The organism is Caballeronia telluris, assembly GCF_001544495.1.
Classification (GTDB): domain Bacteria; phylum Pseudomonadota; class Gammaproteobacteria; order Burkholderiales; family Burkholderiaceae; genus Caballeronia; species Caballeronia telluris.
The window spans coordinates 1-55,156 of record NZ_FCNZ02000029.1; the positions used below are offsets into that span (position 1 = coordinate 1).

Below are 55,156 nucleotides of genomic sequence, written 5' to 3' on the forward strand. Positions count from 1 at the left end.
GAACAGGACCGTGAAACGACTCCACGCCGATGATAGTGCGGATCTCCCGTGTGAAAGTAGGTAATCGTCAGGCTCCTCATGCGACAAGCAAATACCCCACCCCGCAAAGGTGGGGTTTTTTGCTTTGTGGATCGGTATTTCGGCGCACATACCGATCTGCCTTGGGCTAACGTGCTCGCCGAACGTGACCATGCTCGGGTCGTGCCTAAGGGCTCTCACCGAGATAACGTCCGGCCGAGACCTCGATGCCGAACGAATCCACAATCGAGCGCTCTCCCGCCTGCCTTCCGCTGCTCAAACGCCAAACGCATTAAAATCGGGCGCAGGTCGATTCTCCGCAGCCGCCGAATACAGGTTCTCATGCTACGTTTAAGCGAAGTCAAACTCCCGCTCGATCACGCCGAAGCTGATCTTGAAGCCGCGATTCGCTCGCGCCTGCAAGCGATCGGTGTTTCGGCCGGCGATCTCGTCCGCTACACCGTGTTTCGCCGCGCGCATGACGCGCGCAAGCGCTCGGACATCAAGCTCACCTATATCGTCGACGTCGAAGTGAAGGACGAAGCGGCCGCGATAAGACGGCTCGACGCGCATCCGCATTGCAGCGTGACGCCCGACATGGCGTACCACTTCGTCGCGAAGGCGCCGGAGAAGTCGGATTTGCCGCGGCCTGTCGTGATCGGCATGGGGCCGTGCGGGCTGTTCGCCGGCCTGATTCTCGCTCAGATGGGCTTTCGGCCGATCATCCTCGAGCGCGGAAAAGCCGTGCGCGAACGCACCAAGGACACTTGGGGCCTCTGGCGCAAGAACGTGCTGAATCCGGAATCGAATGTGCAGTTCGGCGAAGGCGGCGCCGGCACCTTCTCCGACGGCAAGCTCTACAGCCAGATCAAGGATCCGAAGCACTACGGCCGCAAGGTACTCGACGAATTCGTCAAGGCCGGCGCGCCCGAGGACATCCTGTATCTCAGCCGTCCGCACATTGGCACTTTCAGGCTCGTGAGCATGGTCGAGAAGATGCGCGCGACCATCCATCAACTCGGCGGCGAAGTGCGCTTCGAAAGTCGTGTCGAGGATATCGAGATCGGGCAGGGCAAAGTGCGCGGGCTCCGCCTTGCAAACGGCGAAACGCTGCGCTGCGACCATGTGGTGCTCGCGGTCGGCCATAGCGCGCGCGATACGTTTCAGATGCTGCACGATCGCGGCGTCTATATGGAAGCCAAGCCGTTTTCGCTCGGGTTTCGGATCGAGCACCCGCAGGGCATCATTGATCGCGCCCGTTTCGGCAAGTTCGCCGGACACGAACTGCTAGGCGCCGCCGACTACAAGGTCGTGCATCACTGCAGCAACGGCCGCGCGGTCTACAGCTTCTGCATGTGCCCCGGCGGCACCGTCGTCGCGGCGACCTCGGAGCCGGGCCGCGTCGTGACCAATGGTATGAGCCAATACTCGCGTAACGAACGCAATGCGAACGCGGGCATCGTCGTCGGCATCACGCCGGACGATTTTCCCGGCGGCCCGTTGGCGGGCATCGCGTTTCAGCGCAAGTGGGAAGAGCGCGCGTTCGAACTGGGCGGCGGCGATTACTGCGCGCCCGGGCAACTGGTCGGTGACTTTATCGCGGGAAGGCCGTCGACGTCGCTCGGTTCGGTCGAGCCATCCTATAAGCCCGGCGTGCGTCCGACCGATCTAAGCACCGCGCTGCCGGACTACGTGATCGAAGCGATTCGCGAAGCGCTGCCGCAGCTCGACCGCAAAATTCCGGGTTTCGCGATGCACGACGCGGTGCTCACGGGCGTCGAAACGCGCACGTCGTCGCCGATCCGGGTGCGTCGCAAGGACGATTATCAGAGCGTCAACGTGGATGGGCTGTATCCGGCGGGCGAGGGCGCGGGCTATGCCGGCGGGATCTACTCGGCGGCGATCGATGGCATCGAGGTGGCCGAAGCGCTCGCGCTGAACATGGTCGCGCAGCAGACGGCCGTTTGAAAAGCCCACGAGAAGCGCAGCCCCGGCCTCATTCAACAATAAAAAAACGCGCGGACCCAAACCTGTCCGCGCGTTCTCACGATCGACATCACGTCGATCAGGTCACCACGCCCACCTGCCAGGGCACGAACTCGTTCTGTCCATATCCATGCACCTCGCTCTTGGAAGGCACGCCTGAAGCGCAATCCAGGATCATCCGGAAAATCGCTTCGCCGAGTTCATCGATGGAAGCCGTCCCGTCGATCACGCCGCCGCAGTTGATGTCGATGTCGTCTTCCTGACGATCCCAGAGCGCCGTGTTTGTCGCGAGTTTCAACGACGGCGACGGCGCGCAGCCGTAAGCCGATCCGCGCCCCGTCGTGAAGCAGATCACATTCGCACCGGACGCCACCTGCCCGGTCGCGGACATCGGATCGTAGCCGGGCGAATCCATGAAGACGAAGCCCTTCGCGTCAATGCGCTGCGCGTACTCGTACACCTCGACGAGATTCGTCGTGCCGCCTTTCGCCACCGCGCCGAGCGATTTTTCGAGGATCGTCGTGAGCCCGCCGACCTTGTTCCCTGCCGACGGATTGTTGTCCATCGCCGCGCCGTTGCGCGCGCAATAGTCTTCCCACCACGCGATGCGCGCGAGCAGTTTCTCGCCGACTTCGCGGCTCACCGCGCGACGCGTCAGCAGATGCTCGGCGCCGTAGACTTCCGGCGTCTCGGAGAGAATCGCCGTGCCGCCATGCCGCACGAGCCGGTCGACCGCCGCGCCCAGCGCCGGATTCGCCGAAATGCCGGAATACCCATCGGACCCGCCGCACTGCAACCCGACGACGATATGCGACGCCGGCAACGGCTCACGCGCGACGCGATTCGCATCGGCGAGCATCTCCTTGACCATCGCGATGCCGCGCTCGACCGTCTTCTTCGACCCGCCGCTGTCCTGGATCGTGAAGCTCTTCAGGCGCTCGCCCTCCTTGAGCCCGCTCGATTCGAGCACGCCGGCAATCTGGTTCGTCTCGCAGCCGAGCCCGACGAACAGCACCGAATGGAAGTTCGGATGCACTGCGTAGCCGGCGAGCGTGCGCCGCAGGATCGCGAGGCCTTCGCCCAGCGTGTCGATGCCGCAGCCGAGTCCGTGCGTCAGCGCGATCACGCCGTCGACGTTCGGATAATCGGCGAGCACTTCCGGGTGCACGTCGCGCCGGAAATGATCGGCGATGGCACGTGCGACGGTCGCCGAGCAATTCACGCTCGTCAGCACGCCGATGAAGTTGCGCGTCGCGACGCGCCCATCGTCGCGCCGGATGCCCATGAACGTCGCGGGCGTTTCGACGAAGTCCGTCGGATGACGGTCCACGCCGAACTCGTGCTCGCGCGCAAAGTCGGCCATGCCGAGGTTCTGCACGTGCACATGCTGGCCGCGCGCAATCGCCTCGCGCGCCACGCCGATGATCTGGTTGTAGCGCTTGACCGGCTCGCCCTTCGCGATGTCGCGCGTCGCGATCTTGTGGCCCGGCGGAATCAGCCCGGTCACGACGAGGTCTTCGGACGCAATGCGCGCGCCGGATATCAACTGGCGCGTCGCGATCACGACGTCGTCGTTGGGATGAAGCCGAATGACGGCATGATCGGTGGCAGTGGTGGACATGGTGTTTAGACGGTGGAGGGCGTGCGGCGCCCGGTGACGGACGTCGAATCGTCGTCGTCCTTGATGAGCGGTTCGATCTTGCCGACGATCACGAGGTAGCTGAACGCGCCGAGGAAGCAGAAGCCGCCCGCGACACACAGCGGAATCGTGAACGAGCCTTTCGTCATCTCGACCATGAAGCCGGTGAACGTCGTGATGACGATGCCCGCGAGGTTCGACGCGAAGTTCTGGATGCCGCCGATCGATGCGACGTGATCGGGCGTCGGCGCGACGTCGCCGGGCAGCGACCAGATGCTGGCGGCCGCGAATGCGAGGCTGCCGTACGCGATGCCGAAGAACGCGAGCATCAGATAGATGTTGGTCGTGAACGCGGAGAGCGTGATGATCGACGAAAGCAGCATGCCGCCGACCATGCAGGTCTTGCGCGCAGCGGTGAGGCTCCAGCCGCGGCGATACAGCGAGTCGGACACTAAGCCGCCGAGCCAGCCGCCGGGAATCGAGATGAGCGCCGGAATCATGCCGAGCGTGCCGAGCGATTTCAGCGAGAAACCGTGCGTCTGCACGAGATAGCTCGGGAACCAGGTGATGAAGAAGTAGATCACGAAGTTCAGGCAGAAGAAGCCGAGCATCATGCCCCACAGCGTGCGGTACTTGAAGAGCGAGCCCCACGTGACCTTGGTCTTCGGCGCGGCCTTGACTTGCGGCACGGCGTCGGCGTCGCCTGTGAGGTCGCCGCGCGACGGATTCCGGTAGATCAGGAACCAGCCGAGAATCCACACGGCGCCGAGGGCGCCCGTGATGATGAACGACGCTTCCCAGCCGAACGAGCTGATGATGAGCGCGACGACCGGAATCGAGAGCGCCGAGCCGACGCGCGAGCCGCTATCGAAGATGCTGGTCGCGAGCGCGCGCTGCTGCGGCTTGAACCATTGGGAGACGAGCTTCGCGCACGACGGATACGCGCCCGCTTCGCCGACGCCGAGCATCAGCCGGCAGCCGAACATGCCGGCGACGCTCGTCGCGGAGGCGGTGAGCGCGGTGAAGAGCGACCACCAGCCGACCGCGAGCGGCAGCGCGATACGCGCGCCGACGCGATCCACGAACCAGCCGAAGGGCATTTGCATGAGCGCATAGGTCCAGAAGAAACCGCTCATCACGAGGCCCATTTCAGCCGGGCCGATGCCGAGCGCCTTTTCGATCTGCGGCGCCGCGACCGCGAGATTCGCGCGGTCGATGTAATTCACGGCAATCGCCAGAAAACATAGAAATATCACTACCCAACGCATCTTGCGCATCGTCAGTCTCCTCCAAGGGGCTCAATGCCATGTAGTCGGACCTGCACCGCGATGACGATGTCGCGGGCCGGATCGTTTGCAGCGTGCGCGGCCCGCTTCTCGCGGCGAGCCTTCGCACTGTCACGCGAGCGCTGCTCGCAGCCTCGGCTGCTCGAGCGCCAGGTTTAGTTCACGCGCGAGTTCGATGACCGGACGCAGGCGCCGTTCCTTCTTCTCGTCGTGATTGCGGGCGATGTCCGCGAGACGGTGCACGAGGAACGGATTCTCGAAGCGGTCGCGCACATCGGCGAGATAGGCGCGCGCGGTATCGTGCTGACCGAGCGCGTCGAAGACGGGCAGCACCTCGTGCTCCCACACGGTTTCGAGCGCGTCGCGATACGCCGCGTCGCGCATGGCGTCGAGCACGATCATGTCGGGCGCGCCGCCTTGTTTCTTCCACATCTCGACGAGCATCGTGTGGCCGAGGTTCAGCAGCAGCAGCTTGAGGCGCTCGAAATGCGCGAGATCGTCGGTGACGACGATGTCGTCGTGCTCGCACGGCAGCGTCATGCCCGGCTTGCGCTCGATGGCCCAAAGCGCATACGGCTCCGCGATTGCGCCAACGGGATGGATCGCCTCCGACACGATGCGGTCCACCAGCGAATTCACCCAGACACAGCGCTCAGTGAGGTAATCGATGAACGCGTCGTCGGCGTGCCAGCCGCGCGCGACGCCCGCGACCAGGTCGCGCAAGGTGTCGCCGTTATGCGAAATCAGTTCGCACGGCAGCAGCGTGATCGGCTCGCCGCCCGCGCGATAGCGCTCGTGCAGCAGCACCGCGAGCTTCGCCGCGAAGCCGCGCGGCGTGCGCTGACCGTCGAGCAGGTCGGCGGTGTCGTCGTCGAAAAGGGCGTAGCCGGTGTCGGCGGTATTGGAGACGATCGTCTGCACGTCGCGCGCGACGCGCTCGCGCAGGATCTGCCAGTCGTCGTTTGCGTGCAGCGCCTCGCTGATCGCGTCGCACTGGACCGTCATGTCGACCGTTTCGCCGCGACGCCGGCCGCGAATGCGCACTGGATAGCGACCGTTGGCGCGCAACGCGTCGATGCGTGCGCGGCTTTCGGCGCTCGCCGTCGTCTGCACGACGGTGATCTTGCCGAGCGCGCGTGACGGCTCGCGCCGCGCGGCCTGCGCGACGAAGAAATCGACGTGTGCCTGCAGAAACCGGCTCGTGCCGAATTGGAGAATGGGATTGCTCATCGCTGATCCGATGGTTCGTATCGTGGGGCTAGAATGAAGCTGTGTTTTGGCCTTACCGGAACGCATGTTAGTGTCTGCAAAACGAACTGGTCAAGCCACTTGTAAGCGGTCAGCGAGGGCCGATTGCGGCCCGTACCGCCCGTCAACGCTTCCGCTGATTACAATCCACGTTTTCCCGAGCCTTCCGAGGAGCCGCCACGTGAGCGTGAAACCCGTCGAGACGCGCCGTCTCTATCTGCAGATCGCGGACAAGTTGCGCGACCTGATCGAGCAGCAGGGATTTGCGCCGAACGGCCGGCTGCCGTCCGAGCGCGAGCTTGCGCAGACGCTCGGCGTGTCGCGGCCGTCGGTGCGGGAAGCGCTGGTTGCGCTGGAACTGGAAGGGCGCGTCGAGATCCGCATGGGATCGGGCGTGTACATTTGCGCGACGCCGGGCGCGGCCGCCGCGCCGAAGGCCGACGCCGAACTCGGGGAAAGTCCGCAGGAGATCATGACGGCGCGCCTCGTCATCGAGGGTGCGATTGCCGCGAGCGTGGCGCCGTTCGCGAAGCCCAAGGCGCTCAAGATGCTGCGAGCGCTTTACGAAACCATGGCGCGGGAAGTGGCGAACGGCCAGGTGCCGATGACCGCCGACCGCGCGTTTCATCTGGCGATCGCGCACCTTTCCGGCAACGACGTGCTGGTGAGAACGGTCGCGAGTCTGTTCGACGAGCGGCACAGTCCGCTGTCATCGAAGCTAAGAGGGCATTTCGAGGGAGAAGATACGTGGGCCGCGGCACTCGCGGAGCATCGGGAGATTCTGGAAGCGCTGGAAGAACATGACGCCGTTCAGGCCCAGGCGGCAATGCAACGGCATATGAAAGCCTCGTGCGCGCGCTTGATGACGCGCCGCAAGGGGTAAGCGGCCCGCTCGGAAACGGGCCGCCAGATCGAGCCGGTTCGGTTCGATTTTGTCTTGGTCAGCCGGGATAGGCTTCGTCGACCTTCAGGCCCGCGAGCTTGAAGATCACGCGCAGGGTCTGCGGCGCAATCTCGCGCCGCGAGGCAAGCGTGGTCAAAACAAAGTCCATCACCTTGGCGTACTTGAGCATCGTGAGGCACGATTCGATGTCGGTGCTGCCGTCGCGCATCGATTCCGCGAGACGCAACATCTCCACCGATATCTCTCGGGCCATCTCGAGTTCTAGTTGCTGCTTTTCTGTCCAAGCAGGCATCGCGGTCAGTGCCGCGAGCATTTCCTGAAACTGCTTTTCGGCTTTCTTGTCCGGGATCGCGTCCATCGCCGTCCTCTCATGTTCATGGCGCCGCACGAGTCGCATCGTCGCGCTATGCGTTAGGTATTACGTAACAAACCTCCCGCGGATGACGACGTCGATATCGTCGAGCAGCGCGGTTTGCCACCAGCTTGTGGGTCTTTCATACTCAGGGCGCCTTGCCGCACGCCACGCCCCTTATCGTCGTTCCAACTGGCCTCAATTGTCCGACGATGCACAAAGTGTTCCATCCCACAGTCCGGATCGGCACCGGCGGACGAAACAAGAGCGTCTGCGCGCTTTTAGGTAAACTTCCTCTTTTGCAGCCACCGAACGAGCGGTTAGCGCACATAGCCGCCAACTTGTTCCGCTTTATCCAGCGTTGCGTGCTGCACATTGCGGCTCGCTGCGGGTTATCCCGCCCACTCACCTTCCGAGTTCACATCGGCGTTCATACGTAAGGCAACATCACGATGGTCAAGAAGTCCTCCGCGTCCGCAACCGGTTCAGCCGACGCATCCACCAAACACGACATCCGTCCCGGCCAGTCGATCGAACTGCTGAAGGAACTGCACATCCTCACGCGCGACGGCAAGATGAATCAGGACAGCCGACGCAAACTGAAGCAGGTCTACCACCTGTTCCAGTTCATCGAACCGCTGCTCGCCGATGTGCACGCCCGCGAGGGCGCGGTCACTCTTGCCGACCACGGCGCCGGCAAGTCTTATCTGGGCTTCATTCTCTACGATCTGTTCTTCAAGACTCTGCGGGATCGGTCACATATCTACGGCATTGAGACGCGTGAAGATCTTGTGACAAAATCGCAGGAATTGGCTAAAACACTGGCTTTTGAGGGAATGTCTTTCCTGAATCTGTCGGTGGCCGAATCGATTACGTCTGACCAGTTGCCTGAATCGATCGATATCGTCACGGCGCTCCACGCCTGCAACACGGCCACCGACGACGCAATCCATTTCGCGCTACAGAAGAAAGCGAAGTACATCGTGGTCGTGCCGTGCTGCCAGGCGGAGGTGGCGACGGTGCTTCGCAAGCACAAGGGACACGCGTTGTCGAAAAATGTGCTCACCGAAATGTGGCGTCATCCGCTGCACACGCGCGAGTTCGGCAGCCAGATCACGAACGTGCTGCGCTGCCTGCAACTCGAATCGCATGGCTATCAGGTGAGCGTGACGGAGCTCGTCGGCTGGGAGCATTCGATGAAGAACGAGTTGATCATCGCCCAGTTCAAGGACCTGCCGCGCGGCAGGCCCGCGGAGCGGCTGTCGGATGTGCTCGAAATGCTCGGTCTCGAAGAATTGCGCGAGCGTTTCTTCACGCACTGAAGTCCTCAGGACTGCTGGTTCATCCAGTTTTTCCAGCCTTCGTGGCCGAGCCGGCGGAGGGTTTCCATGTTGCGTTCGTAGATGTCCGCGGCGTCGGGGAAGGCGTCGGCGGCGCGCTCGATGCTCGCTTCGCGCAGTAAATGGAAGATCGGATAGGGTGCGCGGTTTGTATAGTTTTCAATGTCGTCGGCACTGCTACCTTCGAACCGATAATCCGGATGAAAGCTTGCGATCTGCAGGACGCCTGCCAATCCCATTTGCTTCAGCAAGCGGTCGGCGAAGAAAAGTGCATCGTTGTACTCGATGAAATCGGCCAGCGCGTGGGGCACGATCAGGAGCGTCGTGTCGATGCGTTGCGGGTCGCTTTCTTCGAGCATGCGCAGTTCGTTCGACACGTCGACGATCGCGTCCTCCAGCGTGCGCGCTTCGCTCACGACATAGCGGATCTGGTCCTTCACATGCACGCTCTTTGCGAACGGACAGAGGTTCAGGCCGATCACGGCGCGTGTCAGCCAGTGCTGCGTGGCCGCGACGACGTCGTCGCGGGTACTGCGTTCAATCATGGCGATTCCTTGCGATAGGTCGGGCATGCGGCCTCGACGATAAGGGCCGCAACACGCGGCGCCGCGAGCATCGGCCCGCTGCCGGGGCCATAAGTCTGGCTCGTCGCGTAGACGCCGTCCACTACGAGCGCGAGCGAATCGGCGAGTTCGACGGCATTCGACGCCCCCGCGGCCGTCGCGATTTCGACGAGGCGCTGCATCAGATACTGCTTGTTGCGCGTGACGGCCTGTCGCGCCGGATGCGCCGGATCGGAAAATTCGCACGCCACGTTCACGAACGGACAGCCGCGATAAGCCGGCGCCGAGGCGCGTCTGACGAGATCTTCGACCGCCTGCACGAGTTGCTTCGCCGGTTCGTCCGGATGTTCCGCGAAGCTCGCCTCGATGCGCCGCCGGAATCCCTCGTCCATCCGGTTCAGATACGCGACGACCAGTTCTTCTTTCGACGAGAATTGCCGGTACAGGCTCATCTTGTTGACGCCCGCGCGCTCGACCACCGCGTCCACGCCGATTGCGCGGACGCCCTCGCGGTAGAAAAGGTCCTGCGCGGCGTCGAGCAATTGTTCCTGCGCGGTCGCGCCGTCCGTGCGGGCGGTCTTTCCGGCGGCCCGCTTGCCCGCTTCAACCGATGCGCGTGTCAAAGTCATCTCCTCGAATGGCAACAGCGTGCTTGACATGTTACCGATCGGTAACTAAGCTCGCAACACTATTGTGACCGGTTGGTAACGACAAATTGCCGCACGGTACGATATCGATCAGAAAACGGGAGCAGCGATGAATTGGGTAGCGAGACGGTTCGAGGGCCGGATGCATTACGGCTGGGTGGTGGTCGGCGTGGTGTTTTTCGTGCTGCTCGCCGCGGCGGGCACGCGCGCGACGCCGAGTGTGATGATGCTGCCGCTCGAACACCAGTTCGGCTGGAGCCGGGGCACGATCTCGCTCGCCATCTCGATCAATCTCGCGCTGTACGGCCTGGCCGGGCCGTTCGCGGCGGCAGCCATGCAGCGCTTCGGCGTGCGTCCGACGCTGCTCGCCGCGCTCGCCACGCTGGCGGCGGGCGTCGGATTGTCGTCGATGATGACGTCGCCCTGGCAGATGGTCGCGATCTGGGGCGTGCTAGTCGGCGGGGCGACAGGCGTCGCGGCGCTGACGCTCTCGGCGACCGTGGTCAACCGCTGGTTCACGACGCATCGCGGCCTCGCGATGGGCATTCTCACCGCGAGTTCGGCCACCGGCCAGCTTGTATTCCTGCCGGTGCTGGCCGCGATTTCCGAGCGCTTCGGCTGGCAGCCGGTCGTGCTGATCGTGGCCGGCGCGGCGGTGCTCGTCATTCCGCTCGTGGCGTGGTTGCTGCCCGAACGGCCCGCGAGTCTCGCGCTGCGTCCGATCGGCGAAACGGCGGAGCAGCCGCCGGCCTCGACCACGCCGCCTAAAAATCCGATCAAGGTCGCGTTCAGCACGCTCGGCTCGGCCAGCAAGACGCGGGATTTCTGGCTGCTGTTCTTCAGCTTCTTCATCTGCGGCGCGAGCACCAACGGTTATGTCGGCACGCACCTGATCGCGATGTGCGCCGACTACGGCATGACGCAGGTGCAGGGCGCGTCGCTGCTCGCGGCGATGGGCATCTTCGACCTGTTCGGCACGACGCTCTCCGGCTGGCTTTCCGACCGCTTCAACGCGCGCTATCTGCTCTTCTGGTACTACGGCCTGCGCGGACTGTCGCTGATTTACCTGCCGTATGCGTTCGGGATCGACTTCTTCGGCCTGCCGATCTTTGCGGTGTTCTACGGACTCGACTGGATCGCGACCGTGCCGCCGACCGTGCGTCTCGCCACGGACGTGTACGGCAAGGAATCGGCGCCGATCGTGTTCGGCTGGGTCGTCGCGGGCCATCAGCTGGGCGCGGCATTCGCGGCGCTCGGCGGCGGCATGCTGCGTTCGAGCCTCGGCACCTACACCGTCGCGACGATGATCTCCGGCGGACTCTGCCTGATCGCGTCGATTCTCGTGCTGCGCATCAACCGGCCGGCGCAGCGCGTGGGCGTCGCGGCGACCTGAACGCCGTTGCCACGCCGCCGCGCGGGAGCGTCCGGCGCGCGGCGCGATCCTTGGTTATCCTTGGTCTTCGTCAAACGAACAGGGATTCATCCATGACCGCAAAGAAAGCTCCGACCGAAGTCGACATCCACGAATTGATCGCCGGCCGCTGGAGCCCACGCGCGTACTCGGACCAGCCGGTGACGCGCGAACAGTTGCATCAGGTGCTGGAGGCCGCGCGGTGGGCGCCGTCGTCGAGCAATCTGCAGCCGTGGCGCTTCGTCACGTTCGACCGCAACCGCGACGAAGCCGCGTTCAAGCAGGCATTCGACACCCTCGTGCCGTTCAACCAGGGCTGGAACGCGAACGTGCCGGTGCTGATCTGCGTCGCGGCGCAGACGGTCACGGCGAAGGGCGACGTGAACCGCAGTGCGCTCTACGACGCGGGCGCGGCCGCGATGGCGCTCGTCCTGCAGGCGCACGCGCTCGGGCTCGCGGCGCACCAGATGGGCGGCTTCGACGGCGCCGCGTTTCGCGAGAAGTTCGCGGTTCCGGAGGACGTTCAGGTGATCGCGATGATTTCGATCGGCCACTATGGCGATGCCAGCACGCTCGACGACAAGCTGCGCGAACGCGAAGCGGCCCCGCGCTCGCGCGTGCCGCTTGGCGAGATCGCGTTCGACGGCGCGTGGGGCCGAGCGTTCTCTTGATATGGCGCCGGGCGGACGCAGCGCCGGGGTGTCGGCGTTGCGTCCGCCCGCGCGCTCAGTCCTCGTTGAATACGGCGGGCCGCTTGTCGAGAAACGCCTGCATGCCCCGTTTCTGGTCGGCGGTCCCGAAGAGCGCCTGAAACGCGCGTCGTTCGAACAGGATGCCTTCGCGCAGCCCGAGTTCCAGCGAGCGATCGACGGCTTCGCGCGCAGCCAACGCCGCAGTCTTGCCGAACGACGCCACGCGATGCGCGGCGTCCAGCGTCTCGCGCATCAGCCGGTCGTCGGCAATGACGCGCGCGACGAGCCCCGCGTGAAGCGCCTCCGTGGCATCGATCGCGCGTCCGGTCAGGATCATGTCCATCGCGAGGCTCTTGCCGACAAGCTTCGTCAGCCGCTGTGTCCCGCCCATGCCAGGCATCACACCGAGCTCGATCTCCGGCTGGCCGAACCGGGCGCTCTGCGCGCAATAGACGATATCGCACATCATCGCCAGTTCGCAGCCGCCGCCGTATGCGTAGCCTGACACAGCCGCGATTTTCGGCGTGCGCAGCGCCGCGAACTCGTCCCAGCCGGCGAAAAAATCGTCGTGGTACATCTGCAAAGCAGTCTTCGCGTGCATCTCCGCGATGTCGGCGCCCGCCGAGAAATAACGCTCTGCGCCGGCAATCACGAAACATCCGATGGCGGGATCGCAGTCGAGCGGCCGCATTGCGGCCAGCATCTCCTGCCTCAGTTTCGAACTGAGCGCGTTGCGTGCCTTCGGGCGATTGAGGCGCACGACGGCCACGCGCCCGTGCCGTTCCAGATCAATATACATGTGAGTTTTCCTTGACAAGAAATTGGGCCGGTTGGGTTTCAGGAATCCCAGATCGCGCCGTAAGCCGCAAATCCCCGGCTTTCCATGCCCGTGACGACCCGTTGGGTGAGCTTGCGGTTCGCGATGCAGATCACGGCCTCGGCATCGAACGACTCGCGCATCGCGTAGGCGAGCTGCAGCAGATCGGGTTTGCCGTGTGCGTCGGTGTCCCAGATCAGCGCGTCCGGCTGCGTCGCGAGAATCTCGTCGACGAGGGCGTCGCCGTAGGTCCCACGCGGATTCTTCGTCGCCCAGATAAGTCGGATCGGCACTTTCTTCGCAAGCAGATGCGGCAGCACCGGGCCAATGCCGCTGCCCGTCGCGACATACACCACGCGCCTGAAAAGCGTCTCGATATTGGCGACGCCGGCCGTCGTGATTCCCTTGACCCAGACGTGTTCGGGCATGTCGTCGATGAAGCGACCGGTCCAGTCGCCGGCGCGCGAGATAATCAGCCGGAAGCCGGGCTCGCCGGGCGCCGGGATGTTCGCGAACGCATGCCATTCGGTCAGCGGACTGCGGCTGATGCTCGTCGACGATCCGGCAAAGGGGCGCGGGCCGTGATCGAAACGTGCGATCGCCGCGTGTTGCGATGGTCGTTCGATCCGGATCCGCACCCTGCGCAGGCGCAGCCACGGCAGCATGACGCTCGCGGTGACGGCGGCGAGGCAACAATATGGCGCGGCGAAAAGAAGATAGTCGGAGAGCGTCTGCGCGACTTTTTCATCGTCGAGAAACATGAGCGACTGCACCCAGAACAGGAGGAGCGCCGCCCAGCCGCCGAAGCGGTGCGTGCGTTCGAACGCGTCGTGATAGCGCGAGCGGATGGCGGGCAGCGCCATGACAACGAGCAACGCGAGCAGCAGCAGGATCGCACCGTTCACGGCGAGATGCGCGGGCGACGGACCAGACACGCCACGGACCGCCAGATGGACCGCCGATGCAAACAAAATCAGGTACCAGAACGTTGCCGCGACCGCGCAGCCGCTGTGCAACCCGCCGAAGTGATAGACCTTGCCGAGCATGCGGCGCACCGGCAGCGGCCAGCTCACCGGCGCGCGCGTCGCGATCCAGAAGAGCAGGTTGATCACGTACTGCTGTCGAATCAGGATCGCCACGGTGAGATTGGCGATGACCGCGTTCTGCAATGGGCCGAGCGCGGCGCCGTGCTCGCGCCACCATTCGCCGGTGGTCGCCGCGTGGGCGAACAGCAGCAGATTGAGCACGACGACGAGCGCGAAAAGCCGGTGGTAATGCGAAAGCGCAGGTGACGCGAAGAGGCGCCGCCACCAGCCATGCGGGGGCGGCAACTCGCGTCGCGAGAGCGCGAGTATGTCCGGACAGAGGGGCGTTTCGCGGGCGGGAGGAGTCGGCGCGACGTCGGCAGCGAGGAGCGCGCGCTTGTCGATTTTTCCGCGCGTCGTCAGCGGAAAAGCGTCCATCGCCACGATGCGCGCCGGCACGCAGTAGTACGGCAGACTTTCGCGCACATGTTGCAGCGCCTGGTCGGTGTCGACGCCGCCCGGTGTCACGAACGCAATCAGATCACGCGTATTCAGCGGCAGCGTGGCTGCACGAGTCACACCCGGTGCGGCCTCGAGCACCGTCGAAATCGCGTCGAGCTCCACGCGAAAGCCGCGGACCTTCACCTGATCGTCGGTGCGCCCGAGGTGTTCCAGTTCGCCGTCCGTCGTCCATCGTCCGAGGTCGCGCGTGCGGAACATCAGACGGCCGCCGCCGAGAAAGGGGTCCGGCACGTAGCGCTCGCGGTTGAGTGCATCGTTGCCGACATAGCCGGCCGTCACACAGTCACCGCCCGCCCACATTTCTCCCGTCTCGCCGATCGCACACGGCGCAAGCGCGGCGTCGAGCACGTAGACGGTGTTGTTCGGCGTCGGCTTGCCGATGGTGAGGCACGCCGCTCGTCCGCCTTCGTAATGCTGCATCGTGTTGACGATGGTCGTTTCCGTCGGGCCGCAGGCATTGTAGAAGGTGCGGCCGGCCGCCCAGCGTTGCGCGAGCGACGTTGGACACGGCTCGCCCGCCACCGCGACGACGGCGGTTCGACAGGCGCGCTGCGGATCGAGCGTCGCGAGGATCGACGGAGTGGCGATCAGCACGTCCGCCTGTTCCGCGGTCTCACTGATGTTCTTGCCGCGGATCAGCAGCGTTGCGCCATTTGCAAGACAGCCGAGTATCTCCCACGCGGCCATGTCGAATGCGATGCTCAGGATTTGCGCGACCGTCACGCCAGGCCGCATGCCGAGTCGCCCGGGGTCCGTCAGCAGGATGTTGCACAGGTTCCGATGCGTGACCCTCACGCCATTCGGCTTGCCCGTGGTGCCCGAGGTGAAGAGCACGAAACAGACGGTGTCCGGTCCGATAGCGACGGCGTCCGGGCCGACCAGACGCAACCGGCCAACGGGCTCGTGTTGGGGCGCATCGCGAAGAAATTCGTCAATGGCGATGGAGGTGTGTCCCGCCGGCACCGGCACCACGTCGCGCAGTGTCGAGAGCGTCAGAATGACCCGCGTCCGGGCCGTTTCCACGATGTGCAGAAGTTGTGATTCCGGCGCCGCGTCTGCGTGCTGCGGCACGTAGGCCGCACCGAGTTTCAGCGCGGCGAGCATTCCGACGAGCATCGGTATCGACCGGTGGACGAAGAGGGCGACGCAATCTCCCGCGACGACACCCTCCGACGCGAGCCGCGCGGCAAGCCGACGCGCGGCGCGATCGAGTTCGCCGTAGGTGATCGACTCGCCGGCGCATCGGACGGCGATCGCGTCGGGCCGGGCGGCTGCATGTGCTTCGAATGCGAGATGGATGAGGGCAAAGTCCGGCGTCGCAGACGGGCCTCGGCCGAATCGTTCGAACAGTTGCCGGTCCACGCGGGAAAGCCGGGCAAGCGCGTCTTGCGAGAAGCGCTGGGGCGTGGGCCGGGGCTCCGGATTAGCCGATGCGGCGGTGTACTGGTAGGAAGTAAGTGTCATTAGGCCTCGCTGCCGAAACTGTCGGTTGACCGCCATGCGGCAGTGCCGCGACGCAAGCGATTCTTCCGATTAGTCAGAGCGAAGCCGTCTCGTTTACCTTCACATATCTAGATGTTGCAATTTTTAACTGATTTTCATCAGGCTTCTTGATCCTCGGCCACGGACGAAAGCGGCCGCGCCACGTCCTCCAGCGATTTGCGCTCGGCCGCGACACCCCAGATTCCCGCCACGACCGCGGCCAGGATCATCAGCGCCGAGCCGATCAGGTAGCCGATGAAAACCGCGCTGCGCTCGTGCGTGTCGATGAGATGCCCGAACAGCGTCGGTCCGATGATGCCACCGAGCGCCGTGCCGAACGCATAGAACACGGCGATCGCGAGGGCGCGAATTTCGAGCGGAAAAGTCTCGCTGACGGTGAGATACGCCGAACTCGCCGCCGACGACGCGAAGAAAAAGATCACCATCCACGAGGCGGTTTGCGTCGTGACCGTCAGCATGCCGTGCGCGAACAGATAGCCGGAGATCGTCAGCAGCACGCCCGACATTGCGTAGGTGAAGGCGATCATGCGACGCCGGCCGAGCACGTCGAATAGTTTGCCGAGCACGATCGGCCCGAGAAAATTGCCCGCCGCGAACGGCAGCACGTACCAGCCGATATGATCGCCGGGCACGCCGTAGAAGTCGGTCAAGACGAGCGCGTAGGTGAAGAAGATCGCGTTGTAGAAGAACGCCTGCGCCGTCATCAGCGTCAGGCCGACGAGCGAACGCTGCCGGTGCGCGCGAAACAGCGTATCGACGACTTCGCTGATCTTCGTGTGGTCGCGCGCGTGCAGTCGCAGCGGTTTGACCGGCGTATCCGGCAAGCTCACGCCGTGTTCGCGAAAGCGCGCCTCGATCCCTTCGACGATTTCCTTCGCCTCGTCCGCCCGATTGTGCGTGATCAGCCAGCGCGGACTTTCGGGCACCCACATGCGCATCAGCAGAATGCCGAGCCCCAGCACCGCGCCGATCAGAAAGCACGCGCGCCAACCCCAGTCGGGCGGCAGGAGGGCGGGATCGAGCAGCACGAGCGATCCGGCCGCACCGATACCCGCGCCGATCCAGAACGTGCCGTTGATCGCGAGATCGGTCCAGCCGCGCACGCGCGCGGGCGTGAATTCCTGGATCGTCGAATTGATCGCCGTGTATTCGCCGCCGATGCCCGCGCCCGTCAGGAAGCGAAACAGCACGAACGAGGCGAGATTCCAAGACAACGCGGTCGCCGCCGTCGCCGCGACGTACAGAAAGAGCGTGATGAAGAAGAGCTTGCGCCGCCCGAGGCGGTCGGTCAGCCAGCCGAAGCCGAGCGCGCCCAGCACCGCGCCCGCGATATACGCGCTGCCCGCAATGCCGACGTCGGCGTTCGAGAACCGCAGCACGTGGCTCGTCTTCAGCGCGCTCGCGACCGCGCCCGCGAGCGTCACTTCGAGCCCGTCGAGCAGCCACGTGATGCCGAGCGCGAGTACGATCAGCGTGTGGAAGCGGCCCCACGGCAGCCGGTCGAGCCGCCCGGGCAAGTCGGTTTCGATGATCCGGGACGGTTCGGCTTTTTCCCGCTGGATCGAATCATGCTCCGTTGGAATCTGCTTCATTGCGTGGAGGCCGCCGTCTCGATGTCGTAGGAAGAAAGTCGCCGGCATGCACGACCGCGCGAGCACAAATTACCGGCCCTTCGAGCAAGTTCTGTTCCGCCGGCGTGGATTTATGCGCATCGGTTGATGGCTTCGCCGGATCGTGATAAAAACGCGCTCCACTTTTTGTTTGCGACGACGGCTTTTGCCGCGCCGCTACGTCCATGACCTATTGCGCGATCGATTTCGGCACGTCGAACTCCGCCGTCGCACTGCCCGCTGGCGAATCGATCCGGCTGGCGCCGGTCGAAGGCGAGGCGCTGACGCTGCCCACCGCCGTCTTCTTCAACACCGACGAGGATAACCAGTCCTACGGGCGCGCGGCGCTCGAAGCGTACATCGACGGGTTCGACGGCCGCCTGATGCGCTCGATGAAGAGCATTCTCGGTTCGCCGCTCGCCGACCAGAGCACGGATCTCGGCGACGGTTCGGCGATCAAGTACACCGACGTCATCACGCTCTTCCTCCAGCATCTGAAGCAGAAGGCGCAGGTGCTCGCCGCCGAGCCGCTTTCGCGCGCGGTGCTGGGCCGCCCGGTCTTCTTCGTCGACGACGACCCGCGCGCCGACCATCTCGCGCAAAAGCAGCTCGAAGCGTGCGCGCACGCGGTCGGCCTGCGCGAAATCCACTTCCAGTACGAGCCGATCGCGGCCGCCTTCGACTACGAGGCGCGGCTCGCGCGCGAGGAACTCGTGCTGGTGGCGGACATCGGCGGCGGTACGTCGGACTTCTCGCTCGTGCGCGTCGGGCCCGAGCGCGCGAAGCGCCTGGATCGCAAGAGCGACGTGCTCGCGCATCACGGCGTGCACGTCGCGGGCACGGACTTCGACCGGCGCGTCGAACTCTCGACGATCCTGCGCGAACTCGGCTACCAGTCGCTCGATCCGGAAGGGCGCGAAGTGCCGAACCGCGTCTACTTCGACCTCGCGACGTGGCATCTGATCAACACCGTGTACGCGCCGAAACGCGTCGGCGAGATGCAGCTGATGCGGCATCTATACACGGAGCCGCGTCACCATCAGCGGCTGATGCGCGTCGTGGACCGACGGCTCGGCCACGCGCTGACCGCGCATGCGGAAGAAGCGAAGATCGACGTCGCGGCGGGCGGCGTGACCGAAATCGACATGGAAGAGGTGGAAGAAGCGCTGCGCATCGCCTTCGACGAACCGCAACTGATCGAAGCGGGACGCGACGAGATGCGTCGTATCGTCGAGGCGGCCGAGGAGACCGTGCGCCGCGCAGGCGTCGATGCGAGCGGCGTCGGCGCTGTCTATTTCACGGGCGGCTCGACGGGGCTCAAGTTTCTGTCGGATTCGCTGGCGGCGGCGTTCCCGGACGCACAGCCGGTTTTCGGCGACCGGCTTGCAAGCGTGGCGACGGGACTCGGCATTTATGCGCAACGCGTTTTTGCCTGACGATTCACTTCGCGACTTCGCGCCCGCGAGTTAATCCGTGGGCCAACAAAAAACCCCGCCGAGGCGGGGTTTTTCTTCTGCAATTTGGGCGAATCCAGCAGGCTTAAGCCGGCTTGATGTTCGCAGCTTGCTTGCCCTTCGGGCCGGTCTTCACTTCGAAGGTAACCTTTTGGTTTTCCTGAAGCGTCTTGAAGCCTTCGACGCGGATTTCCGAGAAGTGCGCGAACAGATCTTCGCCGCCGCCGTCCGGCGTGATGAAGCCAAAGCCCTTTGCGTCATTGAACCACTTGACGGTACCGGTTTCCATGTTACTTGTTCCTGAAGAAGTTGAATAAGGCCGAAGCCCGGGTGTGCATGAAAATCAAGGAAGGGGCAATGGGACCAACCGGAGTACCGTGATGGCGAACTACGAAAGACCAATTCACTCGCCACTTGAAATCCTGCAAGAAGCTTTATACGGCGAAACAATCGGAAGGTCAATAAATCCGACAACGCCGAAGGGGCTTTTTTGAGATTTGTGAGGAGTAGGCTTACGAATCTTGCATTTTCGGTCAACTTTGAATCCGCTTGCGCATTTTTTTGCGAATTCATCAAGTTCCTCCTCTGCATTGTGCGGGTGCAACCGTTAAACTACGCGACTTTCGACGGGTTGCACCAGTCGCCGAATGGCTTGCCGGACGCCCGGCTGGTGAGGCTTTCAGCCGGATAACACATTCCGGCGAAAGCTTTACGAGATGAGGAGGAGTAAGTGACGAGTTCTATTCAACGGAACATTGGCCCGGTCGCGCTGCTGCTGACGGGGCTCGGTTCCATCATCGGCTCGGGCTGGCTTTTTGGCGCCTGGCGCGCTGCCGGCATCGCCGGTCCTGCCGCGATCGCCGCGTGGGTGATCGGCGCCGTCGTCATTCTGGCGATTGCGCTGACCTACGCCGAACTGGGCGCGATGTTTCCCGAATCCGGCGGCATGGTGCGCTATGCGCGCTATTCACACGGCGCACTAGTCGGTTTCGTCAGCGCGTGGGCGAACTGGATCGCGATCGTCTCGGTGATTCCGATCGAAGCCGAAGCGTCCATTCAATATATGAGCACGTGGCCTTATGAATGGGCGCATTCGCTCTTCGTGAACGGATCGCTGACGACGCTTGGCCTGATTCTGTCGGCGCTTCTGGTCATCGTGTATTTCATGCTGAACTACTGGGGCGTCAAGGTCTTCGCGCGCGCCAATTCCGCGATTACCGTCTTCAAGTTCCTTATTCCCGGCGCGACGATCGCCGGCCTGATGTTCGCCGGCTTCCATTCGGAGAATTTCGGCACGGCGTCGACGTTCGCGCCCTTCGGCTGGTCGTCGGTGCTGACGGCGGTCGCGACGAGCGGCATCGTGTTCAGCTTCAACGGCTTTCAAAGCCCCGTGAACCTGGCGGGCGAAGCGCGCAATCCGACGAAGAGCGTGCCGTTCGCGGTCATCGGCTCGATCCTGCTCGCGCTCGTGATCTATGTGCTGCTGCAGGTGGCGTATATCGGCGCGGTTTCCCCGGCCGACGTGGCGAAGGGCTGGCACCATTTCAATTTCGCGTCGCCGTTCGCCGAATTGGCGCTCGCGCTGAACCTCAACTGGCTCGCAATCCTGCTCTACATCGACGCGTTCGTCAGCCCGAGCGGCACCGGCACGACCTACATGGCGACCACTACGCGCATGATCTACGCGATGGAGCGCAACAACACGATGCCGAAGGTTTTCGGCATCGTGCATCCGTTCTACGGCGTGCCGCGTCCGGCGATGTGGTTCAACCTGGGCGTCGCGTTCGTCTTCCTGTTCTTTTTCCGCGGCTGGAGTTCGCTCGCCGCCGTGATTTCGGTGGCGACGGTGATTTCCTACCTGACGGGGCCGGTGAGCCTGATGGCGCTGCGCCGTTCCGCGACCGACCTCGACCGGCCGCTGAAGATTCCCGGCATGCGCGTGATCGCGCCGTTCGCGTTCGTGTGCGCGTCGCTCGTGCTGTACTGGGCGAAGTGGCCGCTGACGGGCGAAATCATCCTGTTGATGGTCGTCGCGTTGCCGATGTATTTCTACTTTCAGCGCAAGACCGGTTTCGACGGCTGGGGGCGCGACCTGAAGGCAGCGTGGTGGCTGATCGCGTACCTGCCGGCGATGGCGGTGATGTCGCTGATCGGCAGCAAGGAATTCGGCGGACGCGGCCTGTTGCCGTACGGCTGGGACATGGCGGCGGTCGCGCTGCTCGCGCTGGTTTTCTACTACTGGGGCGTGCACACCGGCTATCGCAGCGACTATCTCGACGAACGCGAAAGCCGCGACGACATTCTTCACGAAGTCGGCGCCTGAAGTATCAAGCGCGCTTTCAACGAAAAAACCCGCCTGAGCGGGTTTTTTCGTTTCTTCGAGTTGCGTTCAAGCGTCGCCGAACACGTAATTCGTCATCGCGAGCGTCTTCTGGAACGTGCCGAGCGACTGGATGTCGAGCGAAAAATCGTCGCTTGCGGCGCCCAGCGCGCTGAAGACCGGCAGCAAATGCTCGTCCGTCGGATGCATCAGCACCGCGTGCGGCGCGCGGCGGCGGTAGTCGAGAAGCGCGTCGATGTCGCGCGCGGCGAGACGTGCCTCGAACCAGTCGGTGAATTCCGTCACGCGCGGGTCCGCATCTTCCGGACGCGCCCCGAAATCGGCCGCGCGCAGATTGTGCGTGATCTGCCCCGAGCCGACGATCATCACGCCCTCGTCGCGCAACCCGCGCAGCGCACGGCCCACGCGATAGTGATGCGCGGCGTCGAGGCGCGGCTGGATCGACAACTGCGCGACCGGCACGGCGGCATCCGGGAACATCAGCAGAAGCGGGACCCAGGCGCCGTGGTCGAGCCCGTGGTCCGCCGTCGCGGCGGGAATGCCGTTCGCCGTCAGCAGCCCGGCCGCGCGCGTACCGAGTTCCGGCGCGCCCGGCGCCGGATAACGCAGTTCGTACAGCGCGCGCGGAAAGCCGTAAAAGTCGTGGATGGTCTCGGGCCGCGTCGCGATGCTCGCGACCGGCTGCGCCGTGCCCCAATGCGCCGACAGCATCAGAATCGCGCGCGGGCGCGGCAGCCGGTCGGCGAGCGAAGCAAACTCGGCGGAGGGCATCGACGGATCGATCGGCAGCGACGGTGCGCCGTGGGAGATGAAAACGCCAGGAAGTCGGTCCATTGCAGCAAACCTCAAAAGGGAATGCTTGCACTATAGGCTTTGCGTACGAGTGGATAAACGCCGGCAGGAGCAACGAATTGTGTCGCCGACGTTGTCAATCCGCCTCGCCGCGCATGCCGCGCCATGCGGTGGAAAGCGGCGCCCGCAGCGCGAACATATCGATGACGCGCTCCACCGTGTGATCGACCATGTCGTCGATCGACTGAGGCCGGTGATAAAACGCGGGCAGCGGCGGGAATATGACGCCGCCCATTTCGGTGACGGCGGTCATGTTGCGCAGATGCGCGAGGTTGAACGGCGTTTCGCGCACGAGCAGCACCAGCCGACGACGTTCCTTCAGAACGACGTCCGCGGCACGCGTGATGAGATTGTCCGACAGGCCATGCGCGATGCTGGCGAGCGTCTTCATCGAGCAGGGCGCGACGATCATGCCGTCAGTGGAAAACGAACCGGACGCAATGCTCGCGCCGACGTCGCGAACGCTGTGCACGACATCGGCGAGCGCGTGGACCTCGGCTTTATCGAGTTGCAGTTCGTGCTGGATGTTGAGCCAGCCGGCGGTGGAAACGAGCAGATGCGTTTCCACCGCCCCGAGACGCCGCAGCGCTTCGAGCGTACGAATGCCGTAGATGGCGCCCGTTGCCCCGGTAATGGCGACGATCAGGCGTCGCGGCACGGCAGCGGGCGCGTTCACTGGGGAGCGGGACTCAGGCAGCGGCGAACAGTTGCTGCAATTCTCCCGACTGGTACATCTCCATCATGATGTCCGAGCCGCCGATGAACTCGCCGTTCACGTAGAGCTGCGGGATGGTCGGCCAGTTCGAGAATTCCTTGATCCCCTGGCGGATGCCTTCATCATCGAGCACGTTGACGGTCGTTATGTTGTCGGCGCCGCATGCTTTCAGCACCTGAATCGCGCGGCCGGAAAAGCCGCACATCGGAAACTGCGCCGTGCCTTTCATGAAAAGGACGACCGGGTTTTGATCGACGATCTGCTTGATGCGTTCTTGCGTTTCCATGGCGTTCCTGCGGGACGTTTTGTACTGAGGGTTTATCGTGCGAATCTGCTTATTGACATTGAAATGATAGCGGATTTCGTTCAGACGGGTTCAGGTGGCGGGCCGCGCGTCAGGCGGTGAAAATCCCGCCGCTGATGCGCTCGATGCCGGCGATGTCGGTTTTCGACTGCACGCCGGTGAAGCCGCGCGCGGCAAGCAGCGCGCGGACGTCCGCCGCCTGGTCGTAGCCGTGTTCGAGCCAGAGCGCGCCGTTCTGCACGAGCAGGAACGGCGCGCTTTCGATGATCGCGCGGATCGCGGCAAGGCCGTCGGCTTCGTCGGTGAGCGCGCCGCGCGGCTCGAACCGCAGGTCGCCCTGTTCGAGATGCGGATCGTCGTCGGCGATGTAGGGCGGGTTGCTCACGATCGCGTGAAAGCGCAGCGACGGATCGAGCGCCTGCGTCCAGTCGCTGTGGACGAACGTGAGCGCGCCGCCCGCGCGCGCCGCATCGAGCAGCTTCGCGGCGTTGCGTTGCGCGACGTCCAGCGCCGCTTGCGACCGGTCCACCGCCCACACGTGCGCGTCGTCGCGCGCGGACGCGATCGCGATGGCAATCGCGCCGCTGCCCGTGCCGAGATCGAGCACGCGCGGCGCGGCAATCGTCTCGATGTGCGCGAGCGCGGTTTCAACCAGCAATTCGGTTTCGGGACGCGGAATCAGCACGTCCGGCGTCACCTCGAATTCGAGGCCGAAGAATTCGCGCACGCCGACAAGTTGGGCGATCGGTTCGCCATCCGCGCGACGCGCTTCGAGCGTCCGATACCGCTCGACCGCGGCGGTATCGAGCGGTTCGGAATCGCGTGTGATCAGTTCCGTGCGCCGCCACCCGAGCACGTGCGTGAGCAGAATGCGCGTTTCCAACGACGGCAGCGGCGAGCCGCGCAGCAATTCGGCGACCGTCGTCACTCCGCGTCACCCAGCGCCGCGAGCAACTCCGCCTGATGTTCGCTCACGAGCGCGCCGATCAGTTCGTCGAGATCGCCGTCCATGATGGCGTCGAGCTTGTAGAGCGTCAGATTGATCCGGTGGTCGGTCATCCGGCCCTGTGGAAAGTTGTACGTGCGAATCCGCTCCGAACGGTCGCCCGAGCCGATCAAACTCTTGCGCGTCGCGGCTTCCTTCGCGTGCTGCTCGTGCGCCTGCTTGTCCATGATGCGCGCGGCGAGCACCTTCAGCGCGCGATCCTTGTTCTTGTGCTGCGAGCGGTCGTCCTGACACTCGACGACGATCCCCGTCGGCAAGTGCGTCACGCGCACGGCGGAATCGGTCTTGTTGATGTGCTGGCCGCCCGCGCCGGACGCGCGGAACGTGTCGATGCGCAAATCGGCCGGATTGATCACGACTTCGCTGAGTTCATCGGCTTCCGGCATCACCGCGACCGTACACGCCGACGTGTGGATGCGCCCCTGCGTTTCGGTCGCGGGCACGCGCTGCACGCGATGTCCGCCGGACTCGAACTTGAGCCGCGAATACGCGCCCTGGCCCGCGATCCGCACGATCACTTCCTTGTAGCCGCCGAGATCGGATTCGCTTTCCGACATCGTTTCGACCGACCAGCGATTGCGCTCCGCGAAGCGCAGATACATGCGCAGCAGGTCGCCCGCGAACAGCGCGGACTCGTCGCCGCCCGTGCCCGCGCGGATTTCGATGAAGATGTTGCGCTCGTCGTTCGGGTCTTTCGGCAAGAGCATCGTCTGCAAATCGGCTTCGATTTGCGTCATCCGCGTGCGCGCCTCGCCGATTTCATCTTCGGCGAAATCGCGCATCGACGGATCGGCGAGCAGTTCCTGCGCGGTCGCTTCGTCGTTGAGCGCCTGGCGCCAGAGCGCGTACTGCTCGACGATCGGACCAATCTCCGCGTGCTCGCGCGTGAGCTTGCGGTACTGGTCCATGTCGGACGTCGCGTCTTCGTGGCTCAACAGGCCATTGAGATCGGCCAGCCGTCGTGTGAGCTGGTCGAGCTTGCTTTGCATGCTCGTTTTCATCGGGCGGGAGTGGAGCGAAGCTCCGCAGAATTGATGCTGGAAAGGAAGCGTCCGTGCGTGAGCGCCACGGAGCAGCAGGGAATGCGGGAAAAAGGCCGCTAAAGGCCGGAGTTGCCCGAAGAACCGGAGCCGGAGGACGGATCGGGGAGCGTGCCGCCGTGCTTGTAGAAACCGCCCATCAGGTCGATGAGCTGGTCGCGGTCCTCGCGGCTCGCGCGATTGAGCGCGTGCGTCGGGCCGTGAATCAGCTTGTTGGTCAGCGACTGCGACAGCGCTTCGAGCACCGCCGCCGGATCGTCGCCGCGCGCGAGCATCTTGCGCGCGCGTTCGACTTCGGCGCGACGCAGCGCGTCGGCCTGCGTGTGCATGTGGCGGATCACGGGCACGATGCTGCGCGCGTCGAGCCACTGCATGAAATTCTGTACGCGCGTCTCGATGATCGCCTCGGCCTGCGCGACCGCCGCCTGACGCGACGCGTTGCCTTCACGCACGATCGAGCCGAGATCGTCGACGGTGTAGAGGAACACGTCGTTCAGCATGCCGACTTCGGGTTCGATGTCACGCGGCACGGCCAGATCGACCATGAAGATCGGGCGATGGCGGCGCGCGCGGACGGCGCGTTCGACCGCGCCCAGGCCGATGATCGGCAGCGTCGACGCCGTGCAGGACACGATGATGTCGAATTCGTGCATCCGCGCGGGGAGGTCGGCGAGCGGGATCGCGCGGCCGTTGTAGCGGCCCGCGAGCTTTTCGCCGCGCTCGGCGGTGCGGTTCGCGACCACCAGTTCACGCGGATTCTGCGCGGCGAAGTGCGTCGCGCAGAGTTCGATCATTTCGCCCGCGCCGATGAACAGCACGCGCTGGCTGGAAATGTTCTCGAAGATGCGCTGCGCGAGCCGCACGGCGGCCGCGGCCATCGAAACGGATTGCGCCCCGATTTCGGTGGTCGTGCGCACTTCCTTCGCGACCGCGAACGTGCGCTGGAACAGCTGGTTCAGATACGTGCCGAGCGCGCCCGCTTCCGACGCGGTGCGTACGGCGTCCTTCATCTGGCCGACGATCTGCGTTTCGCCGAGCACCATCGAATCGAGCCCCGACGCCACGCGAAACGCGTGTCGCACGGCTTCCGACTGCGGCAGCGCGTAGACGTGCGGCGCGAGTTCCGAAACCGGGAGATTGTGATATTTCGACAGCCAGTGAACCGCCGCGTCGCGGGCGGCCTGGTCGTTGGTGGCGCAGTACAGCTCCGTGCGGTTGCACGTCGAGAGGATCGCCGCCTCGGGCGACCCCTTCGCGCGCGGCCCCAGCCAGATCTCCTTCAGGGCGCCTAGCGCCGGTTTGATCTGCTCGAGCGGAAACGCCACGCGTTCGCGCAAGGCGACTGGCGCAGTGTGGTGGTTGATTCCGATCGTGAGGAGCTGCATGTATTGGGCCTAATCTGATGGCCTTGGGGATAGCCTAATATTATAGCGTTTCCCGGATTTGTTCATTTATAGGCGCCATAAGCGCTGGGGCAGTACGCGCGGACCGTTCCGGCGCCGCTATTTCGGCGGTCTCGACGCGGTCCAGCTGGTAGCCGTAGGCGTAGAGCGGCGTCAGCCGGTATCCGTGTTCCGGGCGCAGCTTGAGCTTCGTGCGCAGGCGGCAGGCGTGGGTGTCGAGCGTGCGCGACTGAATGTCGCTGCCGCGCGTCCAGACGATCTCCAGGATATGGCCGCGCGAGATCGGCCGGCCGAGATTCGAAAACAGCAGATGCGCGAATCGGTATTCCTTCGGTGTGAGCATCACGCGTTCGTCGCCGAAACTCACGCTCAGCTCCGACACGTTGAACAGATAGTCGCCGAAACGCTGCGGCGTGCTCGGCCGCACGGTGTTGCGGCGCGTGAGCGCGTCGATGCGGGCAGCCAGTTCGCCGCACCGCACCGGTTTCGCCATGCAATCGTCCGCGCCGGCGCGCAGGCAATCGACGATATCCGCCTCGCCCGGCTTCGCCGCCATCAAAATGACCGGGATGTGCGCCACGATCGCGCGCACCCGCGCGATGATCTCGGCGCCGCTCATGTCGCGCGTGGCGGCCGCTGAAATCAGCAGATCGTACGTTTCGCGCTTGAGCCGCGTCAGGAACACGAGCGGGCTGCGGAAGAAATGGCAGAAGTGACCGCCGGCCGACAAAGCTGCGCCGATGAGGTCGGCGTGTTGTTCGTCCGGGTCGATAATGGCGATTCGCATGGATTGGACGCCGCGCGCAGGGTCGAGTGACCGGGAGCCGGAACGCGCGAGAGGCCGCGAGCTTGCCATCACCAACCTGGCCCCCTTAAACTCATCCGCTGCGCCCGAGCGCATTGCTACCTATAGTTGACGAGACCGAAAATGCTAGTAGAACGACGATTGGCAACCCATACGGTTTCTCTGAATTCAACGGGAACATTGCGCTGATGGGCTGGATTGGCACTGTTTTCTTGGGCGCGGTGATCGGTCTCGCGGGCTGGTGGCTGCATCCGCTGCGGCGCGCGGGGCGCGGACGGTCGCTGGCGGCGCGCGCAGGAACGGCGCTCGGCGCGGGCATTCTCGCGGCGGTCGTCGCGCGCATGTTCGGCAATGTCGTCGGCGCCTATCATGACGGCGATACACTCGAGTGGCTCGCGTGTTCCCTCTTTGCATTCGTCGTCGTGACCGTGACGGTGGGTCTGGCCGCGCGGCGCTGAATTCCCCTTCCGATGCGCCGTCACGAGCGGCCCGCCGGTATCCCGGCCGTCGATCGGCGGCCCATTCAAGCTTTCACGCTTTCAAGGCATCAGGCAGGTGACTCCATGAACGATCGATTCGATTCCCCCGACGCAGCCACGTTCTCCCAGCGCATTGAACTGCTGCGCGGCGCGATGGCGCGCGAAAACCTCGCCGCGGTGCTGATTCCCTCGGCGGACCCGCATTTGTCGGAGTATCTGCCCGAGCGCTGGCAAGGGCGGCAGTGGCTGTCGGGCTTCACGGGCTCGGTCGGCACGCTCGTCGTGACGGCGGATTTCGCGGGCGTCTGGGTCGACAGCCGCTACTGGACGCAGGCCGAAGCGCAACTCGCCGGCACGGGCATCCAGTTGATGAAGATGATGGGCGGTCAGCAGACCGCGCCGCACGTCGACTGGCTCGCGGCTAACGTGCCGTCGGGCGCGACGGTGGCGGTCGACGGCACCGTGCTCGGCGTCGCGGCGGCGCGCGCGCTCGGCGAGGCGCTGACCGCGCGCGGCGTCGTGCTGCGCACCGATCTCGATCTGCTCGACGCGGTGTGGCCCGCGCGGCCGGGTCTGCCCGACGGCGGCGTGTACGAGCACGTGGCGCCGCACGCGAGCGTCGCGCGCCCGGAAAAGCTGGCCGACGTGCGCCGCGCGATGCGGGAAAAGGGCGCGCAGTGGCATTTCGTCTCGACGCTCGACGATCTCGCCTGGCTCTTCAACCTGCGCGGCGCCGACGTCAGCTACAACCCGGTGTTCGTCGCGCACGCGCTGATCGGTCTCGACGACGCCGTGCTTTTCGTCGCCGATGGCAAGGTGCCCGCCGCGCTCGCTGCGTCGCTCGCGCGCGAGAACGTGCGCGTCGAGCCCTATGCACGCGCAGCCGATGCGCTCGCCGCGTTGCCCGCCGGATCGACGCTTCTGATCGACCCTCGCCGCATCACGTTCGGCCTGCTGGAGAAGGTGCCGTCGACGGTCAAGACCGTCGAGTCGGTGAATCCGTCGACGTTCGCGAAGTCGCGCAAGACGGCCGCCGAGGCCGCGCACATCCGCGCGACGATGGAGCAGGACGGCGCCGCGCTCGCCGAATTCTTCGCCTGGTTCGAAGACGCGCTCGGCCGCGAACGCATCACGGAGCTGACCATCGACGAGAAACTGACGGCGGCGCGCGCGCGTCGCCCGGGTTTCGTCACGCTGAGTTTCGCGACGATCGCCGGCTTCAACGCGAACGGCGCGATGCCGCATTACCGCGCGACCGAGGCGTCGCATTCGGTCATCGAAGGCAACGGGCTGTTGTTGATCGATTCGGGCGGCCAGTACCTGAGCGGCACGACCGACATCACGCGCGTCGTGCCCGTTGGCACGATCAGCGCGGAGCACAAGCGCGATTTCACGATCGTGCTGAAGGGCACGATGGCGCTCTCGCGCGCGAAGTTCCCGCGCGGCATCCGCTCGCCGATGCTCGATTCGATCGCGCGCGCGCCGATCTGGGAAGCGGGCGCCGACTACGGCCACGGCACCGGACACGGCGTCGGCTATTTCCTGAACGTGCACGAGGGCCCGCAGGTCATCTCGCACTACGCGCCCGCCGAGCCGTGGACCGCGATGGAAGAAGGCATGATCACGTCGATCGAGCCGGGCATCTACCGGCCGGGCAAGTGGGGCATCCGCATCGAAAACCTGGTGCTGAATCAGCCTGCCGGCAAGACCGAATTCGGCGATTTCCTCGAATTCGAGACGCTCACGCTGTGCCCGATCGACACGCGCTGCATCGACTTGTCGCTGCTGCGCGACGACGAGCGCGCGTGGCTCAACGCGTATCACGCGACGGTGCGCGAACGCGTGTCGCCGCATGTGTCCGGCGCGGCGAAGGCGTGGCTCGACGCCCGCACCCAGCCGCTCTGAACGAGGCGCTGCGACGCATGGCGATCAAGGCAGTGGTGTTCGACTTCGGCGGCGTGCTGATCGACTGGAAACGCGAGTACGTCTACAGCCGTCTGATTCCCGACGAAACCGAGCGGCAATGGTTTCTCGATCATGTCTGCAAGATGGAATGGGTCGTGCAGCAGGACGGCGGTCAGACGATCGCCGAGGGCACCGCCGAACTGATCGCGAAGTTTCCGGAGCACGAAGCGCTGATCCGCGCGTTCTATGAGCGCTGGCCCGAGATGCTGGGCGGCGTGCTGACGGACGGCGTCGCGCTCGTCGATACGCTCGATGCGGCGCACGTCCCGCTCTTCGGCCTGACCAACTGGTCGGCTGAGACGTTTCCGTATGCGTGGGAGAACTATCCCGTGCTGCGGCGGTTTCGCGAAGTGATCGTGTCGGGGCGCGTGGGCGTCGTGAAACCCGCACCGGCGATCTTCGCGTTGATGCGCGCGGACATCGAGCGGCATCTTCCGGGCGTCGAGCCGCACGAACTCGTCTTTATCGACGACAACCTTCACAACGCCGAGGCCGCGACCGCGCTCGGCTGGCACGGTGTGCATCACACGAGCGCCGCACGCACGGCGACGAAACTGCGCGAACTGGGCCTGCCGGTTTAACGTTTATTTCGCTTCGAGCAGATTCTTCAGCGCGTTGCCGATGCCCTTGACCGTATCGCCGGCGCCTTTCGCCACGCCTTCCGCGCTCACGCCGAGCGCCTTCGCGAAGCCGGCCGCGAGTTTCTTCGACAGGCTCTCGTTGAGCGAAAACTTCGGGTCGCGCAGATTGCCGTCGAGCACGAAGTCGAGCTTGATCTGATCGCGGCGGTCTTTCAGCGCGGCGATCGCGGCCTTGGTCGGAATCGACATGAACGTGTCGAGCGGATTGCCGCCTTCGCTCAGTTGCAGATGGTTCAGCACCAGGCTTCCCGGCGCGTGGATGCGGTAGTCCTTCACGCTGGCATCGAGCGTGATATCGATCGTGCCGCCCGTCACCGTCGATTTCGCGCCGGCCTTCTTCAGCAGATATGGATCGAGCGTCGCGATATCGACGCTGCGCAGTGTCGAGCGCGTCTCTGAATCCTTCGTCGCGATCACCATCCAGCCATTGAAACTCACCGCGCCCGTATGCGACGGGCCCTTGATCGACCCCGTCATCGCGAGCGTCGTGCGGTCGGTGAGCGCGGGAAGATGAATGTGATCGATGCTGGCGCGCGCATCGCTGATCAGCACGCGATACGGCGGCATCTGCACCGAAGCATCGAAGAACTCCATTGATCCGCGTTCGAACGAGACGTGATCGATCAGCTTTTCTTCGTTCGCGTGCTTCGTTGCTTCGTCGTTCGACTTGGCGTCGGCTTTGCTCGCCGTTTCCCTCAGGTTCGGCAGCAGGCGCACGCGGCCGTCGGCGGCGCGATAGATCGAGAGATAGTAGTTGTCGACGCTCACATTGCGCAGATGCACGCGGTTGTGCAGCACGTCGCGCATGTCGAGGTCGAGCACGATGCGCTCGGCGCGCAGCGCGTCGGGCGTGGGCCAGTCCGACGGGCCGCGCAGGCGCACGCGCGAGAGCGTGATATGCGAGAAGCCGACGTCGATTTCTTCGACCGAGCCCTGCGGGCCGAGCGTCTCGATGATGCGCTGTTTCATCTCGTGGACGACGAAGAACCATCCGCCCACCGCGACGACCACGAGCGCGACGAGAATGCCGGCCACCCAGATTCCCGCCCGTCGCGCCTTCGATCCCGCCATCACCCATGTCTCCTTATGTGCGCTGCGAGACGCGGCGCCTTTCTCGGAAGGTCGCGATTTTCGTGCCTGTTGTCGGTGCGCGCGCCCGCATTGGGCGCGCGTTTTTGCTCAGACAAAACAAGAGGTTAGCGCGTGATCGGCTTGTAGCGCAGACGCTTCGGCTTGGCCGCTTCTTCGCCCAGACGATTGCGCTTGTCGGCTTCGTATTCCTGGTAGTTGCCGTCGAAGAACGTCACTTGCGAGTCGCCTTCGAACGCGATGATGTGCGTCGCGATACGGTCGAGGAACCAGCGATCGTGCGAGATCACCATTACCGAGCCGGCGAATTCGAGCAGCGCGTCTTCGAGCGCGCGCAGCGTTTCGACGTCGAGATCGTTCGACGGCTCGTCGAGGAGCAGCACGTTGCCGCCCGCGATCAGCGTCTTCGCCAGATGTAGACGGCCGCGTTCGCCGCCCGAGAGGCTGCCGACGTTCTTCTGCTGGTCGCCGCCCTTGAAGTTGAAGCGGCCGATATACGCACGCGACGGCGTTTCGTACTTGCCGACCGTGAGCACGTCGGCGCCGCCGGAGATTTCCTCGAACACGGTCTTGCTGCCGTCGAGCGCGTCGCGGCTCTGGTCGACGTAGGCGAGCTTGACGGTCGGGCCCTTCACGATTTCGCCCGAATCCGGCTGTTCGCGGCCGGTCAGCATGCGAAAGAGCGTGGATTTACCCGCGCCGTTCGGCCCGATGATGCCGACGATCGCGCCCGCCGGAATCTTCATGCTGAGGTTGTCGATCAGGAGGCGGTCGCCGTATGCCTTGCTGACGTTCTTGAACTCGATGACCTCGTTGCCCAGGCGGTCGCCGACCGGGATGAAGATTTCCTGCGTCTCGTTGCGCTTCTGGTATTCCTGGCTGTTGAGTTCCTCGAAGCGCGCGATCCGCGCCTTCGATTTCGCCTGACGTCCCTTCGGGTTCTGGCGCACCCATTCCAGTTCCTTCTTGAGCGCCTTCTGACGCGCCGATTCCGACGATTCTTCCTGCTTCAGCCGGTCCTGTTTCTGATCGAGCCAACTGCTGTAGTTGCCCTTCCACGGAATGCCGTGGCCGCGGTCGAGTTCGAGAATCCATTCGGCGGCGTTATCGAGGAAGTAGCGATCGTGCGTCACCGCGACGACCGTGCCCGGATAGCGCGTGAGGAACTGTTCGAGCCAGTCGACGGATTCGGCGTCGAGGTGGTTGGTTGGTTCGTCGAGGAGCAGCATGTCGGGCTTTTGCAGCAACAGCTTGCACAGCGCGACACGGCGCTTCTCGCCGCCTGACAGGTGTTCGATCTGCGCGTCCCATGCGGGCAGGCGCAGCGCGTCGGCGGCGATTTCGAGCTGCTGTTCGGGCGAACCGCCGTCGCTCGTCGCGAGGATCGCTTCGTACTTGGCCTGCTCGGCGGCGAGGGCGTCGAAGTCGGCGTCGGGTTCGGCGTAGGCGGCGTAGATTTCATCGAGCTTTTTCTGCGCGCTGAAGACGTCGCCGAGACCTTCTTCGACGGCTTCGCGCACGGTCTTTTGCGGATCGAGCTGCGGTTCCTGCGGCAGATAGCCGATGTTGAGATTGGGCATCGGCGTGGCTTCGCCTTCGATGTCTTTATCGACGCCGGCCATGATGCGGATCAGCGTCGATTTGCCCGAGCCGTTCAGGCCGAGCAGACCGATCTTCGCGCCGGGAAAGAACGAGAGCGAGATGTCCTTCAGGATCTGACGCTTCGGCGGCACGATCTTGCCGACGCGGTTCATGGTGAAGACGTATTGGGCCATGGGTGTGTGTTCGGTGGGTGAGAAAACGCGAAGACTCTTGATGTGATTGTACTTCGCGGGCGTGACTATCTTTTCGACATGTTGCGCCCCACCAATCGGTTGGCTACCTCAGCGTCGCGATTTAAACAATAGGCGCTTTCGTATGGCCTGCAACTTGTTGGCCTTCTAGGATTGGTCGCGCGCTCAGATCGGGCGTGACAATCATTAACGGCAGAACATGTCTATCCCGTCACTGACTTATAGATGTACCGCTTGCGATTTATTGGGCTCTGATTTGGCTTTGCATCGTCCGAGATTTTATTTGCATTTCGAATCAGAGGTATTGATGCGCGCTACCATGGGTTGGTGTTATACATGCGCAAAACCCACTGTAGTAGAGCGTTTTTTCGACGTTTTTGAAGTGAGGGAGCTACAAGAGAAGATATTAAGGGCTCGCACCAGACTCGCAGATGAAGCGCTAAATGCTTCCGCCAAATCGAATTGGTGGCAGCGAGAACAACGCGCGACGGATGCAATCACGTTGCTCGAAACGGAAATCGAGAATGCCACGAATACGTTGCGGCGCCTCCGGCACTTGGCTGCGATCTTCAACGAAAGAATCGCTGGTCCTCACTGTATTGAGTGCTTTTCTGAAGACTGGACCCCGCTTCCGCCCTCGTCAATCGACGCGGAATATTGTCCAGAAAGCGCCTCACCGGTAAAGCTTGGATTTCAGCATCCGGGTTGCGGAGGCGAAATCACGGTAGAAAACGACGTCAGATTCTTCATGAAGTGGAAACCCCAATACTTCGACTTTGAGGGATTTCCGTTGAACACTCCGGTGACAAAAGAACAGTAACGCTTGGCTCGCGGGCGAGGCATCGACTTGCGTCGCCCTGGTCGAGCACTAGCGCCGAGTCTGCTCTCCTGCTTCACACATTAAACAAAAAGTTCATGACATCCCCGTCATGAACGACATATTCCTTCCCTTCAGCCCGCATTTTCCCTGCTTCCTTCGCGCCTTGTTCGCCCTTGAAAGCGATGTAGTCATCGAACGCGATCGTCTGCGCGCGAATAAACCCGCGTTCGAAGTCGGTGTGGATCGCGCCGGCCGCCTGAGGCGCCGTATCGCCGATATGAATCGTCCAGGCGCGCACTTCCTTCACGCCCGCCGTGAAATACGTGTGCAAACCGAGCAGCTTGAAACCCGCCCGAATCACGCGATTCAAACCCGGCTCTTCCATGCCGATATCGGCGAGAAATTCCTGCTTGTCGGCGTCGTCGAGATCGGCGATTTCCGCTTCGATCGCCGCGCACACCGCGACCACCGGCGCATTTTCCGATTCGGCATGCTTGCGCACCGCGTCCAGATACGGATTGTTCTCGAATCCGTCTTCCTTCACGTTGGCGACGTACATCGTCGGCTTCGACGTGATCAGGCAGAACGGCTTGAGGAGCGCACGTTCGTCGTCCGAGAAATCGAGCGCGCGGACGGGCTTCGCCTGTTCCAGCTGCACGCGCACCTTCTCCAGCACGGCGACGAGCTTGGCCGCTTCCTTGTCGTTGCCCGATTTCGCGGCCTTCGAATAGCGCGTCAGCGACTTTTCGACCGTCGCCAGGTCGGCGAGCGCGAGTTCGGTGTTGATGACTTCGATGTCGTCGAGCGGATCGATCTTGTTCGCGACGTGGATCACGTTCTCGTCTTCGAAACAGCGCACGACGTGCGTGATCGCGTCCGTCTCGCGGATGTTCGCGAGGAACTGGTTGCCGAGGCCTTCGCCCTTGCTCGCGCCGGCGACGAGGCCCGCGATATCGACGAATTCGACCACTGCCGGCAGGATGCGCTCCGGCTTGACGGTCTCGGCGAGCTTTTGCAGCCGCGCGTCCGGCACTTCGACCACGCCGACATTCGGCTCGATCGTGCAGAACGGATAGTTTTCGGCGGCGATGCCCGCCTTGGTCAAAGCATTGAAAAGTGTGGACTTGCCGACGTTGGGCAAGCCGACGATGCCGCATTGGAGGCTCATGGGATCCTTCGAACTGGTGAAACGGCGCGGGCCGCGTGGGTTTCGCTGGGCTTTGCGGCTGCTCGGGCGGCCCGGCGGCCGCGAGCAAGTGCGCAAAACGGGCGGCCACGTCGCGCGGCCGGACAAACCGCTATTGTACCGCCGCGCCCCGCCAGGCTGGGCGGCGCGCACCGCGCGCTCCCGACGCACCGCCAATCCTCCGCAACCCCCACGGCTATAATGCCCGGATGACTTCCCATCCCAAGACTTTCCACGCGGTGGTCGTCGGCGGCGGGCTCGTCGGCAAGACGGCGGCGCTCGCGCTGACCCAGTCCGGCCTGCGCACCGCGCTCGTCGCCGCTCCCGCCGCGCCGCTGCCAGCCGGCGCGGCGTTCGATTCGCGCATCTACGCGCTGTCGTCGAGTTCGGAGACGCTGCTCGAACGGCTGCGCGTCTGGCAGGCGCTCGACCGCTCGCGTTTGGGTCCCGTATTCGACATGCGCGTCTTCGGCGACGCCCACGCCGAACTGCATTTCTCCGCGTTCCAGGCGTCGGTGCCGCAGCTTGCGTGGATCGTGGAATCGTCGTTGATCGAAACCGCGCTCGATACCGCGTTGCGCTTCCAGCCGAATCTCTCGTGGTTCGAGTCGCGTGGGCAGGGCATGACCGTCCACGACGACGCCGCTCACGTCACGCTGTCGAGCGGCGAAACGCTTGCGACGGACCTGATCGTCGGCGCGGACGGCGCGCATTCGTGGGTCCGCGCGCAAATGGGTTCGAAGGCGACGCGGCGCGATTACCGGCAGACGGGCGTCGTCGCGAACTTCAAGGCCGAAAAGCCGCATGGCGAAACCGCCTACCAGTGGTTCAGGGAGTCGGAAATCATCGCGCTCCTGCCGCTGCCGGGCGATCACGTTTCGCTCGTCTGGTCGGCGCGCACCGAACACGCCGACGAACTCCTGAAGCTCGATCCGGCGCAGCTTGCGGCGGAAGTCGAGCGTGTCACGCAGAACACGCTCGGCACGCTCGAATGCGTCACGCCCGCGCAGGGCTTTCCGCTCGCGCTGCAATCCGTCGACCGGTTGGTGGCGCCGCGCGTGGCGCTCGTCGGCGACGCCGCGCATCTGATTCACCCGCTCTGCGGGCAGGGCATGAACCTCGGTCTGCGGGATGTCGCGGCGCTCGCGGAAGTTATCGCGAACAAGGAGCCGTTCCGCGATCTCGGCGATCCGGTGCTGTTGCGCCGTTACGAACGCGCGCGTCGCGAGGACATTCAAAAGCTCGTGATCGCCACCGACGGCCTGCATAAACTCTTCTCCGTACCCGGCACGTTCGCGCGGGCGGTGCGCAATACGGGCATGGCGCTCGTCGGCGCGCAGCCGTTCGTGAAGCGCTGGCTGGTGTCGGCGGCACTCGGATAATCACCGGCGCGAGCCCGCCGCTCGCCCGAACTACGCGGGAATCACAGGAATTCGCATGAAAAACACTCTTCGTTCGGCCGTCGCCGCAGCCGCCATGCTCGGCGCGATCTTCGGGATCGGCTGCTCGGCGCAGGCCGACCAGACCACCGACAAGCTCAAGTCCACGCTGCAAGAGCGCATGGGGGACGCCACGATCAAGAGCATCGAGAAATCGCCGATTCCGGGGCTCTACGAGGTGAACCTCGGCTCGCAGATCATCTATTCCGATGCGACCGGCAATTACGTGCTGCTCGGCGATCTCGTCGATACGCGCTCGCGCGCGAATCTGACCGACGCGCGTCTCGCGGAAACCAACAAGATCGACTTCGCGAAGCTGCCGTTCGAGAACGCGGTGAAAGTGGTGAAGGGCAACGGCAGCCGCAAGATCGCCGTGTTCTCCGACCCGAACTGCCCGTATTGCAAGCAGCTCGAAACCACGCTGAAGGGCTTCGACAACGTGACGGTCTATACCTTCCTCTATCCGGTGCTGTCGCCGGATTCGACGACGAAGTCGAAGTCGATCTGGTGCGCGAAGGACCGCGCGGTGGCGTGGGAAAGCTGGATGCTCGACCACAAGACGCCGGCGCTCGCGAGCTGCGACACTGCCGCGATCGACAAGAACCTGAAGCTCGGTCAGTCGATGAACGTCACCGGCACGCCGACCGTCTTCCTCGCCGACGGCCGCCGCCTGCCGGGCGCCGTGCCGGCCGACCGGCTGGAAAAGGAACTGTCGGCGGTTCGCTGAGTTCCGCCAGCACGTAGACGAGAGGCGCGACGAGCGCCTCTTCTGATTTCTGGCCGATGACAAGGCCCGGCGTCATCTGAAGCGCGCCGCAAGAAAAACAAGGACAGCACCATGAATCCGATTCAGTACACCATCGTTCCGAAGAATCCCGGCGCGCATCTGTTCGAAGTGACGCTGACCGTCGCCGTTCCCGACCCCGCCGGGCAGCGCTTCATGCTGCCGGTGTGGATTCCGGGCAGCTACATGATCCGCGAGTTCGCGCGCAACATCGTGACCTTGCAGGCGTTCAACGCGGCGGGCCGCAAGATCGCGATCGAGAAAATAGACAAGCACGCGTGGCAAGCCGCGCCGCACGACGGCCCGATGACGCTGCGCTATGAGGTGTACGGCTGGGACATGTCGGTGCGCGCGGCGCATCTCGACGACACCGTCGGCTTCTTCAACGGCACGAGCGTGTTTCTGGCGGTCGAAGGTCAGGCCGATGCGCCGTGTATCGTCGATATTCAGGCGCCGCAGGGCGCGGCGTATCGCAACTGGCGCGTCGCAACCGCGCTGCCGGAAGCGCGCGGCACGAAGCGCTACGGCTTCGGCGCGTATCAGGCGCAAAACTACGACGAGCTGATCGACCATCCGGTGACGCTCGGTGAATTCGCGCTCGGCAGCTTCAGCGCGCATGGCGTCAAGCACGACATCGTGATTTCGGGCCGCGTCGTCGGTCTCGACATGAACCGGCTCGCCGTGGACCTGAAGCGCGTCTGCGAGGCGCAGATCGCGCTCTTCGAGCCGCGCACGAAGAAGGCGCCGGTCGATCGCTATGTGTTCATGACGGTCGCCGTCAGCGATGGTTACGGCGGGCTGGAGCATCGCGCTTCCACCGCGCTCATCTGCAATCGCGGTGATCTGCCGGTGCTCGGCCGCGCGGAAATGACCGACGGTTATCGCACGTATCTTGGCCTCTGCAGCCACGAGTATTTCCACACCTGGAACGTAAAGCGCATCAAGCCGGCGGCGTTCGCGCCGTACGATTTGTCGCAGGAGAATTACACGTCGCTGCTGTGGCTCTTCGAGGGCTTCACGTCCTACTACGACGACCTGATGCTCGTGCGCAGCGGCCTCATCAGCGCGAGCGACTACTTCTCGCTAGTCGGCAAGACGATCGGCGGCGTGCTGCGCGGCAGCGGCCGTCTCAAGCAGACGGTCGCGCAAAGCTCGTTCGACGCCTGGATCAAGTACTACCGCGCCGACGAAAATTCGCCGAACGCCATCGTCAGCTATTACCAGAAAGGCTCGCTCGTCGCGCTCGCGTTCGATCTGTCGATCCGCGCGCAAACGGGCAACCGCAAATCACTCGACGACGTCATGCGCCTGCTCTGGCAACGCTACGGGCGCGACTTCTATCACGGCAAGCTGCGCGGCGTCGAGGAATCGGAGGTCGAGGCACTCTTTGCCGAAGCGACCGGCGCCGATCTGCGCAAGCTCTTCCGCGAAGGCGTCCACGGCACGCGCGATTTGCCGCTCGAAGGGCTCTTCGAGCCGTTCGGCATCGCGCTCGCGCCTGAGCCCGCGACCAACGGCACGGCCGGCAAGCCGTCGCTCGGCGCGCGCGTGCGCGGCGGCGCGGACTGCGTGCTGGCGGTCGTCCACGACGGCGGCGCGGCGCAGAAAGCGGGTTTGTCGGCGGGCGACGTGCTGGTGGCAATCGACGGCCTGCGCGTCACCGGCTCCAACCTCGACGCGTTGCTCGCGCGCTATCTGCCCGGCGCGAAGGTCGAAGTGCACGCGTTCCGCCGCGACGAACTGCGCCGCACGGAGCTGAAACTCGACGCGCCCGAAGTCACGCGCTACACGCTGACCGCGAGCGACGGCCGCGGCCCGGGCAAGCAATGGCGGGAGCGCTGGATGAAAGGCTGAGCCGGAGACCGCGCGAAGGCGGATTGTTCCACCACTGCAACAATCCGTCATGAGCGCGCAGCTTGTTCCGGTCGTCTGAAAAAAGAAGAATGCATCCTGTCCGAGCGCAAACGGCGCCCGAAACCCAAACGTAGGACCAGGAGCCATCATGACGACCATTCTGCAAATCAATTCCGCCGCCCGTTCGCAAGGCGCCCAATCGACGCTGCTCGCCGACGAACTGACCGCAAAACTGCAACAAGCGAATCCGGGCTCGAAGACGGTTGTGCGCAACCTGCTCGCCGACAACCTGCCGCATCTCGACGACGCCACGCTCGGCGCGTTCTTCACGCCCGCCGACAAGCGCACCGCCGAGCAAGCCGCGATCAACGCGAAAAGCGAAGCGCTGATCGCTGAACTGCAAGCGGCGGATGTCGTCGTGATCGCGGCGCCGCTCTACAACTTCGGCATTTCGTCGCAACTGAAGACGTACTTCGACTGGATCGCGCGCGCTGGCATCACGTTCCAGTACACGGCGAACGGTCCGGAAGGTCTGGTCAAGGGCAAGAAGGTATTCGTCGTGTCGGCTCGCGGCGGCAAGTACGCCGGCACGCCGCACGATTCGCAGACGCCGTATCTCAAGTCGTTCCTCGGCTTCCTCGGCATGACCGACGTGAGCTTCATCTACGCCGAAGGCCTGGCGATGGGCCCGGAAGTCGCGGGCGCCGCGCTCGCGAGCGCGCGTGAGGCGATCGCCGCGGTGTGAGTGTTTCGCGCGATGTGATGCGATGTGATGTGAAAAACCCGCCGGGTCTTCGACCTCGGCGGGTTTTTTTACGTCTGAGCGGACCGTTGCGGATCGTCGGGGAGACGCCAGTCGATCGGCTTGCGGCCGTGTTTCGCGAGATAGTCGTTCGCCATCGCGAAGTGCCCGCAGCCGAGAAATCCGCGATGCGCCGACAGCGGCGAAGGATGCGGCGCTTCCAGCACGCAATGCGCCTTGCCTGTCCCCGCGATCAGCGCGCGCTTCGCCTGCGCGTGCGCGCCCCACAGCATGAAGACGAGGCCGTCGTGACGCATCGCGAGTTCGTGGATCAGCGTGTCGGTGCATTGCTCCCAGCCGCGCTTGGCATGGCTGCCCGCTTTGTCGCGCTCGACGGTCAGCGACGTGTTGAGCAGCAGCACGCCTTGCTTCGCCCACGAATCGAGACAGCCGTGCTTCGGCGCGTCGAAACCGAGGCTCGCGTTGATTTCCTTGAAGATATTGCGCAGCGACGGCGGCGGCCGCACCGGCGACGGCACCGAAAACGCGAGTCCGTGAGCCTGCGGCGCGCCGCGATCTTCACCGTGATACGGGTCTTGGCCGAGAATCACGACCTTCACGTCTTCCGGATTCGTGAGACGCAATGCGCGAAACACGTCGGCGGGATAGACGGTCTTGCCGGCGGCGCGCTCCGCATCGACGAACGCGCAGAGCGCCGCGTAACGACTGCTTTCGATGAACGGTTTCAGATGCCGGCGCCAGTCGGCGGGCAAGGCGTCGAACTGGCTTTCCAGCGTGGCCGTGGTTTGAGGGACGTCGAAGAGCGCGGTCTGGTTCATTTCGCGGCGCCCGTCGAGTCGTCCCGAGTCTGCGCGCGCAGTCGATAGCCGCGTTCGGCCTTGCTGACGTCGTCCGGATCCAGATCGGGGAACGCGCCGCGCAGCTCCGCCGAAAGTGTCGAAAGCGCGCTTTCGTCGCCGGATTTCAGTTCCAGCTCGACTTCGCTGATCGCGGTCTTGCGCGTTTCGCCGTCGACTTCCGCGCTGACCTCGCCGAGATCCAGCGCGGCTTCGATCATCGCGCCGTCGTGCTCGATGTCCCAGTAGACGCGCGTAAAGTCCGTCCGGAACACGGCGATCAGTTCCGGCGCCGCCTGGCGCAACGCGTCGCGCGCGTGCTCGTCGCCGCATGCGTTAAGGATCGCATCGACGTCGAGCGCTTCGCCCGCGACCGGCATTTCCCACTCGAAGCGGCTGTGCAATCCCGCCTTTGACTGACCGACGGTCTTGTACGTCTGCAACCACTGTTGCGGCGTGCGCCGCAGCCGCAGCGCGCTTTTCGCCTTCGCGAGCATGAGCTCGGGCGTGTCGAAATAGACGTTCGCCAGCGCGATGCTCGTACCTTCGCGCCCGGTGCGTTCGGTGAAGAAGCGCGCGGCGTCGTTGTGCTGCGACGCCGGCAACGCCAGCTTGATCTCTCGTTCGATGCCCAAAGTGACGTCCGCGAAAGTTAGAAGAACATGCGCGCGAGTTCGGTGCCCGGCTCGTCGGCGCGCATGAACGCCTCGCCGACGAGGAACGTATGCACGTCCATCGCGCGCAGCCGCTCGACATCGACGCGGCTCATGATGCCCGATTCCGTCACGACGATCCGGTCGTCGGGAATCGCTTCGAGCATGCCGATGGTCGTTTCGATCGACGTCTCGAACGTGCGCAGGTTGCGGTTGTTGATGCCGATCAGCGGCGTCTTGAGCGTGAGCGCCTGGCGCAGTTCCTCGGCGTCGTGGACTTCGACGAGCACCGCGAGCCCGAGCGAGTGCGCGTAGGCTTCGAGGTCCTGCATCTTCGGGAGTTCGAGCGCCGCCGCGATCAGCAGGATGCAGTCGGCGCCCATCGCGCGCGCTTCCATGATCTGATACGGATCGATGATGAAGTCCTTGCGCAGCACGGGCAGGCTGCAGGCGGCGCGCGCTTCTTCCAGATACGCGACGCTGCCTTTGAAAAACTGCACGTCGGTCAGCACGGAAAGGCACGCGGCGCCGCCTTTTTCGTATGAGCGGGCGATGTCGGCGGGCACGAAGTCCTCGCGCAGCACGCCCTTCGACGGGCTCGCTTTCTTCACCTCGGCGATGATCGCGGGCTTGCCTTCGGCGTGCTTTGCCCGCAACGCGCCGACGAAATCGCGATGGTCGCGCGCGCTCGCTTCGAGACGCAATTCCTCGAGCGGCGCGCTCGCGAGCGCTGCGAGAATTTCTTCGCGTTTGACCGCGATGATGCGGTCGAGAATGTCGCTCATGGTTTATCCCGTTACTTTTTGAATTGCTGCGTGAAGCGCACGAGTTCGTCGACTTTCTCGCGCGCGGCGCCGCTCGCGATCGCCTCGCGCGCAACCTGCATGCCGTCGGCGATCGATTCCACGACGTTCGCCGAATAGAGCGCCGTGCCCGCGTTCAGCGTGACGATCTCGCGCGCGACGCCCGGCTTGTCGTTCAGCGCGCCGAGCAGCATCGTCTTCGATTCCTGCGCGTCTTCCACTTTCAGCGTGCGGTTCGACACCATCTGCAAGCCGAAGTCCTCCGGATGAATCTCGTACTCGCGCACTTCGCCGTCGCGCAACTCCCCGACCTTCGTCGCCGCGCCGAGCGACACTTCGTCCATGCCGTCCTTGCCGTAGACAACCAGCACGTGTTTCGCGCCGAGCCGCTGCATCACGCGCACCTGGATGCCGACGAGATCCTCGTGGAACACGCCCTGCAACTGGTTCGGCGCGCCGGCGGGATTGGTCAGCGGCCCGAGGATGTTGAAGATCGTCCGCACGCCGAGTTCGCGGCGCACCGGCGCGATGTTCTTCATCGCCGGATGATGGTTCGGCGCGAACATGAAGCCCATGTTCGTTTCGGCAATCGACGCGGCCACTTGTTCCGGGCTCAGGTCGATATTGACGCCGAGCGCTTCGAGCACGTCCGCGCTGCCCGACTTGCTCGACACGCCGCGGTTGCCGTGCTTCGCGACCTTAGCGCCAGCCGCCGCAGTGACGAACATCGTCGCGGTGGAGATGTTGAAGGTGTGCGAGCCGTCGCCGCCCGTGCCGACGATGTCGACGAAGTTCGAGTTGTCCTCGACTTCGACGTGATTCGCGAACTCGCGCATCACGGTGGCGGCGGCGGCGATTTCGCCGATCGTTTCCTTCTTCACGCGCAAGCCGGTGATGATCGCGGCGGCCATGACGGGCGACATCTCCCCGCGCATGATCATGCGCATCAGGTGCAGCATTTCGTCGTGGAAAATCTCGCGATGCTCGATCGTGCGTTGCAGCGCTTCTTGCGGAGTAATGGTCATGTTCGATTCGCTCATCGCGCGCGCTTGCCTTGCGCCGGGCTCTTCACGAAGTTTTCGAGCAGCGCGTGGCCGTGCTCGGACAGGATCGACTCGGGGTGGAACTGCACGCCTTCCACCGCCAGTTCCTTGTGGCGCACGCCCATGATCTCGCCGTCGGGCGTCCACGCCGACACTTCGAGGCAATCCGGCAGCGATTCGCGCTCGATCGCGAGCGAGTGATAGCGCGTCACCTTGAAATGCTTCGGCAGGTCGGCGAACACGCCCTTGCAGTCGGTTTCGATCTCGCTCACCTTGCCGTGCATGATGGTCTGCGCGCGCACGACGCGTCCGCCGAACACCTCGCCGATCGCCTGATGGCCGAGGCAGACGCCGAGAATCGGCAGCTTGCCGGAAAATTCGCGCAGCACGTCGAGCGTGATGCCGGCGTGTTGCGGATTGCTCGGCCCCGGCGACAGGCAGATGCGTTCCGGATCGAGCTTCGCGATGCCGTCGAGGGTGATTTCGTCGTTGCGGTAGGTCTGTACGTCTTCGCCGAGTTCGCCGAAGTACTGGACCAGGTTGTAGGTGAACGAGTCGTAGTTGTCGATCATCAAAAGCATGGTCGTTTCTCCGGTCAGAAGTCGCTGTCGAGGCCGTCCTGCACCTGCTCGGCGGCGCGCAGCACGGCGCGCGCCTTGTTTTCGGTCTCTTGCCATTCGGATTCGGGCACCGAATCGGCGACGACACCCGCCGCCGCCTGCACATACAGATTGCCCTTGTGGATGAGGCCGGTTCGGATCGCGATCGCCAGATCCATTTCGCCGCTGAACGACAGATAGCCGACGGCGCCGCCATACAGCCCGCGCTTGACCGGCTCCAGTTCGTCGATGAGTTCCATCGCCCGCACTTTCGGCGCGCCCGAGAGCGTGCCCGCGGGGAAGGTCGCGCGCAGCACGTCGTAGTTCGTCATGCCGGGCTTGAGCTTGCCTTCGACCGAACTGACGATGTGCTGAACGTGCGAATATTTTTCGATCACCATTTTGTCCGTCACCGCGACGGAACCCGTCTGCGCGATGCGGCCGACGTCGTTGCGCGCGAGGTCGATCAGCATGACGTGTTCGGCGACTTCCTTCGGATCGTTCAGCAGTTCGGTCGCGAGTTCGGCGTCGCGCTCGGGCGTATTGCCGCGCGAACGCGTGCCCGCGAGCGGACGGATCGTGACGATCTGATCGTCGGCGCGCTTTTCCTGGCGCACGAGAATTTCCGGCGACGCCCCCACGACGTGAAACTCGCCGCCGAAGTTGTAGTAGTACATGTACGGCGACGGATTCAGCGAGCGCAGCGCGCGATAGAGCGAGAGCGGATTATCGCGAAACGGCTTGATAAGCCGCTGTCCGACCTGCACCTGCATCAGTTCGCCAGCGGCGATGTATTCCTTCGCGCGGCGCACGGCGTTCAGATAATCCTCTTTCGCGAACTCGCGATACGTTTCCGTGCGCACGCTCGCCGACGTCACCGGCGGCTGCACCGTCGTCCTGAGCCGCGCGCGCAACTCGCGCAGACGCTGCTTCGCTTTCGGGTAGGCCTCGGGCACGGCGGGATCGGCGTAGACGATCAGGTAGAGCTTGCCCGCGAGGTTGTCGATGACGGCGACTTCTTCCGTTAGCAGCAATTGGATATCGGGCAGGCCGAGGTCGTCGGGCGGCGCGCTGTTCGCGAGCTTCTTCTCGATGTAGCGCACCGCGTCATAGCCGAAATAACCCGCGAGACCGCCGCAAAAACGCGGCAAACCGGGACGTTGCGCCACTTTGAAGCGCTTCTGGAATTGCTCGATGAACGCGAGCGGGTCGCCTTCGTCGGTCTCGATCACTTTGCCGTCGCGCACCACTTCCGACACGCCGTTGCCCGCGCGGACCATCGTGCGCGCTGGCAGGCCGATGAACGAGTAGCGCCCGAAGCGCTCGCCGCCCACCACCGATTCCAGCAGGAACGAGTTGGCGCCGCTGCGTTCGGCCTGCGCGAGCTTGAGGTAGAGGGAGAGCGGCGTTTCGAGGTCGGCGAGCGCTTCGGCGATGAGCGGAATGCGGTTGAAACCTTCGTTCGCCAGCGATTGGAATTCGAGTTCGGTCATTTTGCGATCCTTGTCGTGTCGCGCTTTCTGGAGTTATACGCGGCATCGGGCACAAACTGGGGCGCTGCGGGAGGATTTTCCGCGCGTCGTCGAACTCGCTGCCGCCCCATGCGCCGGCGTTCGCCCGGGTAGCGCAGCGCGTCGACGAGCGGCGCGCCTGACACGAGGCGTTCGACAAACGAATGATGCGACTTGGGGCAGTCCTCGATCAAACTCGAGGCACGGCAATTCAGCGGGATCGGCGCGCGGAATGCGCAGCGAAACAAAAAACGGATGCTGAAGTGAAAGCTTCAGCGTACCTCAGGCGAGGTCAGCGCGACCAGCGACGCCAGGGCCAGGCTCCCCGGTCGATGCTGCTCAGACTCCGTTTTTTGTTCAGAAACATGAGGGTGGACTATTCAGTCGGTGTGGGTGCGGACGGCGCCAGGGTGGCGGCGATCGCCTGCGCTGCGGCATGCAGCGTGGAAACTATACCATCGGATTTTACTGTTTGCACAGCCTTGCCGTGGTTGTAGCCGTAGGGCACGGTGAGCGTTGCCATGCCGGCCGCGCGGCCCGCGAGCGCGTCGTTCTCCGAATCACCGACCGCGACCGTTTCGCGCGGCAGCACGTCGAGCCGCTCGCACGCGGTGAGCATCGGCAGCGGGTCGGGCTTCTTCTGCGCGAGCGAGTCGCCGCCGAGCACCACCTTGAAATAGCCGACGAGCCCGAAGTGCGTCAGCAATTCGACCGCGAAGCGGTGCGGCTTGTTGGTCACGCAAGCGAGCGCGATGCCGAGCTCGCGCATCGCTTCGAGGCCTTCCTTGACCTGCGGGAAGAGCGTCGAATGGCGGCCGTTGATCTTCGCGTATTCGCTCTGATAGATGGCGATCGCGTCGTCGAATTGCGCGGCTGCCTGCGACGGCGAGAAGCGCACCGCGAGCACGCTGCGGATGAGGTTTTCCGAACCCTTGCCGACATAGCCGACGACTTCCTCGCGCTTCGTGTGCGGCGCGCCGATGCGGTCGAGCATCGCGTTCAGGGCCGCGACGAAGTCGTCGGCGGTGTCGACCATCGTGCCGTCGAGATCGATGATCGCGGCGCGAATCGGCTTGTTGGTGAACGCGGGCACAGCGGCTGTGGCGATGTCGCTCATTGTTTTACTCCTGCTTTCGCGAGTTCTGCCCGCATTTCGTCGATCACTTTCCGGTAGTCGCCCTTGCCGAAGATCGCCGAGCCTGCGACGAACGTGTCGGCGCCTGCCGCCGCGATGTCGGCGATGTTGTCGACCTTCACGCCACCGTCGATTTCCAGATGAATCTCGCGGCCGGTGCGCTCGCGGTACGCGTCGATGCGCGCGCGCGCTTCGCGCAGCTTGACGAGCGCCTCGGGGATGAACGACTGCCCGCCGAAGCCCGGATTCACCGACATGATGAGCACCAGATCCAGGCGATCCATCACGTGATCGAGATAATTGAGCGACGTGGCCGGGTTGAAGACGAGGCCGGCCTTGCAGCCGTGATCGCGGATCAGCGAAAGTGAACGGTCGATGTGATCCGAACCTTCCGGGTGAAAACTGATCACATTGGCTCCGGCTTTCGCGAAGTCCGGAATGATCCGGTCCACCGGGCGCACCATCAGATGCACGTCGATCGGCACGTCGACATGCGGGCGGATCGCCTCGCATATCAGCGGCCCGATCGTCAGGTTCGGCACGTAATGGTTATCCATCACGTCGAAGTGGATCCAGTCGGCGCCCGCCGCGACGACATTGCGGACTTCCTCGCCGAGCCTGGCGAAGTCGGCGGAGAGGATGCTCGGGGCGATGCGAAATTGCGTCATGGCATGGGCCGGTGGCAAGCTAAAAGGCGTCATTTTACCGCGACACCGCGTGTTGGGCGCCTGTCCGATCGGCCATGGCGGCGGTAAATCTGGCGGCCGCTGCGTGTTGCGGCCACAGGCGGCATCAAGCAGAATGCGTCACCAAGCGGTGCAAGCTGTGTTTTCGCCGTCCCGCGCCGGGCGCCCGTATCGAATCTCGAATTGGAAAAACGATGGCCCAGTATGAATTCAGCGTGTCCGTCGCGACGCGCTATCTGCCCGAACAATCCGATCCGGACAGCCACCAGTACGCTTTCGCCTACACGCTGACGATCCGCAACACGGGCGAAGTGACGGCGCAATTGATCGCGCGTCACTGGATCATCACCGATAGCGACGACCGCGTGCAGGAAGTGAAGGGGCTCGGCGTGGTCGGGCATCAGCCGCTGTTGCCGCCCGGCGAGCAGTTCGAGTACACGAGCTGGGCAGTGATCGCGACGCCCGTCGGCACGATGCGCGGCGAGTATTTCTGCGTGGCGGAAGATGGCGAGCGCTTCGAGGCGCCGGTCGCGGAATTCGCGCTGCACATGCCTCGCACGCTGCACTAGAACTGAATCAGCGGTTATTCGCCGAATCGTTCGCCCGGTTTTTCTTCTTGCCCGACGCCGTCCACGCGACGATAAAGATCAGCAGGAACAGCGCTGCGAGCGACTCGAGCGCAAAAATCAGCATTGGATATTCGTCGAACAGATCAGACATGGCGGTTCCCATCAAGAACGAACATTGTATGCGTTTCATGCGGCCGGACACCGGCGTGACGGTCCGGGCGGCTTCGTGGGTGGCTTCGATAGCAGCGGCGGTGATGCTCGCGTCGTGCGGCGGCGGCGGAGCGATCAAGACGGGTAAAGGCGTGTCGCCGACAGGCACGCCGATCGTGACGGGGCAGCGCGCGGCGTCGCGCCTGACCGCGGTGAGCTGGCAGCAGGTGCCCGGCTGGCAGGACGATTCGCTGATCGGCGCGACGGCCGCGCTGCGCCAGAACTGCAACCGTCTCGCTCAGCAGGCGTCGTGGCGTAAGGCGTGCGCGGCGGCCCAGCGGCTCGACGACCTCGACATGTCGGCCGCCCGCGACTTCTTCGAAACCTATTTCACGCCCTTCCAGTTGGCGAACACGGACGGAACGCTCGACGGTCTCGTGACCGGATACTACGAGCCGCTCCTGCGCGGCGCGCGCACGCGTCGCGGGCCGTACCAATACGCGCTGTATCGCTGGCCGTATCGCTACAAGCCCGGCGCGCAGCTTCCGGCGCGCGCGCAGCTCGAAGCGTCGGGCGTGCTGAACGGCAATGAACTCGTCTGGGTCGACGACCCGATCGAGGCGTTCTTCCTGCAGGTGCAGGGCTCGGGACGCGTGGTGATGGAAGACGGCAGCGTGATGCGCGTCGGCTTCGGCGGGACGAACAATCAGCCATACCGGTCGATCGGTCGCGAGTTGCTCGATCGCCGCGAGCTGACGCCCGCGCAGGCGACGATGCAAGGCATCAAGGCGTGGGCGAAGGCAAATCCGGCGCGAGTCGATGCGCTGCTCGACGTCAACCCGCGCTTCGTGTTCTTCCGCGAGATGCCGTCGAACGACGCGCTCGCGGCGCAGACGGGCGACGGGCCGGTCGGCGCGCTCGGCGTGCCGCTCACGCCCGAACGTTCGATCGCGGTCGATCCTTCGGCCATCCCGCTCGGCACGCCGGTCTTCCTTCAGACGACGCGGCCGCTCAGCAATTCGCCGATGAATCGCCTCGTGTTCGCGCAGGACACGGGCAGCGCGATCAAGGGCGGCGTGCGTGCCGACTACTTCTGGGGACTCGGCGACGACGCCGGCGATCTCGCCGGGAGAATGAAGCAAGGCGGCCGGATGTGGCTTTTGTTGCCTAATTCCTAAAGCGCACGCAATTCCTGAAGCGCTCGTGGCCGATCAGCGCCGCGAGCGCAGAGCCTTGACACTCAAACGACGTTCCGGCGATCCACTACGCGCCGCGCCTTGCCGACCGACCGTTCGATTCCGTTCAGCCCCAGCACGTTCACGATCGCGGTGACGCCGATCAGCGCCTTGATGTCGTAGGCGAGCGCGACCTTCGCGCTATCGAGCGCGGCGTGATCGGGCGCCGATTCCGGACACGGCTCGACATTGAGCGTCATCACGTCGAGCGGACCCTCCCTCGTCAGGATGATCTGGTAGTGCGGTGCGAGTGCGGCGCGCTTCAACAGCAACTCTTCGATCTGCGTCGGGAAGACGTTCACGCCGCGGATGATCATCATGTCGTCGGAGCGGCCGGTGATCTTTTCCATGCGACGCATCGTGCGCGCGGTGCCGGGCAACAGGCGCGTGAGATCGCGCGTGCGATAGCGGATGATCGGCAGCGCTTCCTTGGTCAGCGAAGTGAACACGAGTTCGCCGAATTCGCCATCGGGCAGCACTTCGCCCGTCTCCGGATCGATGATCTCGGGATAGAAGTGGTCCTCCCAGATTGTCGGGCCGTCCTGCGTTTCCGCGCATTCCGACGCGACGCCCGGACCCATCACTTCGGATAGACCATAGATGTCGACCGCGCGGATGCCCATGCGTTTCTGGATCGCCGAACGCATGTCGTTGGTCCACGGTTCCGCGCCGAAGATGCCGATGCGCAGCGACGAGTTCGCCGGATCGATGCCCTGGCGTTCCATTTCGTCCGCGATCGACAGCATGTAGCTCGGCGTGACCATGATGATGTCCGGCCGGAAATCCTGGATCAGTTGAACCTGCTTCTCGGTCTGCCCGCCGCCAAACGGGATCACGGTCAGGCCGGCCCGCTCCGCGCCGTAGTGCGCGCCGAGACCGCCGGTAAAGAGGCCATAGCCGTAGCTCACGTGCACTTTGTCGCCGCGCCGGGCGCCGGCCGCGCGGATCGAGCGGGCAACGAGATTCGCCCAGGTGTCGATGTCTTTTGCCGTGTAGCCGACGACGGTCGGCTTGCCCGTCGTTCCCGACGACGCGTGGATGCGCGAAACCTGCTCCTGCGGCACGGCGAACATGCCGAACGGATAGTTGTCGCGCAGGTCCTTCTTCGTGGTGAACGGGAAGCGCGCCAGATCGGCGAGCGATTTCACGTCGTCCGGATGCACGCCTGCTTCGTCGAACTTGCGCCGGTACACGGGCGAATTCTCATAGGCATGCTTGAGGGACCATTTCAGGCGGTCGAGTTGCAGCGCGGCGAGTTCGTCGCGGCTCGCCTTTTCAATAGGCTCGAGCGGCAGCGGGGTGGTCATCGGGTGTCTCCTTCATGTCGATGTGTATCACGGTCGGTCTTTCGGCGGCGTCGCGCGGGAGGATGGCGCGTTCAGACTGGAATTACGGTGCCCTTGATCTGCGCAGACTTGCCGCGGAACATCGCAACGGTTTCGCCTTCGCGGTTCGTCACGCGAATGTCGTAGATTCCGGTGCGACCGTTGAGCGTTTGCTCGACGCCTTCTGCCGTCAGGCGGTCGCCGCCCTTGACGGCCCGCAGGAATTCGATCGAGCAGCCGGCCGCGACCGTGCTGATGTTGTACGAATTGCAGGCGAACGCGAACGTCGAATCCGCGAGGGTGAAGATGAGGCCGCCGTGACAGATGTCGTGGCCGTTCAGGAAGTCCGGGCGCACATTCATTTGCAGGCGCGCGTAGCCCGGACGTACTTCGAGAATCTCGATGCCGAGTGCGCGGGTGCACGCGTCGGCTTCGTACATGGATTGGGCGGTTGCTTCGGCGAGTTGTTGCGGCGTCACAGGTATCTCCCGGAATTCACAGACCTTCGAAGCGCGGAGCGCGCTTTTCCTTGAATGCAGCGACGCCCTCGGCATAGTCGTGCGACGCGCCGAGGTCGCGCTGCCAGTCGCGTTCGAGATCGAGTTGCTGGTCGAGCGTGTTGTTCGCGCTCGCGCGGATTGCACGCTTGATCGCCGCGACCGCGCTTGCCGGCTGCTGGGCGAGTTGCGCCGCGAGTTGCCCGGCGGCGGCCTGCAGTTCCTGATCGTCCACCACTTTCCAGACGATGCCCCAGGCCTCGGCCTTTTCCGCGCCGAGCTTCTCGCCGGTGAGCGCGAGCCCGAGCGCGCGCGCCTCGCCGACGCGTCGCGGCAGTAACCAGGTGCCGCCCGAATCCGGCACGAGGCCGATCTTCACGAAGGCCTGAATGAAGCTCGCCGAGCGCGCAGCGATCACCAGGTCGCACGCCATCGCGAGGTTTGCTCCTGCGCCGGCCGCCGTACCGTTGACCGCGGCGATGATGGGCAGCGACATGGCTTGCAGACGGCGCACGAGCGGATTGAAGTACTCGTCGATCAGGTCGCCGAGGTCGGTCATGGAATTCTGCGTGAAGTCGAGATCCGCGAGATCCTGACCGGCACAAAAGCCGCGTCCCGCGCCGGTGATGACGAGCGCGCGAGCGTTGCTCGCCTCGATTTCCGTGAGCGCGTGGCTCAGTTCCGCGTGCATCGCCCGGGTGAAGCTGTTCAGCTTGTCCGGGCGGTTGAGCGTGAGCGTGGCGACGCGCGAATCGCCGTCGATGTGATGCAGAATCGATTTTTCGGACATGGTGTCTCCTCCAGGCTCCGCACCCAACATGCCAGTTCCAGCGCCGATACTAGCCGCCGGCACGGGCATTTTCCATTCGGCCGAACGGCGTAGGCCATCGGCACTGCATTTCGGCTTACGCCTTCTGGCCGACTTCCGCGGGCGCGGCTTTCGGTGCAACATGCACTCGACTCTGAACGACCCGGAAGCGGTTTGCGACGAACGCGGCGTCCGCGAGCGCGGCGTTCGCTGCGGGGTTCGCGCCCGTGCCGTGGAAGTCCGAGAACGCAGCCGACTGGTTGACGAAGACACCGCCCGTCAGGTTGATCGACAGCGCGACGCCGCCCTCAATGGCGGCTTCCTGCGCGGCATCGATGGTCGCGTCGTCCGTGCTGTAGACGGAAAGCGTGAGCGCGCCGTGCTCGGCCGCGATGGAACCCGCCAGTTCGAGCGATTGCGCCGTGGAATCCGTCGCGATCACGAACGAGATCGGTCCGAACCATTCCTTGGTGAACTGAGCGGCGTCGGTGCGGGCGTCGAGCGTCAGCATCAGCGGGGAGCGGACGCGGGCGTCGGGGAAAGCGGGATGCGCGAGCGACTGGCTGTCGGTCAGCACGACGCCCAGCTTGCGCGCTTCCTCGATGCGCTGGACCACACCGTCGTTCTGGATCGCGCCCGTAAGTTCGACGGCGCGAGCCGGATCGGAGACGAGTTTTTCGACTGCGCCCGCGAGCGATTTCGCGACGTCGTCGAAGGAAAGCGTGCCTTCGTTCGTGCGAATGCCGTCGCGCGGCACATAGATGTTTTGCGGCGCCGTGCACATCTGGCCTGAGTAAAGAGCCAGCGAGAACGCGATATTGCGTGCGACCGCCTTCATGTCGTCGACGGAATCGATCACGATCTGATTGACGCCGGCCTTTTCGGTGTAAACCTGCGCCTGATGCGCGTTGCGCTCGAGCCAGGTGCCGTTTTGCGTGCTGCCAGTGAAGTCGATCAACTTGATCTGCGGGCGCACGGCGAGGTCCTGCACGAGCGAACCGTCGTTCGGTTCGGTCGCGAGGAGGGTCACGACGTTCGGATCGAAGCCGGCTTCGCGCAGCACCTCGCGGGCAATGCGCACCGTGACGGCGAGCGGCAGAATCGCGCCCGGGTGCGGCTTGACGATCACCGCGTTGCCCGTCGCGAGATCGGCAAAGAGGCCCGGATAGCCGTTCCAGGTCGGGAAGGTGCAGCAGCCGAGCACGAGGCCGGTGCCGCGCGGAACGATATTGAAGCGCTTTTGCATCGCGAGCGGCGGGTTCTTGCCCTGCGGCTTCTCCCAATGTGCTTCTGCGGGAATGCGGCGAAGCTGATCCCACGCGTAGACGACAGCTTCGAGCGCGCGGTCCTGCGCGTGCGGGCCGCCCGCCTGGAACGCCATCATGAAGGCTTGGCCGGTCGTATGCATCACGCTGTAACCGATTTCGAAGCTCGCGCGGTTCAGGCGCGACAGGATTTCGAGGCTCACGCCGACCCACGCTTGCGGACCCGCTGCGCGCCAGTCCTTCTGCGCGATGGCGGAAGCAGCGAGGAGCGCGTCGGGATCGGCCTTCGGGTAGCGGATATCGAGCGCAATGCCGAACGGCGACCGCTCGCTGCCTACCGTGTCGCCTGTGGACGGCTGGTCGAGTTCGAAGGTGCGGCTCAGGTGGCTTTTGAACGCTGCCTCGCCATCCGCGTTAGCGGTTTCCCCGTACACTTTGGGGCTCGGCATCTCGGCGAACGGGCTCCAGTAGCCGCGCGTTTCGATGGCTGCGAGCGCCTTGTCGAGCGTCGCCTGGTGCTTCGTGAATAGCGGATGTGTCATGGTGGCAGGGGGATAGAAAAACGTGGATGGCGGCAAGTCGATTAATTAACCGACCGGTTGGTTTGCCAATGTTAGCATTATTGAGATGCACGCGAAAAGCGTTTTCGCGACTGACCGAACATGGACACTGATAGGAGGAATGGATGGCTTACGAGAATATCTTGACCGAGACGCGGGGACGGGTTGGCGTCATCACCCTCAACCGGCCGAAGGCGCTCAATGCACTGAACGACGCCTTGATGGACGAACTCGGCGCCGCGCTGAAGCAGTTCGACACGGACGACGACATCGGCGCGATCGTCCTGACCGGTAGCGAGAAGGCGTTTGCCGCCGGCGCGGACATCGGCATGATGGCCAGCTATTCCTATATGGACGTCTACAAGGGCGACTACATCACGCGCAACTGGGAGGCCATCCGCTCGATTCGCAAGCCGATCGTCGCCGCCGTGTCGGGCTTTGCGCTGGGCGGCGGATGTGAACTCGCGATGATGTGCGACATCGTCATCGCCGCTGACACCGCGAAGTTCGGACAGCCGGAGATCAAGCTGGGCGTCATTCCGGGCGCTGGCGGCACGCAGCGGTTGCCGCGGGCGGTATCGAAGGCCAAGGCGATGGACTTGTGCCTGACCGCGCGCTTTATGGATGCCGACGAGGCTGAGCGGGCGGGTCTCGTGTCGCGCGTCGTGGCGGCGGATCGTTGTCTCGAGGAGGCCGTCGATGCTGCGACGGTTATCGCAAGCTTCTCGTTGCCCGCGGTGATGATGGCAAAGGAATCGGTCAATCGCGCTTATGAAACGACACTTGCAGAGGGCGTCCATTTTGAACGCCGCCTGTTCCATTCCCTGTTCGCGACCGACGATCAAAAGGAAGGAATGGCTGCGTTCGTCGAGAAGCGTAAGCCGGTATTCAATCATCGCTAAAATTCTTTGAGAAAGCGCTTGCGCAACGCGCGGGTGGGCACTAGAATTCCGTTCCTTCGCTGCTCGATGAGTGGCGAAGGAAGCGGGAAGTGAGTGCGGCACGCGAGCCGCAAAGCCTTGTGGGACGGGGCGATGCGGCGAAGTTAGCGGATTCGGTAGTGAAAAAAATCTGTTGACGAAAAGCGAAACGTTGTTCATAATCTCGTTTCTCTGCTGCTGATGCAGCGACGCAGAACGGAAGGGGTGGCGGCGGTAGTTAAGCGGCTGAACTTCAAAGGCGACT

General features: G+C 64.1%; 50 protein-coding genes. 18 read left to right on the forward strand and 32 right to left on the reverse strand.

Features of this window, described 5'->3' with window-relative positions; genetic code table 11:
* The first annotated feature begins 360 nt into the window (after nt 1-360).
* On the forward strand, nt 361-1,986 hold the full coding sequence (locus AWB66_RS26920) for an NAD(P)/FAD-dependent oxidoreductase (RefSeq protein ID WP_087633132.1): 1,626 nt from the start codon (nt 361-363) through the stop codon (nt 1,984-1,986).
* A gap of 97 nt (nt 1,987-2,083) precedes the next feature.
* Here AWB66_RS26920 and AWB66_RS26925 read toward each other — a convergent pair whose 3' ends face one another.
* From AWB66_RS26925 to AWB66_RS26935, 3 genes are all read right to left on the reverse strand, one after another.
* A complete protein-coding gene (locus AWB66_RS26925) occupies nt 2,084-3,625 on the reverse strand; it encodes a UxaA family hydrolase (RefSeq protein ID WP_087633133.1) in 1,542 nt (513 codons plus the stop codon).
* Nucleotides 3,626-3,630: 5 nt separating this feature from the next.
* Nucleotides 3,631-4,920 carry an MFS transporter gene (locus AWB66_RS26930; protein WP_087633134.1) on the reverse strand — a complete coding sequence of 430 codons (1,290 nt, stop codon included), beginning with the start codon at nt 4,918-4,920 and terminating at the stop codon, nt 3,631-3,633.
* A 120-nt stretch (nt 4,921-5,040) separates the two neighbouring features.
* The gene (locus AWB66_RS26935) at nt 5,041-6,159 is read right to left on the reverse strand and encodes a mannitol dehydrogenase family protein (RefSeq protein WP_087633135.1); all 1,119 of its coding nucleotides are present in this window, start codon (nt 6,157-6,159) and stop codon (nt 5,041-5,043) included.
* Between the two features lie 199 nt (nt 6,160-6,358).
* Here AWB66_RS26935 and AWB66_RS26940 point away from each other — a divergent pair, with 199 nt between their 5' ends.
* A complete protein-coding gene (locus AWB66_RS26940; RefSeq protein WP_087633136.1) occupies nt 6,359-7,060 on the forward strand; it encodes a FadR/GntR family transcriptional regulator in 702 nt (233 codons plus the stop codon).
* A gap of 58 nt (nt 7,061-7,118) precedes the next feature.
* On the opposite strand, the gene AWB66_RS26945 is transcribed toward AWB66_RS26940, so the two are convergent.
* Nucleotides 7,119-7,439: a hypothetical protein gene (locus tag AWB66_RS26945; protein WP_062639146.1), complete on the reverse strand. Its 321-nt coding sequence runs from the start codon at nt 7,437-7,439 to the stop codon at nt 7,119-7,121.
* A gap of 446 nt (nt 7,440-7,885) precedes the next feature.
* Between AWB66_RS26945 and AWB66_RS26950 the strand changes: the two genes are divergently transcribed.
* Nucleotides 7,886-8,755, forward strand: coding sequence for a class I SAM-dependent methyltransferase (locus tag AWB66_RS26950; protein WP_087633137.1), 870 nt, complete (start codon nt 7,886-7,888; stop codon nt 8,753-8,755).
* Nucleotides 8,756-8,760: 5 nt separating this feature from the next.
* Here AWB66_RS26950 and AWB66_RS26955 read toward each other — a convergent pair whose 3' ends face one another.
* Complete coding sequence (locus AWB66_RS26955) at nt 8,761-9,318, reverse strand: DUF1415 domain-containing protein (RefSeq protein ID WP_087633138.1); 558 nt, start codon at nt 9,316-9,318, stop codon at nt 8,761-8,763.
* Nucleotides 9,315-9,965, reverse strand: a complete 651-nt coding sequence (locus tag AWB66_RS26960; protein WP_087633176.1) for a TetR/AcrR family transcriptional regulator — start codon at nt 9,963-9,965, stop codon at nt 9,315-9,317. The genes AWB66_RS26955 and AWB66_RS26960 overlap by 4 nt, the downstream gene beginning before the upstream one ends.
* Nucleotides 9,966-10,092: 127 nt before the next feature.
* Between AWB66_RS26960 and AWB66_RS26965 the strand changes: the two genes are divergently transcribed.
* Nucleotides 10,093-11,376 (forward strand): MFS transporter, encoded by a 1,284-nt coding sequence (locus AWB66_RS26965; RefSeq protein WP_087633139.1) that lies wholly within the window; start codon nt 10,093-10,095, stop codon nt 11,374-11,376.
* A gap of 92 nt (nt 11,377-11,468) precedes the next feature.
* Nucleotides 11,469-12,065: a nitroreductase family protein gene (locus AWB66_RS26970; RefSeq protein ID WP_087633140.1), complete on the forward strand. Its 597-nt coding sequence runs from the start codon at nt 11,469-11,471 to the stop codon at nt 12,063-12,065.
* A gap of 55 nt (nt 12,066-12,120) precedes the next feature.
* Here AWB66_RS26970 and AWB66_RS26975 read toward each other — a convergent pair whose 3' ends face one another.
* From AWB66_RS26975 to AWB66_RS26990, 3 genes are all read right to left on the reverse strand, one after another.
* Entirely contained in the window at nt 12,121-12,885 is a 765-nt protein-coding gene (locus AWB66_RS26975) for an enoyl-CoA hydratase-related protein (protein WP_087633141.1), read from the reverse strand.
* Nucleotides 12,886-12,923: 38 nt separating this feature from the next.
* On the reverse strand, nt 12,924-15,914 hold the full coding sequence (locus AWB66_RS34095) for an amino acid adenylation domain-containing protein (RefSeq protein WP_200819073.1): 2,991 nt from the start codon (nt 15,912-15,914) through the stop codon (nt 12,924-12,926).
* 137 nt (nt 15,915-16,051) lie between these two features.
* Nucleotides 16,052-17,545 (reverse strand): MFS transporter, encoded by a 1,494-nt coding sequence (locus AWB66_RS26990; protein ID WP_087633142.1) that lies wholly within the window; start codon nt 17,543-17,545, stop codon nt 16,052-16,054.
* A gap of 203 nt (nt 17,546-17,748) precedes the next feature.
* On the opposite strand from AWB66_RS26990, the gene AWB66_RS26995 reads away from it, so the two are divergent.
* Nucleotides 17,749-18,999, forward strand: coding sequence for an Hsp70 family protein (locus AWB66_RS26995; RefSeq protein WP_087633143.1), 1,251 nt, complete (start codon nt 17,749-17,751; stop codon nt 18,997-18,999).
* Between the two features lie 103 nt (nt 19,000-19,102).
* Here the strand turns inward: AWB66_RS26995 and AWB66_RS27000 are convergent, their stop codons facing one another.
* Complete coding sequence (locus AWB66_RS27000) at nt 19,103-19,306, reverse strand: cold-shock protein (RefSeq protein WP_035936159.1); 204 nt, start codon at nt 19,304-19,306, stop codon at nt 19,103-19,105.
* Nucleotides 19,307-19,747: 441 nt separating this feature from the next.
* On the opposite strand from AWB66_RS27000, the gene AWB66_RS27005 reads away from it, so the two are divergent.
* Nucleotides 19,748-21,340: an APC family permease gene (locus AWB66_RS27005; protein ID WP_087633144.1), complete on the forward strand. Its 1,593-nt coding sequence runs from the start codon at nt 19,748-19,750 to the stop codon at nt 21,338-21,340.
* 66 nt (nt 21,341-21,406) lie between these two features.
* Here the strand turns inward: AWB66_RS27005 and AWB66_RS27010 are convergent, their stop codons facing one another.
* The 7 genes from AWB66_RS27010 to AWB66_RS27040 all read right to left on the reverse strand — a co-directional run bounded on the left by AWB66_RS27010 (nt 21,407) and on the right by AWB66_RS27040 (nt 27,465).
* Nucleotides 21,407-22,192 carry a DODA-type extradiol aromatic ring-opening family dioxygenase gene (locus AWB66_RS27010; protein ID WP_087633145.1) on the reverse strand — a complete coding sequence of 262 codons (786 nt, stop codon included), beginning with the start codon at nt 22,190-22,192 and terminating at the stop codon, nt 21,407-21,409.
* A 94-nt stretch (nt 22,193-22,286) separates the two neighbouring features.
* Entirely contained in the window at nt 22,287-22,886 is a 600-nt protein-coding gene (locus AWB66_RS27015; protein WP_087633146.1) for a UbiX family flavin prenyltransferase, read from the reverse strand.
* Between the two features lie 13 nt (nt 22,887-22,899).
* Entirely contained in the window at nt 22,900-23,211 is a 312-nt protein-coding gene (grxD, locus tag AWB66_RS27020) for a Grx4 family monothiol glutaredoxin (protein WP_087633147.1), read from the reverse strand.
* A gap of 109 nt (nt 23,212-23,320) precedes the next feature.
* Nucleotides 23,321-24,157, reverse strand: coding sequence for a peptide chain release factor N(5)-glutamine methyltransferase (gene prmC, locus AWB66_RS27025; RefSeq protein WP_087633148.1), 837 nt, complete (start codon nt 24,155-24,157; stop codon nt 23,321-23,323).
* Nucleotides 24,154-25,236, reverse strand: a complete 1,083-nt coding sequence (gene prfA, locus AWB66_RS27030; protein ID WP_087633149.1) for a peptide chain release factor 1 — start codon at nt 25,234-25,236, stop codon at nt 24,154-24,156. Before prfA ends, prmC begins: the two co-directional genes overlap by 4 nt.
* Nucleotides 25,237-25,334: 98 nt before the next feature.
* A complete protein-coding gene (hemA, locus tag AWB66_RS27035) occupies nt 25,335-26,660 on the reverse strand; it encodes a glutamyl-tRNA reductase (RefSeq protein ID WP_087633150.1) in 1,326 nt (441 codons plus the stop codon).
* Nucleotides 26,661-26,700: 40 nt separating this feature from the next.
* Complete coding sequence (locus AWB66_RS27040; protein WP_087633151.1) at nt 26,701-27,465, reverse strand: response regulator transcription factor; 765 nt, start codon at nt 27,463-27,465, stop codon at nt 26,701-26,703.
* 206 nt (nt 27,466-27,671) lie between these two features.
* On the opposite strand from AWB66_RS27040, the gene AWB66_RS27045 reads away from it, so the two are divergent.
* From AWB66_RS27045 to AWB66_RS27055, 3 genes are all read left to right on the forward strand, one after another.
* On the forward strand, nt 27,672-27,941 hold the full coding sequence (locus AWB66_RS27045; protein WP_087633152.1) for a hypothetical protein: 270 nt from the start codon (nt 27,672-27,674) through the stop codon (nt 27,939-27,941).
* 105 nt (nt 27,942-28,046) lie between these two features.
* Entirely contained in the window at nt 28,047-29,867 is a 1,821-nt protein-coding gene (locus AWB66_RS27050) for an aminopeptidase P family protein (protein ID WP_087633153.1), read from the forward strand.
* 17 nt (nt 29,868-29,884) lie between these two features.
* Nucleotides 29,885-30,508 (forward strand): HAD family hydrolase, encoded by a 624-nt coding sequence (locus AWB66_RS27055; protein ID WP_087633154.1) that lies wholly within the window; start codon nt 29,885-29,887, stop codon nt 30,506-30,508.
* Between the two features lie 3 nt (nt 30,509-30,511).
* Here the strand turns inward: AWB66_RS27055 and AWB66_RS27060 are convergent, their stop codons facing one another.
* Both AWB66_RS27060 and ettA read right to left on the reverse strand, forming a co-directional pair.
* Nucleotides 30,512-31,639, reverse strand: a complete 1,128-nt coding sequence (locus tag AWB66_RS27060) for a DUF748 domain-containing protein (RefSeq protein ID WP_087633155.1) — start codon at nt 31,637-31,639, stop codon at nt 30,512-30,514.
* A 125-nt stretch (nt 31,640-31,764) separates the two neighbouring features.
* On the reverse strand, nt 31,765-33,432 hold the full coding sequence (gene ettA / locus AWB66_RS27065; RefSeq protein WP_087633156.1) for an energy-dependent translational throttle protein EttA: 1,668 nt from the start codon (nt 33,430-33,432) through the stop codon (nt 31,765-31,767).
* A gap of 325 nt (nt 33,433-33,757) precedes the next feature.
* Between ettA and AWB66_RS33110 the strand changes: the two genes are divergently transcribed.
* The gene (locus tag AWB66_RS33110; RefSeq protein WP_143328360.1) at nt 33,758-34,270 is read left to right on the forward strand and encodes a hypothetical protein; all 513 of its coding nucleotides are present in this window, start codon (nt 33,758-33,760) and stop codon (nt 34,268-34,270) included.
* Between the two features lie 73 nt (nt 34,271-34,343).
* Here the strand turns inward: AWB66_RS33110 and ychF are convergent, their stop codons facing one another.
* On the reverse strand, nt 34,344-35,438 hold the full coding sequence (gene ychF, locus AWB66_RS27070; protein WP_087633157.1) for a redox-regulated ATPase YchF: 1,095 nt from the start codon (nt 35,436-35,438) through the stop codon (nt 34,344-34,346).
* Nucleotides 35,439-35,665: 227 nt separating this feature from the next.
* Between ychF and AWB66_RS27075 the strand changes: the two genes are divergently transcribed.
* From AWB66_RS27075 to AWB66_RS27090, 4 genes are all read left to right on the forward strand, one after another.
* Nucleotides 35,666-36,838: a UbiH/UbiF family hydroxylase gene (locus AWB66_RS27075; RefSeq protein ID WP_087633158.1), complete on the forward strand. Its 1,173-nt coding sequence runs from the start codon at nt 35,666-35,668 to the stop codon at nt 36,836-36,838.
* A 55-nt stretch (nt 36,839-36,893) separates the two neighbouring features.
* Nucleotides 36,894-37,622 carry a DsbC family protein gene (locus AWB66_RS27080; protein WP_087633159.1) on the forward strand — a complete coding sequence of 243 codons (729 nt, stop codon included), beginning with the start codon at nt 36,894-36,896 and terminating at the stop codon, nt 37,620-37,622.
* Between the two features lie 111 nt (nt 37,623-37,733).
* Complete coding sequence (locus AWB66_RS27085; protein ID WP_087633160.1) at nt 37,734-39,533, forward strand: M61 family metallopeptidase; 1,800 nt, start codon at nt 37,734-37,736, stop codon at nt 39,531-39,533.
* 148 nt (nt 39,534-39,681) lie between these two features.
* On the forward strand, nt 39,682-40,278 hold the full coding sequence (locus tag AWB66_RS27090) for an FMN-dependent NADH-azoreductase (protein ID WP_087633161.1): 597 nt from the start codon (nt 39,682-39,684) through the stop codon (nt 40,276-40,278).
* 68 nt (nt 40,279-40,346) lie between these two features.
* On the opposite strand, the gene AWB66_RS27095 is transcribed toward AWB66_RS27090, so the two are convergent.
* The 8 genes from AWB66_RS27095 to rpe all read right to left on the reverse strand — a co-directional run bounded on the left by AWB66_RS27095 (nt 40,347) and on the right by rpe (nt 47,544).
* Nucleotides 40,347-41,114 (reverse strand): uracil-DNA glycosylase, encoded by a 768-nt coding sequence (locus tag AWB66_RS27095; RefSeq protein WP_087633162.1) that lies wholly within the window; start codon nt 41,112-41,114, stop codon nt 40,347-40,349.
* Complete coding sequence (locus tag AWB66_RS27100) at nt 41,111-41,767, reverse strand: CYTH domain-containing protein (protein WP_087633163.1); 657 nt, start codon at nt 41,765-41,767, stop codon at nt 41,111-41,113. The genes AWB66_RS27095 and AWB66_RS27100 overlap by 4 nt, the downstream gene beginning before the upstream one ends.
* Nucleotides 41,768-41,784: 17 nt before the next feature.
* Entirely contained in the window at nt 41,785-42,570 is a 786-nt protein-coding gene (trpC, locus tag AWB66_RS27105) for an indole-3-glycerol phosphate synthase TrpC (RefSeq protein WP_087633164.1), read from the reverse strand.
* Nucleotides 42,571-42,581: 11 nt separating this feature from the next.
* Nucleotides 42,582-43,613 carry an anthranilate phosphoribosyltransferase gene (gene trpD, locus AWB66_RS27110; RefSeq protein WP_087633178.1) on the reverse strand — a complete coding sequence of 344 codons (1,032 nt, stop codon included), beginning with the start codon at nt 43,611-43,613 and terminating at the stop codon, nt 42,582-42,584.
* Nucleotides 43,614-43,624: 11 nt separating this feature from the next.
* Nucleotides 43,625-44,212, reverse strand: coding sequence for an aminodeoxychorismate/anthranilate synthase component II (locus AWB66_RS27115; RefSeq protein WP_087633165.1), 588 nt, complete (start codon nt 44,210-44,212; stop codon nt 43,625-43,627).
* A gap of 14 nt (nt 44,213-44,226) precedes the next feature.
* On the reverse strand, nt 44,227-45,723 hold the full coding sequence (gene trpE, locus AWB66_RS27120) for an anthranilate synthase component I (protein WP_087633166.1): 1,497 nt from the start codon (nt 45,721-45,723) through the stop codon (nt 44,227-44,229).
* A 394-nt stretch (nt 45,724-46,117) separates the two neighbouring features.
* Nucleotides 46,118-46,858 carry a phosphoglycolate phosphatase gene (locus AWB66_RS27125; RefSeq protein ID WP_087633167.1) on the reverse strand — a complete coding sequence of 247 codons (741 nt, stop codon included), beginning with the start codon at nt 46,856-46,858 and terminating at the stop codon, nt 46,118-46,120.
* Nucleotides 46,855-47,544: a ribulose-phosphate 3-epimerase gene (gene rpe / locus AWB66_RS27130; RefSeq protein WP_087633168.1), complete on the reverse strand. Its 690-nt coding sequence runs from the start codon at nt 47,542-47,544 to the stop codon at nt 46,855-46,857. Before rpe ends, AWB66_RS27125 begins: the two co-directional genes overlap by 4 nt.
* Before the next feature lie 212 nt (nt 47,545-47,756).
* On the opposite strand from rpe, the gene apaG reads away from it, so the two are divergent.
* Nucleotides 47,757-48,131: a Co2+/Mg2+ efflux protein ApaG gene (gene apaG, locus AWB66_RS27135; protein WP_087633169.1), complete on the forward strand. Its 375-nt coding sequence runs from the start codon at nt 47,757-47,759 to the stop codon at nt 48,129-48,131.
* A gap of 71 nt (nt 48,132-48,202) precedes the next feature.
* Nucleotides 48,203-49,459, forward strand: coding sequence for a murein transglycosylase A (mltA, locus tag AWB66_RS27140; protein WP_200819074.1), 1,257 nt, complete (start codon nt 48,203-48,205; stop codon nt 49,457-49,459).
* 62 nt (nt 49,460-49,521) lie between these two features.
* Here mltA and paaK read toward each other — a convergent pair whose 3' ends face one another.
* From paaK to paaN, 4 genes are all read right to left on the reverse strand, one after another.
* On the reverse strand, nt 49,522-50,823 hold the full coding sequence (gene paaK / locus AWB66_RS27145; RefSeq protein ID WP_087633171.1) for a phenylacetate--CoA ligase PaaK: 1,302 nt from the start codon (nt 50,821-50,823) through the stop codon (nt 49,522-49,524).
* Nucleotides 50,824-50,894: 71 nt separating this feature from the next.
* On the reverse strand, nt 50,895-51,281 hold the full coding sequence (gene paaI, locus AWB66_RS27150; protein ID WP_200819075.1) for a hydroxyphenylacetyl-CoA thioesterase PaaI: 387 nt from the start codon (nt 51,279-51,281) through the stop codon (nt 50,895-50,897).
* Between the two features lie 55 nt (nt 51,282-51,336).
* Nucleotides 51,337-52,128: a 2-(1,2-epoxy-1,2-dihydrophenyl)acetyl-CoA isomerase PaaG gene (paaG, locus tag AWB66_RS27155; RefSeq protein WP_087633173.1), complete on the reverse strand. Its 792-nt coding sequence runs from the start codon at nt 52,126-52,128 to the stop codon at nt 51,337-51,339.
* 115 nt (nt 52,129-52,243) lie between these two features.
* On the reverse strand, nt 52,244-53,953 hold the full coding sequence (paaN, locus tag AWB66_RS27160) for a phenylacetic acid degradation protein PaaN (RefSeq protein WP_087633174.1): 1,710 nt from the start codon (nt 53,951-53,953) through the stop codon (nt 52,244-52,246).
* A gap of 143 nt (nt 53,954-54,096) precedes the next feature.
* Here paaN and AWB66_RS27165 point away from each other — a divergent pair, with 143 nt between their 5' ends.
* Complete coding sequence (locus AWB66_RS27165) at nt 54,097-54,873, forward strand: enoyl-CoA hydratase (RefSeq protein ID WP_087633175.1); 777 nt, start codon at nt 54,097-54,099, stop codon at nt 54,871-54,873.
* The last annotated feature ends 283 nt before the right edge of the window (nt 54,874-55,156 follow it).

Excerpts from the sequence above, each read along its gene's own strand:
- AWB66_RS26920 (WP_087633132.1), top strand. The coding sequence starts at position 361 with ATGCTACGTTTAAGCGAAGTCAAACTCCCGCTCGATCACGCCGAAGCT.
- AWB66_RS26925 (WP_087633133.1), bottom strand. The coding sequence starts at position 3,625 with ATGTCCACCACTGCCACCGATCATGCCGTCATTCGGCTTCATCCCAAC.
- AWB66_RS26930 (WP_087633134.1), bottom strand. The coding sequence starts at position 4,920 with ATGCGCAAGATGCGTTGGGTAGTGATATTTCTATGTTTTCTGGCGATT.
- AWB66_RS26935 (WP_087633135.1), bottom strand. The coding sequence starts at position 6,159 with ATGAGCAATCCCATTCTCCAATTCGGCACGAGCCGGTTTCTGCAGGCA.
- AWB66_RS26945 (WP_062639146.1), bottom strand. The coding sequence starts at position 7,439 with ATGGACGCGATCCCGGACAAGAAAGCCGAAAAGCAGTTTCAGGAAATG.
- AWB66_RS26950 (WP_087633137.1), top strand. The coding sequence starts at position 7,886 with ATGGTCAAGAAGTCCTCCGCGTCCGCAACCGGTTCAGCCGACGCATCC.
- AWB66_RS26955 (WP_087633138.1), bottom strand. The coding sequence starts at position 9,318 with ATGATTGAACGCAGTACCCGCGACGACGTCGTCGCGGCCACGCAGCAC.
- AWB66_RS26960 (WP_087633176.1), bottom strand. The coding sequence starts at position 9,965 with ATGACTTTGACACGCGCATCGGTTGAAGCGGGCAAGCGGGCCGCCGGA.
- AWB66_RS26965 (WP_087633139.1), top strand. The coding sequence starts at position 10,093 with ATGAATTGGGTAGCGAGACGGTTCGAGGGCCGGATGCATTACGGCTGG.
- AWB66_RS26970 (WP_087633140.1), top strand. The coding sequence starts at position 11,469 with ATGACCGCAAAGAAAGCTCCGACCGAAGTCGACATCCACGAATTGATC.
- AWB66_RS26975 (WP_087633141.1), bottom strand. The coding sequence starts at position 12,885 with ATGTATATTGATCTGGAACGGCACGGGCGCGTGGCCGTCGTGCGCCTC.
- AWB66_RS34095 (WP_200819073.1), bottom strand. The coding sequence starts at position 15,914 with ATGACACTTACTTCCTACCAGTACACCGCCGCATCGGCTAATCCGGAG.
- AWB66_RS26990 (WP_087633142.1), bottom strand. The coding sequence starts at position 17,545 with ATGAAGCAGATTCCAACGGAGCATGATTCGATCCAGCGGGAAAAAGCC.
- AWB66_RS26995 (WP_087633143.1), top strand. The coding sequence starts at position 17,749 with ATGACCTATTGCGCGATCGATTTCGGCACGTCGAACTCCGCCGTCGCA.
- AWB66_RS27000 (WP_035936159.1), bottom strand. The coding sequence starts at position 19,306 with ATGGAAACCGGTACCGTCAAGTGGTTCAATGACGCAAAGGGCTTTGGC.
- AWB66_RS27010 (WP_087633145.1), bottom strand. The coding sequence starts at position 22,192 with ATGGACCGACTTCCTGGCGTTTTCATCTCCCACGGCGCACCGTCGCTG.
- grxD (WP_087633147.1), bottom strand. The coding sequence starts at position 23,211 with ATGGAAACGCAAGAACGCATCAAGCAGATCGTCGATCAAAACCCGGTC.
- prfA (WP_087633149.1), bottom strand. The coding sequence starts at position 25,236 with ATGAAAACGAGCATGCAAAGCAAGCTCGACCAGCTCACACGACGGCTG.
- hemA (WP_087633150.1), bottom strand. The coding sequence starts at position 26,660 with ATGCAGCTCCTCACGATCGGAATCAACCACCACACTGCGCCAGTCGCC.
- AWB66_RS27040 (WP_087633151.1), bottom strand. The coding sequence starts at position 27,465 with ATGCGAATCGCCATTATCGACCCGGACGAACAACACGCCGACCTCATC.
- AWB66_RS27045 (WP_087633152.1), top strand. The coding sequence starts at position 27,672 with ATGGGCTGGATTGGCACTGTTTTCTTGGGCGCGGTGATCGGTCTCGCG.
- AWB66_RS27050 (WP_087633153.1), top strand. The coding sequence starts at position 28,047 with ATGAACGATCGATTCGATTCCCCCGACGCAGCCACGTTCTCCCAGCGC.
- AWB66_RS27055 (WP_087633154.1), top strand. The coding sequence starts at position 29,885 with ATGGCGATCAAGGCAGTGGTGTTCGACTTCGGCGGCGTGCTGATCGAC.
- AWB66_RS27060 (WP_087633155.1), bottom strand. The coding sequence starts at position 31,639 with ATGGCGGGATCGAAGGCGCGACGGGCGGGAATCTGGGTGGCCGGCATT.
- ettA (WP_087633156.1), bottom strand. The coding sequence starts at position 33,432 with ATGGCCCAATACGTCTTCACCATGAACCGCGTCGGCAAGATCGTGCCG.
- AWB66_RS33110 (WP_143328360.1), top strand. The coding sequence starts at position 33,758 with ATGCGCGCTACCATGGGTTGGTGTTATACATGCGCAAAACCCACTGTA.
- ychF (WP_087633157.1), bottom strand. The coding sequence starts at position 35,438 with ATGAGCCTCCAATGCGGCATCGTCGGCTTGCCCAACGTCGGCAAGTCC.
- AWB66_RS27075 (WP_087633158.1), top strand. The coding sequence starts at position 35,666 with ATGACTTCCCATCCCAAGACTTTCCACGCGGTGGTCGTCGGCGGCGGG.
- AWB66_RS27080 (WP_087633159.1), top strand. The coding sequence starts at position 36,894 with ATGAAAAACACTCTTCGTTCGGCCGTCGCCGCAGCCGCCATGCTCGGC.
- AWB66_RS27085 (WP_087633160.1), top strand. The coding sequence starts at position 37,734 with ATGAATCCGATTCAGTACACCATCGTTCCGAAGAATCCCGGCGCGCAT.
- AWB66_RS27090 (WP_087633161.1), top strand. The coding sequence starts at position 39,682 with ATGACGACCATTCTGCAAATCAATTCCGCCGCCCGTTCGCAAGGCGCC.
- AWB66_RS27095 (WP_087633162.1), bottom strand. The coding sequence starts at position 41,114 with ATGAACCAGACCGCGCTCTTCGACGTCCCTCAAACCACGGCCACGCTG.
- trpC (WP_087633164.1), bottom strand. The coding sequence starts at position 42,570 with ATGAGCGACATTCTCGACCGCATCATCGCGGTCAAACGCGAAGAAATT.
- trpD (WP_087633178.1), bottom strand. The coding sequence starts at position 43,613 with ATGACCATTACTCCGCAAGAAGCGCTGCAACGCACGATCGAGCATCGC.
- AWB66_RS27115 (WP_087633165.1), bottom strand. The coding sequence starts at position 44,212 with ATGCTTTTGATGATCGACAACTACGACTCGTTCACCTACAACCTGGTC.
- trpE (WP_087633166.1), bottom strand. The coding sequence starts at position 45,723 with ATGACCGAACTCGAATTCCAATCGCTGGCGAACGAAGGTTTCAACCGC.
- AWB66_RS27125 (WP_087633167.1), bottom strand. The coding sequence starts at position 46,858 with ATGAGCGACATCGCCACAGCCGCTGTGCCCGCGTTCACCAACAAGCCG.
- rpe (WP_087633168.1), bottom strand. The coding sequence starts at position 47,544 with ATGACGCAATTTCGCATCGCCCCGAGCATCCTCTCCGCCGACTTCGCC.
- apaG (WP_087633169.1), top strand. The coding sequence starts at position 47,757 with ATGGCCCAGTATGAATTCAGCGTGTCCGTCGCGACGCGCTATCTGCCC.
- paaK (WP_087633171.1), bottom strand. The coding sequence starts at position 50,823 with ATGACCACCCCGCTGCCGCTCGAGCCTATTGAAAAGGCGAGCCGCGAC.
- paaI (WP_200819075.1), bottom strand. The coding sequence starts at position 51,281 with ATGTACGAAGCCGACGCGTGCACCCGCGCACTCGGCATCGAGATTCTC.
- paaG (WP_087633173.1), bottom strand. The coding sequence starts at position 52,128 with ATGTCCGAAAAATCGATTCTGCATCACATCGACGGCGATTCGCGCGTC.
- paaN (WP_087633174.1), bottom strand. The coding sequence starts at position 53,953 with ATGACACATCCGCTATTCACGAAGCACCAGGCGACGCTCGACAAGGCG.
- AWB66_RS27165 (WP_087633175.1), top strand. The coding sequence starts at position 54,097 with ATGGCTTACGAGAATATCTTGACCGAGACGCGGGGACGGGTTGGCGTC.